At 38.7% G+C, this 57,671-nt stretch carries 47 protein-coding genes and 1 pseudogene (1 of these 48 running past the window's edge); 24 read left to right on the forward strand and 24 right to left on the reverse strand.

Annotation, left to right across the window (positions count from 1 at the left end; translation table 11 throughout):
- Window positions 1–133: 133 nt before the first annotated feature.
- The 11 genes and pseudogenes from ACN1CD_RS22075 to arsB all read left to right on the forward strand — a co-directional run.
- A pseudogene (locus tag ACN1CD_RS22075) lies at window positions 134–721 on the forward strand (alpha/beta hydrolase); the annotation flags it as partial.
- 1,212 nt (window positions 722–1,933) lie between these two features.
- Entirely contained in the window at window positions 1,934–2,149 is a 216-nt protein-coding gene (locus ACN1CD_RS22080; RefSeq protein ID WP_419132587.1) for a hypothetical protein, read from the forward strand.
- 318 nt (window positions 2,150–2,467) lie between these two features.
- Complete coding sequence (locus ACN1CD_RS22085; protein ID WP_419132588.1) at window positions 2,468–2,971, forward strand: hypothetical protein; 504 nt, start codon at window positions 2,468–2,470, stop codon at window positions 2,969–2,971.
- A 226-nt stretch (window positions 2,972–3,197) separates the two neighbouring features.
- Window positions 3,198–5,384, forward strand: a complete 2,187-nt coding sequence (locus tag ACN1CD_RS22090) for a TonB-dependent siderophore receptor (RefSeq protein WP_419132589.1) — start codon at window positions 3,198–3,200, stop codon at window positions 5,382–5,384.
- A gap of 13 nt (window positions 5,385–5,397) precedes the next feature.
- On the forward strand, window positions 5,398–6,492 hold the full coding sequence (locus tag ACN1CD_RS22095) for a PepSY-associated TM helix domain-containing protein (protein ID WP_419132590.1): 1,095 nt from the start codon (window positions 5,398–5,400) through the stop codon (window positions 6,490–6,492).
- A 474-nt stretch (window positions 6,493–6,966) separates the two neighbouring features.
- Window positions 6,967–8,364, forward strand: a complete 1,398-nt coding sequence (locus ACN1CD_RS22100) for a family 43 glycosylhydrolase (protein ID WP_419132591.1) — start codon at window positions 6,967–6,969, stop codon at window positions 8,362–8,364.
- Window positions 8,351–8,599, forward strand: coding sequence for a hypothetical protein (locus ACN1CD_RS22105; protein WP_419132592.1), 249 nt, complete (start codon window positions 8,351–8,353; stop codon window positions 8,597–8,599). Before ACN1CD_RS22100 ends, ACN1CD_RS22105 begins: the two co-directional genes overlap by 14 nt.
- Before the next feature lie 68 nt (window positions 8,600–8,667).
- A complete protein-coding gene (locus ACN1CD_RS22110) occupies window positions 8,668–9,006 on the forward strand; it encodes an ArsR/SmtB family transcription factor (RefSeq protein WP_419132593.1) in 339 nt (112 codons plus the stop codon).
- A 41-nt stretch (window positions 9,007–9,047) separates the two neighbouring features.
- Window positions 9,048–9,518, forward strand: a complete 471-nt coding sequence (locus ACN1CD_RS22115) for a DUF6428 family protein (RefSeq protein ID WP_419132594.1) — start codon at window positions 9,048–9,050, stop codon at window positions 9,516–9,518.
- An 80-nt stretch (window positions 9,519–9,598) separates the two neighbouring features.
- Complete coding sequence (locus ACN1CD_RS22120) at window positions 9,599–10,018, forward strand: arsenate reductase ArsC (RefSeq protein WP_419132595.1); 420 nt, start codon at window positions 9,599–9,601, stop codon at window positions 10,016–10,018.
- A gap of 61 nt (window positions 10,019–10,079) precedes the next feature.
- The gene (gene arsB, locus ACN1CD_RS22125; RefSeq protein ID WP_419132596.1) at window positions 10,080–11,156 is read left to right on the forward strand and encodes an ACR3 family arsenite efflux transporter; all 1,077 of its coding nucleotides are present in this window, start codon (window positions 10,080–10,082) and stop codon (window positions 11,154–11,156) included.
- Window positions 11,157–11,267: 111 nt separating this feature from the next.
- Here the strand turns inward: arsB and ACN1CD_RS22130 are convergent, their stop codons facing one another.
- The 5 genes from ACN1CD_RS22130 to ACN1CD_RS22150 form a co-directional block, all read right to left on the reverse strand.
- Window positions 11,268–12,077: a hypothetical protein gene (locus tag ACN1CD_RS22130; protein ID WP_419132597.1), complete on the reverse strand. Its 810-nt coding sequence runs from the start codon at window positions 12,075–12,077 to the stop codon at window positions 11,268–11,270.
- Window positions 12,078–12,128: 51 nt separating this feature from the next.
- Window positions 12,129–12,551 (reverse strand): hypothetical protein, encoded by a 423-nt coding sequence (locus ACN1CD_RS22135; protein WP_419132598.1) that lies wholly within the window; start codon window positions 12,549–12,551, stop codon window positions 12,129–12,131.
- 112 nt (window positions 12,552–12,663) lie between these two features.
- On the reverse strand, window positions 12,664–13,191 hold the full coding sequence (locus tag ACN1CD_RS22140; protein ID WP_419132599.1) for a hypothetical protein: 528 nt from the start codon (window positions 13,189–13,191) through the stop codon (window positions 12,664–12,666).
- Between the two features lie 66 nt (window positions 13,192–13,257).
- Window positions 13,258–14,256, reverse strand: a complete 999-nt coding sequence (locus ACN1CD_RS22145; protein ID WP_419132600.1) for a hypothetical protein — start codon at window positions 14,254–14,256, stop codon at window positions 13,258–13,260.
- Between the two features lie 440 nt (window positions 14,257–14,696).
- On the reverse strand, window positions 14,697–15,287 hold the full coding sequence (locus ACN1CD_RS22150) for a PRC-barrel domain-containing protein (RefSeq protein WP_419132601.1): 591 nt from the start codon (window positions 15,285–15,287) through the stop codon (window positions 14,697–14,699).
- 233 nt (window positions 15,288–15,520) lie between these two features.
- Here ACN1CD_RS22150 and ACN1CD_RS22155 point away from each other — a divergent pair, with 233 nt between their 5' ends.
- The 5 genes from ACN1CD_RS22155 (at window position 15,521) to ACN1CD_RS22175 (ending at window position 20,546) form a co-directional block, all read left to right on the forward strand.
- Window positions 15,521–16,558, forward strand: coding sequence for a sensor histidine kinase (locus ACN1CD_RS22155; RefSeq protein ID WP_419132602.1), 1,038 nt, complete (start codon window positions 15,521–15,523; stop codon window positions 16,556–16,558).
- Window positions 16,539–17,303, forward strand: a complete 765-nt coding sequence (locus ACN1CD_RS22160; RefSeq protein ID WP_419132603.1) for a LytR/AlgR family response regulator transcription factor — start codon at window positions 16,539–16,541, stop codon at window positions 17,301–17,303. The genes ACN1CD_RS22155 and ACN1CD_RS22160 overlap by 20 nt, the downstream gene beginning before the upstream one ends.
- Before the next feature lie 200 nt (window positions 17,304–17,503).
- Window positions 17,504–18,094, forward strand: a complete 591-nt coding sequence (locus ACN1CD_RS22165) for a porin family protein (RefSeq protein ID WP_419132604.1) — start codon at window positions 17,504–17,506, stop codon at window positions 18,092–18,094.
- A gap of 530 nt (window positions 18,095–18,624) precedes the next feature.
- Window positions 18,625–19,638, forward strand: coding sequence for a hypothetical protein (locus ACN1CD_RS22170; RefSeq protein ID WP_419132605.1), 1,014 nt, complete (start codon window positions 18,625–18,627; stop codon window positions 19,636–19,638).
- 377 nt (window positions 19,639–20,015) lie between these two features.
- Window positions 20,016–20,546 (forward strand): hypothetical protein, encoded by a 531-nt coding sequence (locus ACN1CD_RS22175; protein ID WP_419132606.1) that lies wholly within the window; start codon window positions 20,016–20,018, stop codon window positions 20,544–20,546.
- 725 nt (window positions 20,547–21,271) lie between these two features.
- Here the strand turns inward: ACN1CD_RS22175 and ACN1CD_RS22180 are convergent.
- From ACN1CD_RS22180 to ACN1CD_RS22200, 5 genes are all read right to left on the reverse strand, one after another.
- Entirely contained in the window at window positions 21,272–21,733 is a 462-nt protein-coding gene (locus ACN1CD_RS22180) for a GtrA family protein (RefSeq protein ID WP_419132607.1), read from the reverse strand.
- Complete coding sequence (locus ACN1CD_RS22185) at window positions 21,733–22,404, reverse strand: CDP-alcohol phosphatidyltransferase family protein (RefSeq protein WP_419132608.1); 672 nt, start codon at window positions 22,402–22,404, stop codon at window positions 21,733–21,735. Before ACN1CD_RS22185 ends, ACN1CD_RS22180 begins: the two co-directional genes overlap by 1 nt.
- A 157-nt stretch (window positions 22,405–22,561) precedes the next feature.
- On the reverse strand, window positions 22,562–23,368 hold the full coding sequence (locus ACN1CD_RS22190) for a phytanoyl-CoA dioxygenase family protein (protein WP_419132609.1): 807 nt from the start codon (window positions 23,366–23,368) through the stop codon (window positions 22,562–22,564).
- 483 nt (window positions 23,369–23,851) lie between these two features.
- A complete protein-coding gene (locus ACN1CD_RS22195) occupies window positions 23,852–24,856 on the reverse strand; it encodes an SDR family oxidoreductase (protein WP_419132610.1) in 1,005 nt (334 codons plus the stop codon).
- A gap of 158 nt (window positions 24,857–25,014) precedes the next feature.
- Window positions 25,015–26,880 carry a TonB-dependent receptor plug domain-containing protein gene (locus tag ACN1CD_RS22200; RefSeq protein WP_419132611.1) on the reverse strand — a complete coding sequence of 622 codons (1,866 nt, stop codon included), beginning with the start codon at window positions 26,878–26,880 and terminating at the stop codon, window positions 25,015–25,017.
- 43 nt (window positions 26,881–26,923) lie between these two features.
- Here ACN1CD_RS22200 and ACN1CD_RS22205 point away from each other — a divergent pair, with 43 nt between their 5' ends.
- The 5 genes from ACN1CD_RS22205 to ACN1CD_RS22225 all read left to right on the forward strand — a co-directional run bounded on the left by ACN1CD_RS22205 (window position 26,924) and on the right by ACN1CD_RS22225 (window position 33,092).
- Window positions 26,924–28,426, forward strand: a complete 1,503-nt coding sequence (locus tag ACN1CD_RS22205) for a PLP-dependent aminotransferase family protein (protein WP_419132612.1) — start codon at window positions 26,924–26,926, stop codon at window positions 28,424–28,426.
- Between the two features lie 291 nt (window positions 28,427–28,717).
- Window positions 28,718–29,197 (forward strand): hypothetical protein, encoded by a 480-nt coding sequence (locus ACN1CD_RS22210; RefSeq protein WP_419132613.1) that lies wholly within the window; start codon window positions 28,718–28,720, stop codon window positions 29,195–29,197.
- Between the two features lie 211 nt (window positions 29,198–29,408).
- A complete protein-coding gene (locus ACN1CD_RS22215; protein WP_419132614.1) occupies window positions 29,409–29,552 on the forward strand; it encodes a hypothetical protein in 144 nt (47 codons plus the stop codon).
- 223 nt (window positions 29,553–29,775) lie between these two features.
- On the forward strand, window positions 29,776–31,812 hold the full coding sequence (locus ACN1CD_RS22220; protein WP_419132615.1) for an ATP-binding protein: 2,037 nt from the start codon (window positions 29,776–29,778) through the stop codon (window positions 31,810–31,812).
- A 236-nt stretch (window positions 31,813–32,048) separates the two neighbouring features.
- The gene (locus ACN1CD_RS22225) at window positions 32,049–33,092 is read left to right on the forward strand and encodes an NAD(P)-dependent alcohol dehydrogenase (RefSeq protein ID WP_419132616.1); all 1,044 of its coding nucleotides are present in this window, start codon (window positions 32,049–32,051) and stop codon (window positions 33,090–33,092) included.
- A gap of 940 nt (window positions 33,093–34,032) precedes the next feature.
- Here the strand turns inward: ACN1CD_RS22225 and ACN1CD_RS22230 are convergent.
- A complete protein-coding gene (locus ACN1CD_RS22230; RefSeq protein ID WP_419132617.1) occupies window positions 34,033–34,716 on the reverse strand; it encodes a DUF4397 domain-containing protein in 684 nt (227 codons plus the stop codon).
- A gap of 64 nt (window positions 34,717–34,780) precedes the next feature.
- Window positions 34,781–35,227, reverse strand: coding sequence for a DUF2141 domain-containing protein (locus ACN1CD_RS22235; RefSeq protein ID WP_419132618.1), 447 nt, complete (start codon window positions 35,225–35,227; stop codon window positions 34,781–34,783).
- Window positions 35,228–35,589: 362 nt separating this feature from the next.
- Between ACN1CD_RS22235 and msrA the strand changes: the two genes are divergently transcribed.
- Window positions 35,590–36,081, forward strand: coding sequence for a peptide-methionine (S)-S-oxide reductase MsrA (gene msrA, locus ACN1CD_RS22240; RefSeq protein WP_419132620.1), 492 nt, complete (start codon window positions 35,590–35,592; stop codon window positions 36,079–36,081).
- A gap of 41 nt (window positions 36,082–36,122) precedes the next feature.
- On the opposite strand, the gene ACN1CD_RS22245 is transcribed toward msrA, so the two are convergent.
- Window positions 36,123–37,958 (reverse strand): ABC transporter ATP-binding protein, encoded by a 1,836-nt coding sequence (locus ACN1CD_RS22245; protein WP_419132621.1) that lies wholly within the window; start codon window positions 37,956–37,958, stop codon window positions 36,123–36,125.
- 157 nt (window positions 37,959–38,115) lie between these two features.
- On the opposite strand from ACN1CD_RS22245, the gene ACN1CD_RS22250 reads away from it, so the two are divergent.
- Both ACN1CD_RS22250 and ACN1CD_RS22255 read left to right on the forward strand, forming a co-directional pair.
- Window positions 38,116–38,451, forward strand: a complete 336-nt coding sequence (locus tag ACN1CD_RS22250; RefSeq protein ID WP_419132622.1) for a DUF805 domain-containing protein — start codon at window positions 38,116–38,118, stop codon at window positions 38,449–38,451.
- Window positions 38,452–38,944: 493 nt separating this feature from the next.
- Window positions 38,945–39,475: a DinB family protein gene (locus ACN1CD_RS22255; protein ID WP_419132623.1), complete on the forward strand. Its 531-nt coding sequence runs from the start codon at window positions 38,945–38,947 to the stop codon at window positions 39,473–39,475.
- Window positions 39,476–39,537: 62 nt separating this feature from the next.
- Here the strand turns inward: ACN1CD_RS22255 and ACN1CD_RS22260 are convergent, their stop codons facing one another.
- From ACN1CD_RS22260 to ACN1CD_RS22310, 11 genes are all read right to left on the reverse strand, one after another.
- Window positions 39,538–42,687, reverse strand: a complete 3,150-nt coding sequence (locus ACN1CD_RS22260; RefSeq protein WP_419132624.1) for an efflux RND transporter permease subunit — start codon at window positions 42,685–42,687, stop codon at window positions 39,538–39,540.
- A gap of 30 nt (window positions 42,688–42,717) precedes the next feature.
- Window positions 42,718–43,815, reverse strand: coding sequence for an efflux RND transporter periplasmic adaptor subunit (locus tag ACN1CD_RS22265; protein ID WP_419132625.1), 1,098 nt, complete (start codon window positions 43,813–43,815; stop codon window positions 42,718–42,720).
- A 5-nt stretch (window positions 43,816–43,820) separates the two neighbouring features.
- Window positions 43,821–45,089 (reverse strand): TolC family protein, encoded by a 1,269-nt coding sequence (locus ACN1CD_RS22270; RefSeq protein WP_419132626.1) that lies wholly within the window; start codon window positions 45,087–45,089, stop codon window positions 43,821–43,823.
- Window positions 45,090–45,199: 110 nt separating this feature from the next.
- Window positions 45,200–46,552, reverse strand: a complete 1,353-nt coding sequence (locus tag ACN1CD_RS22275) for an ATP-binding protein (protein WP_419132628.1) — start codon at window positions 46,550–46,552, stop codon at window positions 45,200–45,202.
- The gene (locus ACN1CD_RS22280; RefSeq protein ID WP_419132630.1) at window positions 46,552–47,229 is read right to left on the reverse strand and encodes a response regulator transcription factor; all 678 of its coding nucleotides are present in this window, start codon (window positions 47,227–47,229) and stop codon (window positions 46,552–46,554) included. Before ACN1CD_RS22280 ends, ACN1CD_RS22275 begins: the two co-directional genes overlap by 1 nt.
- 1,276 nt (window positions 47,230–48,505) lie before the next feature.
- Window positions 48,506–49,984, reverse strand: coding sequence for a redoxin domain-containing protein (locus ACN1CD_RS22285; RefSeq protein WP_419132631.1), 1,479 nt, complete (start codon window positions 49,982–49,984; stop codon window positions 48,506–48,508).
- A 3-nt stretch (window positions 49,985–49,987) separates the two neighbouring features.
- Window positions 49,988–51,103: a redoxin domain-containing protein gene (locus tag ACN1CD_RS22290; RefSeq protein ID WP_419132632.1), complete on the reverse strand. Its 1,116-nt coding sequence runs from the start codon at window positions 51,101–51,103 to the stop codon at window positions 49,988–49,990.
- A gap of 97 nt (window positions 51,104–51,200) precedes the next feature.
- Window positions 51,201–52,580, reverse strand: coding sequence for a RagB/SusD family nutrient uptake outer membrane protein (locus tag ACN1CD_RS22295; protein WP_419132633.1), 1,380 nt, complete (start codon window positions 52,578–52,580; stop codon window positions 51,201–51,203).
- A 10-nt stretch (window positions 52,581–52,590) separates the two neighbouring features.
- Window positions 52,591–55,980 carry a TonB-dependent receptor gene (locus ACN1CD_RS22300; protein ID WP_419132634.1) on the reverse strand — a complete coding sequence of 1,130 codons (3,390 nt, stop codon included), beginning with the start codon at window positions 55,978–55,980 and terminating at the stop codon, window positions 52,591–52,593.
- Between the two features lie 171 nt (window positions 55,981–56,151).
- Complete coding sequence (locus ACN1CD_RS22305) at window positions 56,152–57,183, reverse strand: FecR family protein (RefSeq protein ID WP_419132635.1); 1,032 nt, start codon at window positions 57,181–57,183, stop codon at window positions 56,152–56,154.
- Between the two features lie 92 nt (window positions 57,184–57,275).
- On the reverse strand, window positions 57,276–57,671 hold the 3' portion of the coding sequence (locus tag ACN1CD_RS22310; RefSeq protein ID WP_419132636.1) for an RNA polymerase sigma factor. Its footprint extends 192 nt past the window's final position; the window shows 396 of its 588 coding nt (coding positions 193–588); the start codon falls outside the window, past its right edge; it ends in the stop codon at window positions 57,276–57,278.

A 57,671-nucleotide genomic window follows, 5' to 3' on the forward strand; every position in this document is an offset into this window, starting at 1 on the left:
CTTATTAAACTAATAGCATCTTCTAAAATTCCAATAAAACCGGACAGAAGCTTTCCTAGAATAACGTTTAAAAAAAGAAAAAACAGACTGCACCAGACATATAAATAGCTTAAGTTAATAGCATTGGTGGGGACACAGTATGGGAGGATTTACCATTTTAACTTATATGAAGCTTCGTCTTAAAAGCATATCAAGCGTTAAGGGGCTCATTCTGGAGCACACTACTTACACCAATCCAACTAAAACTTCCATCATGAGTAGTCTGATTACCCGGTTGCAAAATCCGGTGTTAAAACCGCTATGTTGGATAATGATTGGTCTTTCACCATTACTTTGGATAAGCAGATGGATGAGCTATTTTAATGGTAGCAGCCTGATCATGACCAGGTTCTTAACCTTTGCCGGAACGCAATCTGGGAATCAGTTGGATTTTACAGCTTTACTTTCTACCATGGCTCCGCCAGCGATAACCGGAAGAGGGGTTTTGGGAATGTTTGAGTATGATGCAACAAAGGTATTAAAAGACATAAATGTGCCAACATTAGTGATAGGGGCAGTATCTGATCGCCTTACGAAATTGGAGGCGAGTAATTTCATGAATAGTAATATCCCAGGTTCGAAGCTGCTGACGCTTTCACCAGCCGGGCACATGGGCTTTGTTGAACGCCATCATGAAGTGAATGAGGAAGTGAGTAGTTTTATAAATGAAATTGATGCTTAACGAAGTATAATAAATCATCATGAATACCCATATCAGTCCATCCAGTGATTGGTGACTTACCTATTCAATTGTTGGTGACTCACCACTTTCATCTATGCCTCGGCTGGCCGCCGAAGGGCTTTCTTCTTTTCCTTGATGAAAAGAAGCAAAAATCAAGGCTTGGATCTGATGTCGGATTAGCGCGTCGAAATTTAAATGGCAGTAGCGCAAGGGCTCGATTTGGTTGTAATAAAGATTTTATTTTTAGGAGCCATTCGCGCTACCTTGGGTTTGGGTATTTGAACGGAGGTGTAAAAATTTCAACGGCCTCTCCTTCCGTCATCTCCTATGCCGGATAGCAGGGTGGAAATAACAGGGTGCTTCATTAGATCTGTGATGTTTCTTCATACGAATATAGGTTTTTAGGGAATAGCATGAACGGCGGTTAAAGCGGTCGTCATCCTGAACTTGATTCAGGACCTATGTTTTTAATATTATTGATTTTTTTAAATCGCTAGGTGCGAAGAATGTTTTTTTCTACGCCCTTTCCCCCTCCCGGGGAAAGTTATCGCTAGGCGGATAGGTGCCGTTTTTCCGCTGCGCTGGCTTGCCTCGGCTGGCCGCCGGGGCTTTCTTCTTTTCCTTGATGAAAAGAAGCAAAAATCAAGGCTTGGATCTGATGTTGGATTAGCTCGTCGAAATTTAAATGGCGGTAGCGCAAGGGCTCGATTTGTTTTTAATAAAGATTTTATTTTAAGAGCCGTTCGCGCTACCTCGGGTTTGAGGTATTTGAACGTTGGTGTAAAAATTTCAACGGCTTCTCCTTCCATCATCTCCTAGGCCGGATAACAGGGTGCAGATTGCGGGGGTGCATATAACAGGGTTGAAATAGCATGGTGCCGATCGCGAGGTGTGTTGAATATTTTTCTTGCGCCCTTTCCCTTCCGGGGAAAGGTGCCGTTAGGCGGATAGGGGCTTTTTCTCCTTCTGTATTATCTTAAAAAAGTTTATAGTTTTTGTTTTAATATAAATTTTAAAACTTGTAATGCTTAGCTTTGCAGCGAAATGTTGAACAGGTTAATTGCCATATCTTTATTGTTTGCACTTATTGGGTCTAATTTTTCGCGCTTTTTTATCTATGCTGGTTTTGAAGTAAATCAAAAGTACATCGCTGAAAAACTTTGCGAAAATAAAAACCGTCCGTGGATGCACTGTAATGGCAAATGTTTTTTAATGAAAAAATTAAAACTGGCCGAAGAAAAGGAGAAAAAACAGGAACGCAGTAACCAGCGAATCCATTATATGGAAGCAATGCCGTCCGTAGCATCATCCTTCACTTTTCAACGGCCAATGCTAAGAATTATTTATCCACAGCGCCCGGTACTCAATACCGTCCATCGTGCTTTTACCATTTTTCAACCACCTAAGTCTGTACTGTTACAGGCTTAAATCCCAAATTCTATTTTCTTTACTAAATGAATGTCGTAATCGATATTGATCGATAATTGCGATTGGTGAGTTTTGCCTGTATTTTAAATTGATCAGATCGTCTCTTATCTAAATTGTAATCGATAACTACAGTTTAGAGTGGACTATTATGCGCTTGTCCGGATATTTTACGCCATGCGCCAGATCTGAAAAATAAACGAATGACTTTTTACACCACTATTTCTCTTCAACTATGGAGCAGCTTATGGCAAAATCATGTCATTGGCGCAAGTGAGCATGTTAGGTCATTTTTATTCATGAAATTAAGAATCTAGGAATATGAAAAATTTTTTTCAAAAACATTTTGGCGCCTTATTATTGGTCCTGATTTCCGCAGTACTCATTTTAAGTTGCAAAAGTGAACGGAATTATAAAGCCGTACGTGAGGAAGTAATTGATATACATAATAACGTTATGGCCGATGGCGAGCAGGCAGCAAGATATCGAATGATACTGGATAGTCTTTCGAAGATTAAATTAAAGGTAAATACCGATCACCAGCTGGCGACGGATACCACGGCCGACCAGAAAAAAATCTCCATGCTTATTGCAAAGCTCGACAAGGCTGATGAAAATATGATGGAATGGATGCAGCGTTTCGAGCCGGATACGGAAGGTAAGAGTAATGCGGAAGCCATACAATATTTCGAAGCAGAGATGATTAAGATTAAGCGGTTGGATCTGGAGTATGAAGCAGTACTAAAGGCATCAGATACTTATCTAAAGAAGTTCAATATTAAGGGATTAGGTGGCATACCGAGTCACGATCACAGTAAACACTAGCGGCAGACAAACTAAATAAAAGTATTTAGGATCTCACTTATTGTTTTGCTTTCTCTGACGGCATTTCGTAGCAGCTGCTGCGATAAGCTGCCCATTTTCAGTACAAGAAAGTTTAGCCTTAAACCAGGACTGCAGAAAACAATCAGGAGAAAAATTGATGGTTCATCAGTTTGCAAAATGATGCTTTTATTAATTTTTAAATCTGCAGCCATAAAACAGAATTTAAATGAAAAATATATTATTAACGGGCCTTTTTTTAGTGATGGTTATTGCCGTAGTTTCGGCCCAAGACCAAACAAAAATTAAAAAGGACTCGGTTAAAACATCCAGAGATACCTCAGCCAAGATACTGAACGAGGTAAAAATAAGTTCCCGCTATTACCGCAGGTATAACCTGAACAAGTCTTCAGCAGCTTTGAAACTAAATACACCGCTGCTCCAGCTGTCACAGAATATCCAGGAGATTGATCAAAGTATCATCGCCGATCAGCAATCGATAAATATCAATGAAAGCGTAACCCGGAATGTGAGTGGTGCCATTCGGAACAACAATGCCGATATGTACAACTCTTCGGTTTTTATGCGCGGTGCACAGATTACCCCCATGCGTAACGGAATGGATCTTTCTATGATTTATGCTGGCCCCAGCGCGGAAGATGCCGCCATTATCAGCCGGGTAGAATTTATAAAAGGGCCATCGAGCTATATAAACGGTCTTTTTGATCCGGCTGGTTCTTATAATGTACTCACCAAACAACCTATGGGAAGTAATACCAATCAAATCAGCCTGGCAACTGGTAGTTTTAACCTGTATCGGGTAACGGCAGATCTTGATGGCAACATGGATAAGGCAGGTAAATGGCAATACCGGCTAAATGCTGCCGGGCAAAAGGCTAAATCCTTCCAGAAGTATAATTTTAACGATAAGCTGGTGATAGATCCGGTAATCAAATACAATATCAATGATCATTCTTATGTTTCAGCGGAATACCTTTTCCAAACACAGCGCTTTCAGCAATACTTTTCTACAGTGTTTGCACCTGATGGATTTGCCAGTCTGCCAACTGATTTTACCATAAATGATCCCAATAAAGCACCATTTAAATCTATAGAACACAACAGTTTTTTAAGTTATCATAATGCTTTTAATAAAAACTGGCACCTCACGGTAAATGCAGCCTATGCGCACGACCATTTGGAAGGTACTTATTTTTTTGTTTCACGATACAATGCAGCCCAGCCCAATCTGATCATGCGCAGGGCAACCTACGAGCGTTTAAATACAGACGTGCTGGCTATCCAGCCCTATATTAACGGCGAATTTAATACAGGCGCTATCCATCACCAGTTTGTGGGTGGTATTGATCTTAACCGGAAGAAGTTTCTGTCTTATTCAGGTGCCAGTGACCCAACGGCTAACCAAACCCTTTATCCGCTTGATGCGTATAATCCTGTATATGGGATTGGCTTTGATGCCAATTTGCGTGCCGGCGATTTAACGGAAATTGCCACCGATCAGCAATCCATCAGTTATCAGGCAGCCTATGTACAGGATGAACTTGCTATGTTCGGGGATAAACTCCGTATAACACTAGCTGCAAGATTAACTTTCAGTGAAACTGGCGTTCAAAAAAGTGCAACCAGAACCAGTTTGGGAACGACTAAAAATACAGCTTTCACCCCAAAATTTGGTTTGAACTATTCGCTAACGTCTGATCTATCGGTCTATGCACTTTTTGATCAGACTTTTACTCCACAAAGCGGAATAAATACCACAAATGGTGAGGCATTTAAGCCACTCGAAGGTGAAAACCTGGAAGCAGGGTTTAAGAAAGACTGGATGGATGGTAAATGGAATACCACCGTTTCGGTTTATCGGATTATCCGCGATAATGTAAAGGTAAGCGACCCTTCTACAAACATCCAGACACAGTTAGGGCAGACACTTTCTAAAGGAATTGAGTTTGATCTGAAAGGAGAAATTGTTAAAGGTCTGAATACGGTAATTAACTATGCCTATACCGATAGCCATATTTCTAAGGATGCCAATGTGGCCAGGGTAGGATTGGCTACACCTTTTCGGGTGAAACATATTCAAAATACCTGGCTAAATTATCTTTTACCATTCACAGAGATAAAAGGAGTATCTGTATCAGCCGGATATCAATTGCAGGTGGGAAGAGCTGGCCGCTATGAATTGCAAAACCTGAAGCTTGCGCCTGTTTTTCGTGTAGATGGCGGAATTGGCTGGTCGAATTCCCGGCTATCTGTAAATGGAATTATCAATAACATATTAAACAGGTTCAATTATGGGAGTGCATGGATTACGCCATCTGCTGCAACAACCGGCACCTATGCTTATGTTCCTTATCCGCCACGTGAGTTTAGGTTAAACGTAGGCTATAAATTTTAATAAGAAGATGGTAATGGACTGGAAAAAACGATTAACCAAATTATCCTTCAAGTTGCATGGCTGGGTAGGATTGGCCGCTGGATTATTTTTTCTCTTATATGGGTTAAGCGGTTCATTACTTGTTTTTAGGCACGATCTTGATCGATACTTTAATCCTGAATTGCATAATCTTACTCCTGTGGGGAAAAAAATACCTGCGGATGAAATCTACCGGATGATTTTACGGACGCATCCCAATCTGAAAAAATTGGTTTTGCATGATTTTCCCCGCGATAAGTATGATAGTTACGAGTTTATGCTTTATAAGCGGCAGGAACATCTTGCCGATAACTATCTTTATTTCGTTTTTGTAGATCCCTATACCGGAAAAATTCTTAGAGAGGGGGGCTATCAGCAGATGGCCCCGTCTTTTCTCCGATGGATTTATACCTTTCATTATAGCCTGCAATTGGGGATACCCGGAATGTTTTTTACTGCAATTATGGGCCTGGTGATGCTCCTGTCAATGATCACAGGAATTATTATTTATAGAAAGCATTTCTGGCAGGCCCTGCGGTTTAGGGCAGGCCTTAACTTCAAAAATTGGAGAACTGGGCTTTCTTCCCTACACCGAATTATTGGGGTTTGGGCATTACTTTTTAATATAGTTCTTTTTTTTACCGGCTTTTGGATGTTAAGGGAATATTTTATGCCATCTATGTGGGTGCTCCCGAAACAGCAGGCCAATTATGAAGTACCTGCAAATATCGATAGCCTGATTAACCAGGCCTGTAAAAGTATTCCAGGTTTCGAACCTATTGCGGTTAACATTCCGACAGTAAAAGATGCCGATATTCTGGTGAGGGGAAAAATGCCTCAAACAACAAATGTATTGCTTCTGGGTAAGGCGAGTAGTATTACTTTTGATGCCCGTACGGGGAAATTAAAACATTACACTATCATTGATGAGCAGGGGTTGGATGAGCGGCTGGAATATATGGCATACAAACTTCACGAAGGAGCATTTGCCGGTAAAATCCTGAAGTGGATCTATGTGATTTTTGGATTAAGTCCGGGTTTTCTTTTTATTACTGGCGCTTTATTGTGGTTGAAAAGGAAAAAGCGGTAAGTATTAGAAGGTGTCTTTAGTCTAAAAAATTGCATCGTTCCCGCAGTGACAGCCGCCTGATCGTCATTGCGAAGCAATCTTAATGCGATCGCTTTATAACCTTTCACTGTCATCCTGAGTTACGAAGGATCCCTGCGTTTTATCTACTGACTTCATTCCACACAGAATTATCGAATGACATTACATCAGAGATTTTTACAATCTCAATTTTATTTTGTCCTAGCCGGACGGGCTCTCTTCTTTGGGCAACCAAAGAAGCAAAGTTGCCGGCTCGCAATTTTTCTTTTAAAGTTAGTGGGTTGGCTTGGTCAGTGCCATCCCGAAAAATTGACCATGCCGGTCTAAGAGCAGAACGAAGAAACAGTGGTTTGGCCATGTAGGGAGGCTAAAGCGATTGCTATAAATTAAATAAGCGCCAATTAGCGATTAGATTAATAAAATCGACGATATTAAAAATAATATTAGTAAAATAGAATGATGAAAATTACCCCTCATAAATCCGAATCCATCTTTATTTTTCTTTACCTGATTATGTTGCACTTTAGCCAGATAGCAGTTGCGCATGATCACAAAGAAACCATTTCTGATGTGGAAAAAGTTGCTCAGGATGCTAAATTATTGGTTATCGGCCCCGGATATATTAAAAATTTACGGTGGGATTTGCCTTTAACTCTCAAAGGACTTCATGGTTCGAAGATTGTTTGGAAATCTCTCAATCCCGAATACTTATCGGATGCGGGGAAATTATTTAAAAGCTCACCGCGTACCGGGAAGAAAGTGAAGGTAAAGATGATTGCAACCTTATCAGCAGGGAACATTCGGCGTAAAAAATCATTCGAGATTTCAATTGCCCATGAGGAGCAAGATTATCAGGGATATTTATTTACCTATTTTGAAGGCTCGGGTCCCAGGCAAATGGATGAACAAATCCGCTTTGCGGCAAGCAGAGATGCGGTAAACTGGTTTGCATTAAATAAAAACCTACCAGTCATTGCTTCAGAAGAAATTTCAGGAACTGGAGGCATCAGAGATCCACATATATTAAGAGGAGAAGATAGTAAACACTTTTATATGGTGGCTACGGATATGAATACCGCCAAAAATGGCTGGGCCCATAATCCAGGTATCGTGATGTTAAAATCTGCGGATTTAATTAACTGGAAACACGGCTTTATTGATCTGGAGAAAACATATCCTGTTAAATTTAAAAACATACAATGGGTTTGGACACCTCAAAGCATTTACGATCCCGAAGCAGGGAAGTATATGGTTTATTTCACTGTAAAATATAAGGATGATCCTAAATTAGATTTTTACGCTGCTTATGCTACTGAAGATTTTACAGCTTTTGAAAAGGAACCAACTTTGCTGTTTAGTCCTAAATATGGCGCCATAGACGGCGATATTATTTACAAAGATGGTACCTATCATTTTTTCTTTAAGGGGAATACTAAAGATGAACAGGGAAAGGAGATCAGAAATGGAATACAGCAAGCAACAGCACAAACGCTCCGGGGTCCATGGATTGAAGATTTCAAATACCTGGATGCTTATTCTCCAAGAAAGATTGTAGTGGAAGGTTCCAGCATCTTTAAACTCAATAATTCAGATACTTATATATTAATGTACGATTTATACACTAACCATCGGTATGAATTTCAGCGGAGTAAAGATTTGTATACATTTAGTACTACACCAGAATCGTTTACTAAAAATTTCTATCCACGCCACGGCAGTGTGATGGGCATAACTGCAGAAGAGGGCAGACGGTTAAATAAAAAATGGAACGGAGTGCCAGAAAGTTTATTAAAGATGCCTGAAAAACAAATTAACCTGCTGAAAATAAAAATACACAATTATGGAAAATCTTGAAAAAAAAATAATTAGAAGGAAATATATATGGCATCAAATCGATAGCTATCTGGTCACTTTTTTCTTTGCCATTATTGTACAAATGCTTTTCTCGCCCTATAAAACAAATGATTTCACAGACTTAAAATTTTACTGGTTAGTATTGAATGCGCTTATTCCGGTAATTCTAGTTCAAGGAAAATCAATCTATGTTTTTATAAAATTCTTAAGGAATAAAGAAGCTGTTCAGGAGTAGTATTTAATATCCTGGAAGTAAGTTAATTTGCAGATTAATATTTTTATCGTAATATTGCGATATAATTTATGGGACTTACAAAATCAGAAATATTTACAAGTGAACAGAATCAGCTTTCGATGCTATTGAAAGCTATTGCTCACCCAGCGCGTATTGCTATCCTGCAACAGATCATCTCTGCAAATGCATGCATCTGTGGAGATCTTGTAGAAGAACTTGGTTTAGCGCAAGCTACCATTTCACAGCATTTGAAAGAACTTAAGAATGCAGGCATTATTCAGGGAACAATAGAAGGGGTTAAGGTCTGCTATTGTATAGATCCAGATACCTGGAGCCTGCTCGAATCATTGCTTGGGAGCTTCCTGGGCTCGTATAAAAAAACTGAAGCTGTTGCTAACTTTTTTTAAAGTCTAATCAATCGTTAAATTGCAATATTACAAATATCATTATGAAACTATCAGAAATAAAAGACATTCTTGCTCAAGTAGAAAGCGTTAATTTTCAGTTGGAAAGTGGGGAGATGGTGCCAGCGCATTTCCATGTTACGGAGGTAGGTGTGATTTCCAAAGATTTTATTGATTGTGGCGGAACTGTTCGCCATGAAAAAGTGGCCAACTTCCAGCTTTGGGATGCAGACGATTTTGAACACAGGTTAAAGCCTGGGAAACTGCTCAATATAATTAGTCTTTCAGAGCAAGTATTGGGAATGGAAGATTCTGAAATTGAGGTAGAGTACCAGGCAGATACTATTGGCAGATATGATTTAGCCTTCAATGGTACCAATTTCATCTTAATAGCAAAAAAGACAGCTTGTTTAGCCATGGATCAGTGTGGTATACCTGAACCAGTAAAGCAGCCAGGGTTAGTAAATCTAGCCACTCCGGCAAATTCTTGCACACCTGGTGGAGGATGTTGCTAATACCTTTCAAAAATTAAATATTTAGTTGCATCGCCATCATGCTTAACTAAATACGCGTGATGGATTTGATAAAAAAATCAATGAAAAGAATTTTAGTACTCTGTACAGGCAACAGCTGTAGAAGCCAGATAGCCGAAGGCTACCTCAAACACTTTGCGGGAAAAGATGCAGAAATCTACAGCGCGGGCATTGAAACGCATGGCGTTAATCCCAAAGCGATACAAACAATGAAAATGGATGGTATTGATATTTCAGGACATACTTCCAATAACATCAACGAATATATGGATGTTGAATTTGATTATTTGATTACAGTATGCGATCATGCAAAAGAAAGCTGTCCGTATTTTCCTAGCAAGGCCATAAAACTACATCAGAATTTTCCTGATCCGGCTAAAGTTACCGGAACTGAATCAGAGATCGATGCAGAATTTGAGCGCGTGAGAAATATGATTAAAGATTACAGTCGCGACTTTACTGAAGCATATCTTAAAGCGTAATCTCCGGCTATAATATTACTGGTATACTATCTCCTTTTATAAAGAATTAAAGTAAATTTAAATGTCTGCTAATCATTGCGCACCGGCATCCGGGCGAAAGAAATTAAGTTTCCTGGATCGGTATTTAACCCTGTGGATCTTTTTGGCAATGGCAATTGGCGTGGGCATTGGCGCTTTTTTTCCGTCATCTTCGGTATTTATTAATTCATTTTCAAACGGCACTACCAATTTGCCACTGGCAATAGGCTTAATACTGATGATGTATCCGCCACTGGCAAAAGTTAAATATGAAAATCTTGGTCAGGTTTTTAAAGATACAAAGGTATTAACCACTTCATTAGTCCTGAATTGGGTAATTGGTCCGTTGCTAATGTTCTTTCTTGCAATTGTTTTCTTACATCAATATCCCGAATACATGGTTGGATTAATACTGATCGGACTTGCCCGATGTATCGCCATGGTTGTGGTTTGGAATGAACTTGCTGAAGGGAACCGTGAATATGCTGCAGGTTTAATTGCTTTGAACAGCATTTTTCAGGTTTTACTCTATAGTGTATTCGCTTATGTATTTATCACTATTCTTCCTCCTTTATTTGGATTAAAGGGGCTGAAAGTAAATATTTCCATCGGTCAGATTGCCGAAAGTGTCGGCATATATCTCGGGGTTCCTTTCGCTATGGGATTAATCAGTCGCATTGTTTTAATTCGTGCCAGGGGAGAGGAGTGGTTCAATAATAAGTTTATCCCACTAATCTCTCCAATTACCTTAATTGCACTTCTTTTTACAATAGTAATGATGTTCAGCTTGAAAGGAGAACTCATCGTTCAGCTACCAATGGATGTAGCGCGTATTGCCATACCACTGGTTATTTATTTTTCCATTATGTTTTTTGTCAGCTTCTTTGCCGGCCGTTTCTTTGGTGCGGATTATTCCAGAAGCACATCAATTGCATTCACCGCTACAGGAAATAACTTTGAACTTGCCATTGCGGTAGCCATTGGTGTATTCGGCATAAATTCAGGCGAAGCTTTCGCAGGAGTAATTGGCCCTTTGGTGGAAGTTCCGGTACTGATTGCACTTGTGAATCTTGCATTTTGGTTTCGTAAGAAATATTACTCTCATGAATTGCTCAGATAATGTACCTCTTATGGTAAAGTCCTCGTCTTTATGATATTATTTCTTTTTTCGGGAGCTGAAGCTTGAAATTTACAGCTATCATCTTAATTTAGATAACTATCCTATTACTATTTAATTGCATGTAGAATTTATCAGAATAGTTTGTTTTAATCTTTCATCTTGCGTTTGCACGCCGTTGCTAACGGTTACGCTGTGGCTGTCTTCTACTATCCTGGTCGGTATTCCGCTACCATTTCGCGTATAGGTGTAGGTTTTGTTAATATCAGAACGGAAATTTCCGGAGGTGTAAGTGTATAAACTCGCTGTTAAAATATTTCTGGAGGCAGATCCGGTTAGAAACAATGGAATACTAAAGTCAACTGAGCCAAAAATAAAATGGCGTGTCTCGGTGTCAACTCTTGTGGCAATTTCAGTAGAATAGCTATAGGTAGTAACCCTTTTCACTGCCGGATCATCGGTGTAGGTTTGCGTTAGGGTAGCCAGATTGCCATTGCTATAGGTAAGGATTTTGGTATCAGTTAAATTGCCATTTAGATAGGCTTCTATTTTAACCAGATTTCTATTTCCATCATAAGTCATGCGCTGTTCTAATTGGGTTTTTAAATCCGTAAGCTTTACAGCAAGTTTGTCACTAAGATCAACCCGGTAAGCTTGCACACCAGCACCTGAAACATTTACCCGATCTGTTAAATATTCAAAATTCAATACAGTACTAGCAGAATTTATAGATTTGATTTGTCCATTTTCATAACTGGCAGTAGCCGTTTCATTGGTTAACACCTGGTCTCCGAACATCACTTCATATTTAGTTTCGCATGGGCCTACCGATGTTGGCTCGTCTGTTGACTTTTTCTTGCAACTTAGCATTAACATAGAACTGATGGCAATCATCAATAGTGAATAGTGTATTTTGGATTTCATAAAAGTCTTTATGCGATGATATTGATTAATTTTTAAATAAAATGATACGATTTAAAAGAAGATGTCTATATAATCTGTGGTTTCACCATCACAATTGAGCATTTGTTGCAGCCGCCAGTATTGCCTCTTGCCACTGGCTTTAAAGATGGAAAGTCCGTTAAGTTCACAAGGCTGTCCACCATTGATGGAATTGATTTTAGAAACAATCTTCCCATTGAATTTTAATGTGCTGCCCTGGTTCAGGAATGTTCCCTTAATGGTTACGTACTCTTTTGATTTGGGATCCCTATGCTCGCCTTCAATGCTATATTCTTCTTCCCCGATTTCCTTGATATATACTTTCCCCGGATTGGATTTATTAAAAGTGATCCACTGGATGGTAAACGAATGCCAACCTGTTCGCACAGGTTTTATTTGTGATTGAACCTGAGTGGTAAACAAAAAGAAAGAAGCAATAATTAAAATGTATTTCATTACGATAGGGAAGGATTGTATTATCAATGATTAGGTAAATGGCTGTATCAAATTTAAATATCATTCTGAGCCTGTCGAAAGGCTACAGCCCCGATGATAGCAAGTCCATATTTTACTGTTCTATTAAAATGCCATTAATAGATAGAGAGCTGCAAGTAAGTGAAATGATTACATTGCCCATTGATTCTCCGTAGTATGTGGATGAATATTGATCTGAAAAGCTAGATAATGATGCTTTGAGGAACTTAATTGTTCTAACAGGTAATTTCCCATAACTGTCTGTTATCGTAACTGTACCATCGAAGTTACTTTTCTTTCCAGCCATTAGCTTAAGCATCTCATCAGGCAGGTTCTTCACATCCAGATTAAGATAAAATACGCCTGGTTTGTAGCCCATAGTAGGTACATCCGTTTTGGTAGCAGTAGAATCTTTACTTTTCCCACTAGCAGGGGCAGCTACTACATCATCATAATATCTCGAAACTGATGTAGAAATGCTATTCAAGGTGGCTGTCATCGGTTTTCCATTCGCATTCACGCTGAGCAGAATTTTGATGCGTGCATCTTCCTGCGCGTTACTTTTCTGTGAGAGCGTAACAGTAAAAAATAATATTAGTGCGGTGGTAAATAAGTTTTTCATAGCGGTTTAAGATTAAAATGATTCTAGTTTTATAATGTTGATTTGTAAATGAAATTGACAAGAAGATTAAATAATAATGCTATTTAACTCGGCGACAAAGCGTTCTACCTTCCGTGTGCTGAAAAAACTTTGAAGCGCAATCGCTTCCTCCTTCTGCGTTCCGGGTTTTAAGAAATAAACCTGAACTTCAGTGCCTGAATAAATAAAGTTGGTAGATTTTCTAACGGTTTGTATGCCATTAAAGTTATCGAAGGAGTAGGTCTTATTCCCAAGGCCGATAGGATTTGTTCTGGTGAGCAAACGGGAAGTTTTATCAATGGTAATGTCTGTAAAGCCGGCAAGGATGATTGCAGGTCCGCCGATGAGCGTAAAGAGCAGAAAAAAAATTCGCCCGATGTTTATGTCGTGGCCCAACCAGGCGTAAGGAGTAAGTTCATGAATCCCAATGGCCAACAACAGTGTACCGAATACGATACTTCCGATCCTGTTTTTTTTAAGGGTATAAGTACCGCCTTGCACGTTAAAAAACGTATAGTTTTCAATAGTCTGTGGCATAAAATCTTCGGGACTATCGTGAGCTTCCAGGTGGCGATGAACCGTTGTAATTACTTCATCTACAAATGCAATGGCATTGGGATCGTCATTTTTTCCATATGAACAAGATACCAGTATGCCCTTTCCATATCGATTGTCCTTTTTGAATACCCTATATGTATAAGAACCCATCATATTAGATACTGGGCTGATGCCGTGAATGCGGGAAAATGGAATCGAACTGATAGGCAGGAAACCCATTAGTTTTTTGCGCATGATTCCACTATTGATATCAAATTCGATAGAAGTTCCCGCCCAGCCTACAAACAGAATGACTATAACAATCAGCACCAGGAGCAATGGCATCGATGATTCCATTGAATTTTGCATAGAACGTGTATAAAAGAAATATCCGGCTGCGAAAATAATGGCCACCACTGCGGCCAAAATGTAAGACAGACCGTAGGGATAAATGGTTACCCGATCTGGTGCAATGCTCCAGCGGGTTTTCGATAGTGACTTAAGTGACAAGGGCTTTAGATTTTGTTTCTATCTAAACACTTTCGGCTTATTTTGGTTTTTAAAAATCTACATTTAACTTAAGTAGTTGAGTGAATTTTAGAGATAAAAAGATAGGCTGTTTGATGAGACATCAATCAGTAAGTTAATAATTGCCTAATCTTCTCGATCTCTGTGCTTTTTTCTCTTTGGCCTCTGTGGTTATTTTTATCAATTAGTTAACTTTTACCACAAAGTGCACGGAGATTTTCACAGAGGAAACAGAGAGCAAGACGGTTAACCGTAAAAAAAGCATGGTCAGTTGGTTAGAAAGTTCGCTAACAAATAGAAAAGCTTTATAAATGGAAAACGGGAATCATCCAGTGGACGACTCCCGTTTAATCTAAATTAACGCTCTCGGTAATAAGACGCTTCTATCTGTCATTTATTGTATAGCGATGCAAATTTTTATTTTAGTCTTTCTTTTCAGAATGATCGATCAGTTGATGGATGGTATTTCGTTCTTCTATCCGCTCTGGATCAACCAAAGGATCTGATTCAAGGCTATTGGCTTCTGAAATTCTGGTGCCACGCTGAGTAAGATTACCCTTGTCAAAATGATGGTGTTGATAGAAATTCTCACGGTCTATTTCTATAATCGTTTCTTCCATACGTAATGCAGCCGGACTGCCAATCACATGCCTGATCCTATCTTCCAACTCGTGCGTAACCTCACCAATGATATATTGAGGCAAAGCTTTAAACTGATCCAGGTGAATATCTGGTAATATTAATTCATCCTTATCATCTGATAAACGTCCAAGTCCGATCGGGATTAAAACCGCTTTTTCTTCAAGGTCTGCGCCCAGGTTATCCAAATCAATGATGGTGTATCGTACCGCATTGTTTTCCGGATCAAACAACAAATCACGTACTTTCCCAATTGTTGCTCCTGCTTCGGTTTTTACTTTCCATCCTCTGATGTCTGCTTCGCCTTCAGTTAGTTCATAACTACTATTGGAAAGTTCTTCCAGGTTGCTGTAAATTATATTTCTTTGTTCCATAGTTCAATATTTTAAGTGGCAATTATATTGCGTTCTAAAATAAAACACTTGTTTGGTACAATGGTTTTTACGATGTGAAGCAAATTAGAAACATCTAGGATATAAATATTCTAAGGCGTTCAATATTGCTAGCTTTAAAAAAACATTTACGCATTGGCCGCTTTAAACCCAATTTTGTCCGTCTAGGCTTTTTTATAACACGTTAATACCAACTATTAATTAAATTTGTGATTATGGTTCTTAAACTGAACGTAAAACGCCTTAATCGCTTGAGCTGGTTATTAGCCATCATTATCGGCATGATATTTTATATCATTTATTATAATAACGGACCAAGAGGTTCACTTTACCCGTATACCCTGCTTTCCTTGCTTTCCATCGCCCTGATCGGGCATGTTGATGTGCTTTTAATGGTATTTCTTGGAAAACGTTTTTCGGTTAAATCAAAAGAATTCACGCTCTATCGCACATTAATTACTTATCCGGCGAGCATGGTAATTTACCTTATTCTCTGGCCAATTTGTGCTTATATGGCCAGGTTTCAAAATTCATATTGGAGCATTAATTTGTTTTTGGCCTTCATTGGCTCAGGAGTCGTAATGAATACAATGGTGATTATCATGCATGATTCAGTATTGCTATATGAACATAAGCTTTCTGCAGATCTGGAGGTAGAACAGCTGCGGAGGGCAAATGTAGAAGCTAAATTTCAATTACTTAAACAACAGATTAATCCACACTTTCTTTTTAATGCGCTTAATACTTTAAAGGCACTTTACAATAAAGATACCGCCATGGCGGATGATTATATTGTACATATGGCTAGTTTCCTGCGAACTTCCATTCATCATCATTCGTCAAATCTTTCTACTCTTGCACAGGAACTGGCCTTTTCGAAGGATTATCTCGAAATGCAGTACATCCGGTTTGGAAACGCACTACAATGTTCTATTATACTCGATCAGCATGTGCGTGAAACTTATGCATTACCATCTTTCTCACTTCAGCCACTGCTCGAAAATGCCATTAAGCATAATAATTTTACTAAACAGCACCCCTTAATGATACGGATTACGCAGGAGGGTGGTTATCTGGTCATTTCAAATAACCTGCAAAAGAAAAATTTGAAAGTACCTTCAACCCAATATGGACTGGCCAACCTTGCAGAGCGCTACAGGCTTTGCTCGGGAGATGAAGTAAAGATAAAAGCCGACGATAAGGAGTTCTCCGTAAGTATAAAATTGTTAAAAAATGAGAATTGTAATCATTGAGGATGAGCAGGTTGTTGCCGACGACCTTGAGCTAAACATCGCTAAACTTTTCCCGGAAGGAGTAGAGATGGTTAAAATAATGTCGGTTAGGGAAGGTATTGAATATTTTGGAGAAGCCAAATTGCCCGACCTCATTTTTAGTGATATCCAGCTTGGCGATGGACTGAGTTTTGAAATTTTTGTCGCGTGTAATATTGCTGTACCTGTTATTTTTTGCACTGCTTATGATGAATATGCGCTTGATGCTTTTAAAGCCAATGGAATTGATTATATCCTGAAACCTTTTTCCAGCGATACGCTAAAAGCTGCCATAAATAAATACAGCCAGCTAAAAAAGCAATTCTCTTCAGAACAAACGCCGCAAATGAAGGCCTTGTTACAGATGATGACAAGCGCGGGCGTTCAGCGCTCTGCTTCAATACTGGTCTATCATCAGGATAAGATTATTCCTGTTGATGTAGATGATATTGCACTTTTTTACCTGGCGAATGAAGTAGTGCAATTGCTCACTTTCGGAGGAAAGATTTACTATCCAAATAAAAATCTCGATGAACTCGAGCGACTTTCTGGCAATACTTTCTTCAGGGCGAACAGGCAATGTCTGGTATGCAGGCGGGCGATCATCGACGTATCTAGTTTTTTCACTAGGAAACTTTCTATCAATCTCAAAGTTCCTTTTTCTGAGAAGGTTTTAGTGAGCAAAGTAAAAGCGCCGCAGTTTTTAAAGTGGCTGGCCAATACCTAAAAAACAATCTTAATTTCTGGCTATCAAACTATGCATGATCTTATCGCATACTTTCTTTTCTCATCATCTATGTCCGCTTCGATTGCTTATTTGTCCATCTTAATGTTTTTTGCCTTTTCTAATCTTGTTTTAACGACCACTTTTGATTCAAATAAACAAAAGGGCGTTTAGCCGAAAAAAAGAAAAAGTCAGAAAAAATTATGAAAAAGCTATTATTACTATCGTCAGTATGCATTTTAATCTCAACGAGTAGTTTCGGGCAAGGAATGTTTAAGAAGCTCGCTCAAAAGTTGGAGTTTGGTATCAAGGCTGGGGGAAACTACAGTAATTTTGACGGTGCAAATTTTGCGACAGATCCTCTTGCAGGTTTTCATGGCGGGGCAACGGTTGCTTTCAAAGTGACAGATAATTTCCTCATCCAGCAAGAATTTTTGTTCTCTATGCAAGGCGCAAAAGTATTGGCAGGTCCGTTAGGTGCACAAGAGATTAAACTTTCTTATTTAAGCGTTCCTATTCTATTGAAATACAGAACTAACTTCGGTCTTTTTGTCGAGGCTGGTCCGCAGGTTGGCCTAAAGTTAAAGGAGGAAGTTACAGGTTTTCAGGATATAGATTTTGCGAAGAAAATTGATTTTGGAGTAGCTGGTGGCATCGGGTTCCAGTCTAAAATTGGCTTAGGTATAGGTGCACGTTACCTTTATGGAATTGAAAAGGTAATGGATAAGCCGAATGTTGCGCTAGGCGATTTTAAGAATAATAATATTCAGGCGAGTATCTTCTATACATTTTAGTTAACATACCCAAATCGTTATATTAGTCTTAATCCCGGAAACCAATAGTTTTCGGGATTTTGAGTTTTATGCCTGTTAATCAGGGTGTTATAATTAAGTAAAATAATATAGGTTCTAAGCCAAAAGGCTTATTGAATAGATGCCTGAATTTAGTGAGCACAAAACGAATATTATTCTTAAGTATTTTTTTTCTTTTAAATTACGCTGTTTTCTTTCTGAGAAAACATTTTATGCTCACCTAAATATTGGAAATTGACCGTGATGAGATTCGGTTTTCAAATGAACATACCTGGGTAATTAATATCTTCCCTCAAAGATGAATATATTCTAAAAACTACTAAAAAAGTCATAATATTTAGTAAAAATATTCTTTAAATGTTTAATGAAACATATTTTTTACAATATGTTTACTTCTGTCAAACAAAGACCCTAACGCGGTGTTGTGATGTAACATTTGAGCGAAGGATAAGCCGGATATCCTGAATTCATAATGCAACAATTAGTTTCTATCTATTATAAAAAAAGAAAAAATGTTACACACTACTCAAACATTAAACGATAAATCAGCAATAGGATTTATCAGTCGTTTATCCTGGAGTGCAATCATTGCCGGGGTTTTTATTGCTATTGCAGTTCAGCTCTTATTGAGTTTTCTCGGCCTGGGAATCGGTTTTGGAAGTATAGACCCTGTTGAGGAAACAAAACCTTTTAGCGGTCTGGGAACCGGAGCATTAATCTGGTGGATTGTTACTATGCTAATTTCGGTATTTACAGGCGGGTGGGTTGCAGGATGGTTTTCGAATCATGTACAAAAAACAGATTTGATTCTTCATGGATTATTAACCTGGTGTTTATTAACATTCTTAAACCTTTACCTGATCACTTCATCAGTGGGTAAAGTGGTAGGGGGTGTAGGTTCCGTTATTACAAAAGGGTTTTCAGCGGCTGGTGCAGGCATCAAATCTGTAGCACCAGAAGCAGGAAATATGATTGAAGACCAATTGGGTATTGATAAAAATACTTTTGGTAAAATGAAAGAAGAGGCCGAACTTTTATTAAAGCAAACAGAGAAAAAAGAGTTACAGCCAGGCGCCTTAAAAGCGAAGGCAAATGCTGCTGAAGGACAAGGTGAATCAACTGGAAAGGATATTTTGGAAAACCCTCAGTTGGCACAGCAAAAATTAGATGCTCTGGTTAATAAATTATTCTCTGCAAATGATTCAACCTTTAATGCCGTAGATCAGGAAGCTTTGGTGAATATCGTTCAGAATAGAACCGGAAAAAGCGAGGCAGAATCGAAGCAGATTGTAGAAAATTGGGTAAACACCCTAAATTCTGCTAAAGAAAAAATTAAAACGGTTAAAGCCGAAGCTGAACAAAAAGCAAGAAAAATTGGTGATGAAATGGCGTCTGCACTTTCAAAATTTGCTATCTTCTCGTTTATAGGAATGATTTTAGGGGCTGTTGCTGCAGCTATTGGTGCTACCATAGCTTCTAGTAAACGCCTGACAATTAAAGAATACACAACAACAGAGCGCATTTAGCTTAAAAGCAAAATATATCGCCTTTAGTTGGGAAGTGATATGTATGCGTAATGTAACTGAATCAATTAATTAATTTTACGCGTGGGCCTGGTATTTAACCGGGCTCTCGCGTTTTTTGCCCTCTCTACATCACGGTAACCTGATTATGCAGTAAGGAATTTAAAACATCATATTAGCTAAGCAAATCTTTTTTCAGGCCTTATTTTATTAGTGCCTAATTAACAGGAGTAAAGTTGTATATCTACGTAATTTTTAATTATCCATAACATAAATCTGCATTATGATAAATTAGACTAAACAAATTTGATGTGAACTAAGTTTTTAGATTAGATTAGGCACATTTAAGTCTTGAAATAATCAATTTAACTTTTTTGTTTATGGTTTACCATTTACTTTATATTTTTCAAAGATATTCGATAATTGCATTATTATTTTTAGGTGTGTTGTTGCCTGCATGTCACAAGGAAGATCCAACGGGTTATGAAATGCCTCTTAGTGTTTTTTCAGCCGAGGCTGTTCGGAAAAATCGCTATCAGTTAACGCTTGCAGAGGAAATGTTGTCAATACGAAACGATAATAACTTGCTGATATTGGCGGAAAAAAGAAAGTATCATGCTGAGGAATACATCAGGCAGTTGAGTATAGCTATGTCAAAACAATCGATTACGAATAGCTTGGAACTGCATGAAGAAGATAAGCGTAAAATTTTGGAGCTAAAAACTTTATCAGGTCTTGACCACAGAGCAAAATTAATTGGACTTTTAATGGATTCAGATCAGGAACTTATTGCATTGCATGTTAAGGCAAGCTCATCCACTGGTGTTGTTGATCAATCCATCAGGAGTTGGGCAGCCAGTCAACTCCCTCTGCTTATGGAAAACCTGAACGAAGTACAGCGAATTAAATGATGATGATTTCTATAATATTTATAATTTATTTTCTGAAAAGCAAGTTTTTACAAACGAATGTTTATAGGAAACTGCTTATTTGTGTCAGTTTTTAGTATTTAATACTAATCATGATTAATATTTTATGATTTATCTCCTTTTCAAAACAGCTTTAAGTCAATTAATAATAGATGGCCTCAAACAATGAATTTGTAATATTAGTGGTAATTATGCGTTTTGAATAGAAAGAAAAGTGCCAGTGTTTAGGTATTCTGATAAAAAGAATATTATAAGTGGTATTTGTATAAAATTAGTTGTCTATTCTTTTTGTCTATGATTATTGAACAAGCTACCCTTAAAACTTTAACGTCGCCCGTTTGTCCAAAATGTAAGAATCCTGAAACTTATCGGGTTCCTAGAAGTTTCCTGTTTAAGAGGATTTTAACAATGGTACCTATTAAAAGATATAAGTGTTACAGGTGCTTTAACCAATTCAACATGATGGGTTGATCTACTGTGATTAGATATTCAGATTAAAGGAAAACAGCATTATAATCGTTATTACCAAAGTGTTATTACCATTTATTCCATTCAATTTGTATCAAAATGCTTTTATCCAAAAATATTTTAGTTAGTTAATAGATATTGATTTTTAAGAACCTGAAACAAATTTAGGAAGAGGCATTCTTGAAGATTACACTACAATGGTTTGTGAGACAAACTAATACACTTAAAGTGATTTTTCCTTATGAATGTGCAGCGACAATCTCTCGTTCCTCTTCATTAGATGTCTCTGTTTCAATTGCATAGGTTTTAAAAACCCAAAGCTTCATCATCGGGTAATTAAATCCGTAAGAAACCACACTGTCTACCAATAATCTTCCAAGCCGATAATCAAGATTAAATCCGCGTTGCAATAGGAAAGTGCCTGCCGATTTTAAAGAAATACTTCCAAGCACAACAGTAGAAAATTTCAAGAATTGTTTTTTCGGCGATGCTGCATATTCTTTTCCATCATTAAAAGCCCAAAACCTGTTTAAACAAAAATTTACGATTCCGCCTAAAGTGCCGGAAAGTAGAATAGATATTGCAAAATGGATTCCGATAATTTCAGTAAATAAGATCATCAGCCCATAATCTGTTAAGCCTCCTGAAAATGCCGATACCTGTGCTTTAAGGAAAATACCTATCGATTTTTTCTTACTCATTACGCCCTTTCTTTACGATCGCGGTCATTGCCAAGTTCCAGCAACGCGTTCGTATCTTTCAAGTTTATAGCCAATAAAATAAGTGCTGTAGCAAGCGCAGAATAAGTTATAGATCCTGGTATGGTGGCTTCGAGAATTAAAATCATCCCGATAATTACCCTGAGTTCTGTTGGTCCGAGCAGGCCAGCATCAATTCGATACACACCCAATATTTTGTATCTCAACAAAGAAATAATCATCGACCAGCCATACAAAACAACAAACAGGAAGCTTAATATTCTGGTAGATTCTGTGGCATAGAAATAGTAACCAATTCCAATAAGGATGATGCTTAACCAATCCATAATAATATCCAATGCAAATCCGTACCATTTTCTGGCAATGCCACGGTAGTAGGCTAGTCTGCCATCCAAAGAATCGCCAAACCAGTTGATAAAAAGACCGATAATTCCAATCAGGATAAAAGGTCCGCCGAAATATGTATTAAGCAAAAATCCAGCACACACAATCATAGAACCAAACATACCTATTGCAGTCATGATATTTGGCGTGATAAAGCCTGGTATCTGCCTGAGTAGAAAGTGAATAAATTGTTGCTCGCCCGCTCTTAAAATATTTGTCCGTTTTCTGTCTGCAAAAATTTGCGCCCGTTCTGTTGTTTTATTTTTCATTTAAATTTATGCCTATACTAAAGGCAAGTCAATATGCTGTTACAGGACGAATTAGTCTTCCACTAATTTTTTTCCGTAAAGACGTGATCAAGGTGATTTGACGCTTTAGTTTACCTGATCGCGCAAGATAACTCAAAAATAAGATTATTAGCATATCTTACTTAACTATTCCAGCAAAACGCTGGTAAAATACGGTTGGACTATTTTCGTTTTTAGGCGCATATTTCCCGGCGATGATAGGAATATAGATTACTCGTCTGCGGCTTTCTTCTCCACGAAGTGATGATTGTGCTACACGGTGCCAAAGTCTTCCATCATGAACCGTTAAGTCACCTGCTTCTGGTAAAATTGAAATTTCATTTTTATCAGCGCTGTTATCGATGAAATACCTTTTACGGAAAAGCATTTGATAAATGCTTTGTTTATGAGTACCCGGGATAATTTTTAAACCGCCGTTTGCTTCTGTCTGCGTACTCAAATGCACACCAACATTTAACATTGGATTTAACTTTCCACCATAAAAAATGTCTCTCAATCCATCGGTATGCCAGCCCATTTTGGTAAAACCACTTTCAGGACCGTTCACATAATGATTAAATACCATTCCATCTTTTTCCTCTATTCCCAACCTCGATTCATCACCGGCAAGTGGTAAAAGCGCAGATAACCTCGGATCCATCAATAATCCGCTTAACGTTTTATGGTGCTGATTGATAAAAGCGAAGCGCTGAACAATCTTTTCTCCATTAATATCTTTTCCATACTTAATTGGCACACCATTAATTTTACGAACATCTGCATTGATCCAATCTTTTTGAACCTCTTTAGATGCCTGGATTATAGAGTCTACCGTGGGCTTGGTAATGAAGTTTTTGAAATGGATAAATCCGTGAATATTGAAAAATTCGATCTGCTCCTCGGTGAGCTTTTCTGATAAGGTAAAGGTTGGATACGATGATGCCATGGAAGAAAAATTTTATTGTTGGAAATGATGAGTTGATTGAAAGATTAAGCGTAACAACAACACATTCGCATTTGCGATTGAAGCGGTGCTATCAAATAATAAAACAGGTTTGTTTTACTATACATAATCTATAGAATTAGTAGTGTACATTGCAAACTTAACATTTTTTTAATATTAAAGAGAACAATGTAACAATTTTTTTTCTAACTAAATTGGTGGTTTTAAATATTTAGCGATAGGCTCTCGCTAAAAAAGGGTTGTGTGGCTTGATGGAATTTAAGGTTTAAGCTTAAATTATGCCGTTCTAATGCGTTAAAATAATGATTTGTGGAAATAGACCATGAACAGATCCTAAAATACGATATATTTTCTTCTTACAATATTATGATTTTATACCAAAAGTAGATTGGTTCATTTTGATTGTGACATGTAAAATTAAGAATTGCATTAACCTTCAAGTATTGAAGGTTAATGCATCTCATGTTAAGGCTGACCAGACCCTCCGGCTGCGCCATAAATCTGACCAGTAGAGAAACTGGCGTCATTTGCGGCAAGTTGCACATAAATGGAAGCCAGCTCGGCTGGTTGACCAGGGCGACCCAGCGGTGTATCTTTCCCAAATGCTTTAAGCTTTTCTGGCGTAGATCCACCGCCCATTTGCAAAGGTGTCCAGATAGGTCCAGGAGCCACTCCATTCACACGAATGCCTTTCGGACCAAGTTGTTTTGCCAGGGACTTTACGAAGTTTGTAGTCGCTGCTTTAGTTTGTGCATAATCAAATAAATCTGGTGATGGATCTGTAGCTTGTACAGAAGTGGTACCAATGATCGAAGAACCTGGTTTTAAATAAGGCAGTGAAGCTTTGATGATCCAGAAAGGTGCATAAATATTGGTTTTAATGGTCCAGTCGAATTGCTCAGTTGTAATGTCTGCAATGGATGGGTTAGATTGCTGTCTGGCGGCATTGCTAATCACGATATCTAAACCGCCGAGTTGCCTGGCGGCTTCATCAACTAACTTTTTACAGAAGTTTTCATCTCTGATATCGCCTGGAATGGTAACTGCTTTTCTGCCTGCTTTTTTAATTAATTCGACCACTTCACGTGCATCTGGTTCCTCTTGTGGCAGATAATTAATGGCAACATCAGCGCCCTCGCGTGCATAGGCAATTGCTGCAGCTCTTCCCATACCAGAATCGCCGCCGGTAATGAGTGCTTTTCTTCCCATTAAACGTCCGGAACCTTTGTAGCTGGTTTCACCATGATCTGGTTTAGGATCCATTTTGCTGGATAATGCCGGCCAGGGTTGATCTTGATGGATGAAAGGTGGTCTTGGATATTTTGTGGTGGGATCCTGTAAATCTGCAGGACCAAAATTAACATCCGCCGGAGCGGCTGCATTGCTCAAAATAGGAGATGCTGCAACTGCAGCCATTGCTAAACTCAGGCCTCCCAAGGCCTTCCGTCTACTCATTTTATCATTTTCCATATGATGTTTTTCTATAGGTGTATCTTTAAAACCCAATCAATTTTTTTTGGTTTCAGATTTCTGTAAACAAGAAAACATCTAGTAGAACAGGACAATGATATTTCCAGGTGATATATTGATTATCATACCTGGAAATATTCTGTTTTTCACTTAATTTATTAGAAACTAACAAACTTCACTCCTAAACTTACCCAGCGAGAGGGCAGTGGAATGGCGCCAATTTCAACATACCGGGCATCCAGAATATTTTGCGCATCGAAGTAAATAGTGAATTTCTGAATAGACTGACTGATTCTAAAATCATTTACCCAATAGGATTTTCCTACTATCCGTTGGTTAAAACGTGTTGCCACTAAGAATGAAAGGTTCAGGTATTTAATATCAATGGTATTGGTAACCTGGTGCTTCAAAGAGGCAAGCTGGTACCTGGAAGAAATTCCAGCTTCCATATCTCCAAATTTAGAATCAAGATAAGAATAGGCTAGATTTACGTTCATTTTTGTATTCTGAGTAATGGCCAGATTATAGTTTGAACGGAAATTAATGCCCTTTGTAATCATTGTTCCGAGGTTATTGGCTTCAAATGGTTCTGTGCTTACCAACCTGGTATAATCGATGAAATTGCTGATTCTGCGGTAGAAAAAATTAGAATTGAAAGTGAAATCACCTTTCAAAAATTTAAATCCTATTTCGCTTTGGAATGCATTTTCTGGTGTAACATTGGGATTGCCAATGTTACCCGGACGCTGGTTCAGGTACAGATCGGTAAAAGAAGGAAGCCTTTGGCTGGTACCAATACTTCCAATAATTTTAAAGGCATCAACAATAGCATAACTTGCATCCAGGCCAGGATAGGCTTGCCACTTATAAGATGAATTGTAATTGACATAAGTGCCAAGATTAACATTTAATTTTTCAGTTAGAAACGTTCTGTACTGTGCATAAATCCCGACATTTTCACGTTGATGTTTGCCAATGTTAGAAGAATTAATGGCATCACTTCTCACTTCTGCACCCAGGCCTAATTCGCCCTTACTGGTTTTATATGAGCTGTTTACCTCTGCAGCGAAAGAATTTGTAGCGTGTTTACTAATGCCTGCATTAAGATTCGTGGTGCCAAAGTAGCGGTAATCGTCGAAATTATAACGATAACTCAATCTGGGCGTAAGGGTCCATTTATCAGAAAGCAAGTGTTTTGATTGTACAGATGCAAGCGTGGTTTGAACGGCTTCAGTTGAATTCCGGTCGCCAGGTGCGGCATAAAATCCATTGGCACCAAATTCATTTTTGGTATAGCCAAATGAGGTCATGATTTCATTTGCACTATCAATTTGGATATTTCCCTGGTAAAGGAGCTTTGTATTTTCGAATTGAGTATTAAAGCGGTAACCATTACTTTGATCACGTGAGCCAAAAATAGAATGCTGGTGACTTTTTTTACTTAACACCGCACCTGCCTGAACGCCGGCACCATAAAATGTTTTTCCACTACCTTCTGTGTTTTTTTCGAAGTTCGAGCCTGCATAAGAATCAATCAAGAAGCCTGATTTGGTGGGTTTCTTTGTGATAATGTTAATTGCGCCGGTTAAACTATTGATGCCATAAATCCGGGCTGCTGGTCCACGAACAATCTCAATCCGCTCAATGGCTTCTACCGGAATGGGTAAATTGAGCATGTTGTGAGCCGTTTGTGTATCAATAATTTTGATGCCGTTTAAAAATACAACCGTTTGTTCGAAACTTCCGCCATCGATGCTAATATCTGCCTGACTTCCGAAGGGGCCTCTTTGTCTGAGGTCGACGCCATTTGCATATTGCAGCAATTCCTGAATGGTACGGCCAGGCAGTTTAGCAATCATGGCCTTATCGATAATGTAAACGTTTCTGTTTTGTTTAGATATCGGGGTATTGAAACCATTCTCATTGATCACTACATCTTTAAATGTGATTACGGTATCTTGTTTTTGTTGAGCATACGCATTCGCACACCACAGTAGCGGTATTGCCAGGTAAATTTTTTTCATTCCTTATAAATTTCTGCAAAAATAGTACCTTGCCGTACCAGTAATGTATACCAGTTTAGATATAATGGATAGTCCGGTTCAAATTCCGTTTAAAAGTTTCATTCAACTTAAGGCAGACGATGCTACGCCCATTTATTTACAAATCATTTTTGAGTTTATTAAAGCGATTCAATTGGGTTTACTCCCGGAAGGAACCAAAATTCCTGGTACACGTATTCTCTGTAAGCTACTGGCTATTAATAGAAATACGCTGATTAAAGCTTTTCAGGATTTGGAATCTCAGGGTTTTATAGAAATCAGGCCGAATAAAGGGACATTTATCTTATCAGATCAGAAACAGCATCAAGCAAAAAGAGGCGTCTCGAAAGCAGTTGAAGTCCAGGTTCATCCCTTTACTTTTAAACATTCTTCGGTACTGGAAAGTCCGCTGGAGTGGAGTAACCTTCCGTTACAGTTTAATGATGGACTGCCAGATTTGCGGCTTATTTATACCGATATTCTGGCACGATTATACGTTTCGAAACTCAAACGACAGAAAATTCGCCAACCCTGGGAACAAATTCAAACCCAGTCTCATCAACATTTTAAAAAACAGTTTTTCAACTTTTTAAATTTAACCCGCGGCTTGCGGATTTCTGAGGCTAATTTAATCACCACCACCAGTCATGAAATAAGTTTATACCTGGTGGCAAAGGTGTTAATTTCAGCGGGAGATTATGTAGTAGTGGGTACGCCTGGGTATTATTTATCGAATATGACATTAACAGATAGCGGTGCGAAAATAGTACCAGTGTCTGTTGACGAAGAGGGGATTAATGTAGAAGCATTAAAAAAAGCTTGCGAAGCACAAACCGTCCGAATCGTTTACCTCACCTCGATTTATCATTATCCCAGCACAATTTCGCTCAGTGCTAAAAGGAGGATGGAAATTCTGGAACTGTCTAATCAGTATGGTTTTGTGATCCTGGAGGATGATTATGATTTTGACTTTCATTTAGATAATAATCCTATTTTGCCTTTGGCAGCGATCGATTCAAATGAGCGGGTGGTTTATATAGGGTCTTTTGCAAGATCATTACCAGCTGGTTTTGGTTATGGTTTTGTTGCAGCACCAGTAGCATTCATTAAAGAATTGGAGAAACACCTCAGTATTCTCGAACCTGGAATTGATGTGATTAAAGAGCAGGTATTAACGGATTGGATTCAGGATGGGGAGGTACACCGGCTTTCTAAAAAAAATAAAGTGATCTATAAGGAGCGCCGGGATCATTTTGTATCGCTGTTGAATGGTAAGTTGGGAAGTAGAATCCGGTTTAAAATACCCGCTAGAGGCCTTGCCATTTGGATAGAGTGGCTGGATAGCTTCAACCTAATCAAAATGCAGAAGAAATGTGCAGAGAATGGTTTGTTTTTGCCTAAAACAGTTTTGTATCAAAGTAAAAACTTTACCGCGACCCGTTTGGGGTTCGGGAGTTTGAATTTGCAGGAGATGGAGAAGGCTGTCGAAATTTTGGCGAAATCGCTTGATTTGGTAATTAATTCTTAGCCAGGGCCTATGGTGTGGTGGCTCACCAACCATTTTGTGTTTTATAATACGTTCGCTATTAATGAGCCAATGTTGCGATGGCTCACCAACCATTTTACCATCACTTTGGCTTTCCTCGGCTAGCCGCCGAATGGCTCTTACTTTTTTGCTTGATCAAAAAAGTAACAAAAAAATCAAGGCTTGGATCTGATGTTGGATTAGCGCGTCGAAATTTAAATTGCGGTAGCGCAAGGGCTCGATTTGGTCTGTAATAAAGATTTATTTTAAGGAGCCGTTCGCGCTACCTTGGGGTTGGGGTATTTGAAGGTGGGTGCAAAAATTTCAACGGCTTCTCCTTCCATCATCTCCTATGCCGGAGAGCAGGGTGTAGATAGCGGGTTGAAAATAGCAGGTTGCTTGTTGCAGGATGTGATGAATATTTTTTCTTGCGCCCTTTCCCTCCCGGGGAAAGGTGACGTTAGGCGGATAGGGGCCATTTTCCGCTGCGATGGCTTTCCTCGGCTGGCCGCCGAAGGGCTCTTACTTTTTTGCTTGATCAAAAAAGTAACAAAAAAATCAAGGCTTGGATCTGATGTTGGATTAGCGCGTCGAAATTTAAATGGCGGTAGCGCAAGGGCTCGATTTAATTATAATAAGGATTTGTTTTTAGGAGCCGTTCGCGCTACCTTGGGTTTGGGGTATTTGAAGCGGAAGTGCAAAAATTTCAACGGCTTCTCCTTCCATCATCTCCTATGCCGGATGAGCAGGATGCAGATAGCGGGTTGGAAATAGCAGGTTGCTTGTTGCAGGATGTGATGAATATTTTTTCTTGCACCCTTTCCCTCCCGGGGAAAGGTGCCGCTAGGCGGATAGGGGCCGTTTTTCCGCTGCGATGGCTTTCCTCGGCTGGCCGCCGAAGGGCTCTTACTTTTTTGCTTGATCAAAAAAGTAACAAAAAAATCAAGGCTTGGATCTGATGTCGGATTAGCGCGTCGAAATTTAAATGGCGGTAGCGCAAGGGCTCGATTTGGTCTGTAATAAAGATTTGTTTTTAGGAGCCGTTCGCGCTACCTTGGGTTTGAAGTATTTGAATGTGAGTGCAAAAATTTCAACGGCTTCTCCTTCCATCATCTCCTATGCCGGATAGCAGGGTGTAGATAGCGGGTTGGAAATAGCAGGTTGCTTGTTGCAGGATGTGATGAATATTTTTTCTTGCGCCCTTTCCCTCCCGGGGAAAGGTGCCGTCTGTATACACTAAGAATCTACATCTTTAAGGAATAAAAATACAATTGATAGAATAAAACTGCCACCGAAATTTATCGGAGCCGAATTCGAATGCTATATTTGAGCGAATATGATTCGTGAATTAAATGTCGTCTATACCCCAACTTCCTGATGAAATTGAACGCCTGAACGCGTTGGAATCCTACAATATACTGGATACACTGTCTGAACGTGAGTTTGATGACCTTACTGAGCTTTCTTCCATCATCTGCGGTACGCCAATAGCATTGGTAAGTTTGGTTGATAGAAACAGGCAATGGTTTAAATCCAGAAAAGGATTGGATGTTTCTGAAACACATAGAGATCATTCTTTTTGTGCACATGCAATAGAGAATCCATCTGAAATAATGGAAATTGAAGATGCTAAAAAAGACATTCGTTTCATGAATAATCCGCTGGTAACGGGGCAACCACACATTGCTTTTTATGCCGGTGTACCCTTAGTTAATGAAGATGGCTTTGCTATCGGGTCACTTTGCGTAATTGATTCAGTTACGCGAAAACTAACCGAGACACAACGATCTGCGCTGAAGATTCTGGCAAAACAGGTGATGGATAAAATGGAGTTACGCCGGAAGATCTCATCACTGGAGAAAGCAAAAAAACTCAATGCAGAATTACTCGAACGCTCCGTTTTAGGAGAGACTAGAAGTCATATGCTCATCCAGCAAGCACCCATAGCCATTATATTATTTAAAGGAGAAAATTTTAATATTGAAGCGGTTAATCCACCAATGTTGCGGCTTTTAGGTCAAAAAGACGATATTCTTCATCAGCCACTGCTCTCGGTAATTCCGGAACTTGATGGGCAAGAAGCTTATGCGCTATTGCATAAAGTTTTCGAAACCGGTGAAACAATATACGGTAAAGAGCAGCAGGTTAATCTCATTCATGATGGTGTAGAAACTACTGGTTATTTCAATTTTACCTATTGTCCCCTTACTGAAAACGGAAAAATTACAGGGGTAATTGATATGGCTATTGATGTAACTGAACAAGTTATATCTAGAAAAATGGTAGAAGAGGTGAGTCATGATTTACATGCATCTTATATTAAATTAGAGCAAAGTGAACAGAAACAAAGCAGTGCAATAGAACAGGCAAAACTCGGTACTTATACCATTGATGGTCTGTCAGGTAAAATGAGTGCTTCAGACAGACTGAAAGAAATTTTCGGATACAGAAGTGAGGAAGAAATGACTTATGAATCTGTAATAGGTCAGGTAAGTGCAGATTACAAGGCACAGGTTATTCAGGGGGTATGGAATGTGATTAAAGAGGGGCAAGTTTTTGATATGGAATATACCATCATCAAACGTAATGATGGCATGTTGCGGTGGGTAAAGTCTACCGGCAAACATTACAAAACAGAAGCTGATCCCCATGGACACTTTTCCGGAACCATCCTGGATATCACCGAAGAAAAGGAAGACGACATCAGAAAAGATGATTTTATCGGAATGGTTAGCCATGAACTGAAAACCCCGCTAACCTCATTAAAAGGATTTGTGCAGTTGTTACAGCTTAAAGCGAAGAAAATAGACGATTCACTCACCAAAAACATTTTAGATAAGGCCGACAAGCAGATTACTAAAATGACACGGATGATTAATGGCTTCCTCAATGTATCACGACTTGAATCCGGGAAAATCCATATTGAAAAAGAACGGTTTGATATAAAGGATTTAATCGAAGAGATTGAAGATGATACGATTTCTAATGCTGACGGACATACGATTATTTTCGATCCGGTAGAAACAGCATGGGTAAATGCAGATAAAGATAAAATTGGACAAGTAATTAATAATTTTATCAGCAATGCCTTGAAATATTCGCCTATGGGCACTGAAGTAAGGGTATCCTGCATTTCAGATAAGCATGGTTCTGTAGTGAGTGTTCGCGATGAAGGAATGGGAATTGAAGAATCTGATATTGCACACCTGTTCAAGCGTTATTATCGTGTGGAAAAACACAATACAAAATCAATAGCAGGTTTTGGAATAGGCCTTTACCTCTGTGCAGAAATTATGAAAAGGCATAATGGAAAAATCTGGGTAGAAAGTGAAATTAATAAAGGGTCTGTTTTTCATTTTAGCCTTCCTGCTATTCCGGCGTTAAGCTAATCTACTTCTATATTTCATGATTTTCTTTTCAAATGCCTACCATTTCCGGTTAGGTCAATGTTCGGTTTCGTATAGCTTCTCGTTTATTGTATCCTGTCACTGAAAATTTAAAGTGTTAAGGTTGATTGCCTTATCTATGCTGCTTTAAATAATGAATTAACACCGACATTTCTTTTCAAATATCAACACCAGATTGATTTATATTTGTTAATAGCATTAAATAATATAGATATTTTATGATAGCAACAAAAGGATATGCGGCAAAAAATGCCGAAACAGACCTGGCTCCATGGGAATTTGAACGCCGTGAGGTTGGACCACATGATGTACAGTTTGAAATACTTTTCTGTGGAGTATGCCATTCTGATTTACATCAAATTAGAAATGATTGGTTTCCAGGGATTTTCCCAATGGTACCGGGTCATGAAATCGTTGGACGTGTGATCCAGGTTGGTGATCATGTAACGAAATTTAAAGTTGGTGATCTTGCGGGTACAGGTTGTATGGTAGATTCTTGTCAGGTTTGCGAAAACTGTAAGCAAGACTTAGAACAGTATTGCCTGGAAGGAAATACACAAACTTATAATGGAATGGAGCGTGATGGTTCGATGCCAACTTATGGTGGTTATTCGAATAATATTGTAGTAAGAGAAGAATTTGTATTGCATATTTCTGATAAATTAAATCTGGCAGCCGTTGCACCATTATTGTGTGCAGGAATTACCACTTATTCGCCATTGAGACACTGGAAAGTGGGTAAAGGACATAAACTTGCTGTTTTAGGTTTAGGTGGTTTAGGACACATGGCTGTGAAATTTGGTGTAGCCTTTGGTGCTGAAGTAACTGTTTTAAGTACTTCACCAAAAAAAGAAGAAAATGCCAGAGAATTAGGTGCACATCACTTTGTGGTCACTACAGATCCAGATCAGATAGCTGCTGCAAAGGGTACATTTGACTTTATTTTGGATACTGTTTCTGCAGAGCATGATTTTAATATGTACCTGTCGCTTTTAAGAACAAATGGAACGCACATCTGTGTAGGTGTTCCACCAAAACCAGCAGAAATTGCAGCTTTCAGTTTATTGGGCGGGCGTAAAAGCTTAGCAGGTTCGGGAATTGGTGGTATTGCCGAAACTCAGGAAATGCTTGATTTCTGTGCAGAACACAATATTGTATCGGATATTGAAATGATTGATATGAAAGATATTCACCAAGCCTATGAACGGATGGAAAAAGGTGATGTTAGGTATCGTTTCGTAATCGATATGGCTACATTATAAGATTTGATAGATTGTTGATCAGATATGTAAGAAAATCTGATTAAAAAAGTCGAAATTACGATAAACGAGGGATGACCAAATGGTTATCCCTCGTTTTATTTATAAACTAACTTGCGAAGTTTCAAGGGCCTTAAGTATGGCAGAACTTCGCCAGTTTTTATAGGGAATGATTTTGGGAAAAGTTTGGTTAGAGGGTTAGAAGTTTAGAGGGTTAGAGTTAGAAAGCTCTACAGATTTCTTTTTAGACTTACGAAGTTTCCCCGGCTCGTAATCCATCAAAACTTCGTAAGTCGGGGGTTAACTTGCGAAGTTTCAAGGGCCTTAAGCGTGGCAGAACTTAGTCAGTTTTATCGGGAATGATTTTGGAAAAAAAGTTTGGTTAGGGGTTATGAGTTTAGGGGGTTAGGTAGTTAGTAAAACAAAGGGGTTCTGTAGATCCTCTTATAGACTGACGAAGTTTCCCCGGCACACAACCCATCAAAACTTCGTAAGTCGGGGGATTAACTTGCGAAGTTTCAAGGGCCTTAAGCGTGGCAGAACTTCTCCAGTTTTTATGGGGAATGATTTTGGGAAAAATGGTTAGGGGGTTATGGAGTTTAGGGGGTTAGGTAGTTAGAAAACGAAGGGACTCAGTAGATACTCATTATAGACTTACGAAGTTTCCCCGGCGCGCAACCCATTAAAACTTCGTAAGTCGGGGATTAACTTGCGAAGTTTCAAATGTCTTAAGCGTGGCAGAACTTCACCAGTTTTATGGAGAATGATTTTGGGAAAAGTTTGGTTAGAGGGTTAGAAGTTTAGTGGGTTAGAGTTAGAAAGCTCTACAGATTTTTTTTAGACTGACGAAGTTTCCCCGGCGCTCAACCCATTAAAACTTCGTAAGTCAAGGAAAACAAAATGCCCCCTCCAAAGGTGCGGCGTGGGCATCTGGAAAACCATATTAATTATGGGCAACTTTCTGAACATTAAGTGTAGCATCTGTAGATCCCGTAAGGTAAATGGAATAAATCTTACCAGATTCTAAGCCTGTTACTTCAAAATTTCCTACTGTGCCTCTCAAGGCTGTTCCTACAAGTCTTAGGGCTAATGTTCCAGGGTTTACATCCTGGTATCCGCTGTCGGTATATCTGCTGATATTGGTGACCAGATTATCACCAGATGAATTTCTGATGTTGATATCAGAGGGAGCTGCATCACTGAGGTGAACAAATTTAACCCTGGCTCTTCCACTGGCTGGTAAGGAAAGGTTATCCTTAAATGATTTTACTTTGCGTGAAGAACCTTCGCCGACCAAATAGGTGGTAAACCTCACGCCATTGTCTGTGTACAGTTCACCGGTTGCAGTAACCGATCCGCTCGGCTCACTTTTGTATTCGGCTACTAGCCTTGTTCCGGATGTGGTAGAGATATATGCAGAGGCGTCTCCATAGTTGAGTCCGCCAATAAGCAGTTGGCCAGCAAGTGTGAAACTTTGCGGACCAGAACTTTGCGAGGCATTTACAACTTTAAGATCAAAAGATTCAGAAGGATCAAGGTCGTTCTTTTCACAAGATGAGAGTGCAATCACTGCGAAAAGTAAGGCTGCACAAAGGCAAATTTTACTGTAAACTGAATTTGTTTTCATGATGGTATTTTTTAAGGTGTTTCTAAAATTTTAATCGCCTGTAAGTTGACGGCGGCGCATTTGGCTACATGTATTTTGTCTTTATTTCTACTACGCTGCTACCAGGTTTCAATTCGAACTTAAACTCATTGAAAGCTGGTTTTTTCATTTTCGTCATGAAGAAATTCGAAAAACCAAAGCCCTCCTTCGGAATGCCCATAAAGTTTTTTTCCAGCTTTCCGTTTCCATTTTCATCATCAATAAGGGTGATGCCATATATCCCGGTGGCAACGGTACCCTTTACCATCAGCACCCCATTTGATATTGCTTTTTTATCAAAACTTAAGGTGGTGTAGGGTTGCTGTTTCTCATAACTTGCCTCGTCTTTGAAAACATTAAGTATGATTTTTCCTTTCGCCGAACGGATGTCACTCACTTTAACCCGTAATTCCTGGCTTTGTGCCTGAGCGGTGGAAAATATAAGCTGAATGCAGCTAAACAATAGGATGGGTAAAAACCTGTTCTTTTTCATTATTTTACGATTTAATTGAAATTATCTTTCACGAAGGTAGGTTCACCGATGTCTGACGGCCAGAGGAAATACGTTGAAGCGGCCAAAATCGGATGCGAATGCTATTTTAACTTAGCTCAACAACTGAAGGTTGTAGTGGCAAATATTAGATTAGGGCTGCCAGCGAATTTGGCAACGCAGACTGAAAATAGAATTCAGGTGCCATTATTTTTAATTAAACTTTATTTTATTTAGTGTGTTTCAATTTTAAGCCATTGAAGAATTTAAATGTTCGCATTCGGCAATAAGGGCGTCATTTCAATGATCAAAATTTCTGTTTTACACAGGAGTGCCTTAACTTTAATTAATAAATTGATATCAATATGAATACAGAAAAAGCCATTCTTGCTGGCGGTTGCTTTTGGGGTGTAGAAGAATTGATCCGAAATCAGCCCGGCGTAATCTCTACAGTGGTAGGCTACACCGGTGGCGATGTTCCGAATGCTACTTACCGAAACCATGGTACACACGCTGAGGCGATAGAAATTGTTTTTGATCCGGAGATCTTATCATACAGGAAATTACTAGAATACTTTTTTCAAATCCACGATCCTACAACTAAAAACAGACAAGGAAATGATGTGGGAACATCTTATCGTTCTGCAATTTTCTTCGAAAGTGAGAAGCAACGAGAAACTGCAGTTGAACTTATTGCAGAAATGGATAACTCCGGCATTTGGCCAGGTAAAGTGGTAACCGAAGTAGTACCGGAGGTTGATTTTTGGAATGCTGAGGAAGACCATCAGAATTATCTCCAAAAAATCCCATATGGTTATACCTGTCATTTCGAAAGACCGGAATGGAAGTTGAATTAAGCTAAAAAAGGAAAGTTTGTTTATTGCAAACTTCCTTTTTTTTATTGATAGCCTTTGGCCTGCAGGTTAAATAGTTCGGCATATCTTCCCTCTTTTTCCAGCAGTTCAGCATGTGTACCCGATTCTAATAGGGTTCCCTCGTCTAAAACCAAAATCCGGTCGGCCAGCCTAGCGGTAGAAAAGCGATGTGAAATCAATACTGCTGATTTTCCTTTTGTTAATTCTGCAAATCGTTGAAAAACTTCGTATTCAGCCCTCGCATCTAAGGCAGCAGTGGGTTCATCGAGGATTAAAACCTGTGCGTTTTTCATATACGCCCTTGCCAGGGCTACTTTTTGCCATTCGCCGCCAGAAAGTTCTATGCCATCATTAAATTTTCTACCTAACCACTGTTCGTATGCGCCGGGTAGTTTATCCGCCAGTTGGTCTGCGAGACTCTCCTCAGCTGCTTTTTTCACCAGTTCTCGGTTGTCAATCTCTTTGATGTTACCAACTGCAATATTTTGATAGAAAGTCATCTGATAGCGGATGTAATCCTGGAAAATGATCCCAAGGTTATGCCTTAAATCATCTAAATCATAAGATTTTAAGTCCTTTCCATCCAATAAAATCCGCCCTTCAGTAGGATCATATAACCTCGCCAGAAGCTTCACTAATGTTGTTTTTCCAGCTCCGTTTTCGCCCACAAGCGCCAATTTTTCTCCCGGCCGAAGTTCGAAACTCAGGTTTCTATTGGCCCACCTTACGGAGTTGTGGTACTGAAAGCCGACATTTTCAAAAACGAAGCCGGTTTTAATAGGGTTTGGAAATGGAATGGCATTTTCTGGTTTCGTAATTTTTGGTTTGATTTCAAAAAAGTCGATAAAATCATTCAGGTAAATGGCACCTTGAGATACGATGGTAAACCTGGATAACATGGTTTCCATTAAACCACTTAACTGACGGAATGAACCTGCCAGAAAAGTTAAACTCCCTACAGTAGATTTTCCGGAAACGGTATTGTAAATGATAAAACCGTAAGCCGCATAATAGCCGAGCGTGCCTAACACAGAAAAAAAGGTTCCCCAACCAGCGCGCCTGACGGCAAGTTTGCTATTATCTGCATAAAATTTATCAGATAACATTTTAAATCGACTGATTACAAAATCTGAAAGGCCGAATATCTTCACTTCCTTGGCCGTTTCATCACTGGCGCCCAGATAACGCAGGTAATCCAACTCCCTTCGTTCTGGTGTCTGACTTCTGGATAGTGCATAATTTTTACTGTTGAAATATGATTCGCCCAAAAAAGAGGGAATAATGGCGAGCAACAACAAAAGAATTAACCACGGATTAAAGGCGATTAATCCGGTAAGTAGAAAGGCCATCGAAATAAAATCCTGAATCTGGCTCATTACTTGCGACAACAATATCGTTCTGCCAACAGTTTGCTGGCGCGCCCGTTCCAGTTTATCATAAAAAACAGAATCTTCAAACTGATCTAAATCCAATGTTGCAGCATGTTTCATGATGCGCATGGAGGTGTAATTAGAAAACAAATCGCCTAGCAAACTATCGGTTAAGTTGATCATCCGGTTTAATCCATCAGTAAGAATGGCCAGCCCAAACTCTAAACCCACCAGTTCCCAGAGTTTTTGCATATCGCCATTACCTGCCTGGCCGTTTAACATCACTACCTCATCAATTATGAGCTTGCCTACATACAATAAGGCCACTGGCATGGCCGATCGTAAAATGCGCAAGATAAAACTGATCGCGGTTTTGCGTGGACTGCTTTTCCAAACCAGCTTAAAAAAATCAGGAAGGTTTTTAAGCGAGGAGAGCCGGTCTTTAAATGATATATTTTCTGTAGGGAAGGTATTCCTGTTTTTTGCCATTTGTAGAAGGAGAATTGCAAAGCTAATGTTATTGCTATATTTTGAGGTAGCACTATAGTAATTTCTTGAGAATTGTTCAGTTCGTTTTTGATGAAACCGATTGAAGTTTGGGATAAATATCTTATTTTAGGATTTCAAAAAGTATCTAACGATTCTCATGTTCAAAGCTGTTTTTTCTTTTAAAGGTCGCATTCGCCGTACCGAATATGTCTTAACTCAGATTTTTTATTTGATCTGCTTGTACTCAATTATTGCCATAGCAGAAACTGAAGGGAGCGAGCCTTTCAGCTTGCTTTTGCTAATTCCGATCTATATCCTTATTGCACAAACGGCAAAGCGCTGCCACGATCGTGGAAGTTCAGGCTGGTTTATGCTGGTTCCGTTCTATGGGATTATCCTTCTGTTTGGAGCTGGTGATTATGGTCCGAATGAATATGGAGATAATCCAAAAGGTGAGGGAAATGAAAGACAATCAGCAGAGCATTATAACTGAGTTAAATTCTATTTTATTGGTTCGGGAATCTATTGGTGAAATACCAATTTGTTTCGTTGAGGTATTAAAAAGAATGTTTGAGGTATTACTTTCTATTTAATTGGTTCGGGAATCTATTGATGAAGTACTAATTTGTATCGCTGAGGTATTAAAAAGAATGTTTGAGGTATTACTTTCTATTTAATTGCTTCAAGAATCTATTTATGAGGTATTAATTTGTATCGTTGAGGTATTAAAAAGAATGTTTGAGGCACTACTTTCTATTTGATTGGTTCGAGAACCTATTTATGAGGTACCAATTTGTATCGTTGAGGTATTAAAAAGAACGTTTGAGGTACTACTTTCTACTTCATTGCTTCGAGAATCTTTTGATGAGGTATTAATTTGTATCGTTGAATTAATAAAACGGAGTTCAATTTACAAGCCTGATCTTAAAAGTTGATGATTTAAATAAATTCTAAATCTTAATTTTGACAAGGTAAAACCAAATCATATGAAAATCGCAAAATTATTAACCAGTGCATTTATGCTACTTGCTGTGATGACCACTGCCCGGGCACAAACTACACCAACAGATTTATTAAAAGAGTGGGAACGGGCTAAAGCTTATACAAAAGATTATTTAGAGGCCATGCCCGAAACTGGCTATGCTTTGAAGCCAACCCCGGTAATGCGTTCTTTTGCAGAACAAATGTTGCATTTAGGTGCCGATAACTATGTGTTTGCTGCCGCTGCTATGGGTGTGAAAAGCCCGGAAGGAACGGATCAGCTCGAGAAAACGAGTGAAAAAACGAAAGCTGCGGTAACTAAAAATGTACTGGCAAGCTATGACTATGTGATTGATACCATCAAAAAAATGAGTGCAGCACAATTAAATGAAAAGGTGAAGCTTTTTGATCGCTTTGAGTTGAGCCGTGAGTTGGCGCTAGGCAAAGCCTTCGAACATCAAACACACCACCGCGGACAAACAACTGTTTATCTCCGCCTTGCAGGGGCAACTCCGCCACAAGAAAAATTATTTTAATAAATTAAGCCATTAATCCTTCAAGAATTAATGGCTTAATTTTTAAATATTAGCCTTTTTAGCTAGTTGTTTAGATTCATTATTTCCACATGGCCTGGATTAATTCTCTGAACCTTTTTCTTGTACGACCAATAGAACACAATCGGATAAACAAAAAGGTTAAATAATGTATTGGTAATTAAGCCCCCAATAACCACAATGGCGAGGGGTTTTGAAGCTTCCGAACCAATTCCGGTAGATAATGCTGCTGGCATTAATCCGATAGCGGCCATCAATGCCGTCATTAAAACGGGCCTGAATCGGCTGGCAATCCCATCACGCATGGCATCGGTAAATGTCCAGTTCTCGTGGTGTTTTAAATCTGCAATGTTAGATTTAAACTTGGTAATCAAAATCACGCCATTTTGCACGCAGATTCCAAATAAGGCAATGAAACCAATTCCTGCAGAAATATTAAAGTTTACACCAGCCGCCAGCAGTGCCAAAATGCCGCCAATCATGGCGAAGGGTACATTGTTTAATACCAATAACGCATCGCGGATATTCCCGAAAAGAACAAACAGGATGAAAAAGATGAGTAATAAACTTACCGGAACGGCTTGCGATAAACGCGAGATGGCCCGTTGCTGGTTTTCAAAATCTCCTGCCCATTCCAGTTTATATTCCTTCGGAAGTTTGATGGCAGCATTCACTTTTTGCTGTGCTTCTGCAATTACACTTCCCATATCTCTTCCCCTGATGGAGAATTTGATGGCGCCGTAACGTTTGTGTTTGTCGCGGTAAATCATACTTGGCCCCGTAATTTTGCTGATGCTCGAAATCTCTGCCAGTTGTACGTTGGAACCGGATAATGTCGGAATCCTCAGTTTGCCAATCGAACTTTCGTTATTTCTGAAATCTTCCGGGTAGCGGATAATCAGGTCGAATTTCCGTTCCCCTTCGTAAATCTGCGTGGCGGCCTTCCCGCCAATGGCCATTTCAATTACGGCATTGGCATCGGCTGTGCTCATCCCGTAAAGGGCCATTTTTTTTTGATCGAGGTTGATCTGCAACTCCGGCTGACCCAGGTTCCGCAAAATCCCCAGGTCTTCAATGCCATCAACGGTTTTTAAAATCTTTTCAATTTTTTCTTCTTCCTGCTCAATAAATTCGAAGTTTTCGCCAAACATTTTCACCACGATAGAACCCTTAACGCCAGAAACTGCTTCTTCCACATTATCAGAAATGGGCTGAGAAAAGTTTAGGCTGATGCCGGGGAAACCATTCAGCTTTTCCTGCATCCGCTCAATCAGCTGTTCTTTACTTTGTTTGCGTCTCCATTCCTTCCGTGGGTAGATATCCACATGAAATTCCATATTGTAAAATCCGGTGGCATCTGTTCCATCATTTGGCCTGCCGGTTTGCGACATCACCTGTTTTACTTCCTCAAAACTCAAAAAAATCTTTCTCATATCGTTTGAAAGTTTCTTCGTTTCATCCAAAGAGATGCTGAGCGGACCCGTTGCCCTGACATAAATAGAGCCTTCATCCAGACTAGGCAAAAACTCAGTGCCCAGAAATTTGAAACTGAAGGCACCCATTACCAGTACGATAATGGAAATGGTAAACACCAGTTTTTTCCGGTTGAAACAATGATCATAAAATTTCAGCGTGGCTTTGGTAATCCATTCTAAAAAGACATTGTGTTTTTCTTTCACATTCTTTTTCAGCAATACACTGGCCATGGCTGGTACGAGCGTAAAGGTTAAAATTAATGCGCCCAATAAGGCGAAACTTAATGTCCAGGCGAGGGGAGAGAACATTTTTCCTTCTACTTTTTCGAAAGTAAAAATGGGCAACAATCCGGTAATGATGATCAGCTTTGCAAAAAGGATTCCCTTTCCATTTTCAAGACTGGCTTTTTTAATAAAACCAAGTTTACTCATTTTATTGAAACGTTCCATGCCGATTTTTTTTGCCTTCATATCAAGCGTAACAAAAATCCCTTCAACCATTACCACGGCACCATCAATGATAATCCCGAAGTCGATCGCCCCCATAGAGAGTAAATTTGCGGGCATCCCTTTCAGCTTCAGGCAAATAAAGGCGAATAGTAAGGCTAGTGGAATAATGATGGAAACAATCAGGGTGGTGCGCCAATCGGCCATGAAAAGGAATACAATTAGGGTAACGAACAAAATCCCTTCGAGCATGTTGCCCATTACTGTGTGAACGGAATAATTAACCAGGTCTTCGCGGTCATAAAAAGCTTTGATTTTCACATCATCCGGTAGGATACTGCTGTTAATCACCTCAATTTTTTCTTTTAAACGGCTGATCACCTCGCTCGGGTTTCCGCCTTTACGCATCACTACAATTCCTTCCACCACATCAGGATCTCGATCTCTACCCACCTGACCGAGTCTCGGTAAAGCGGATTCCGCAACATCAGCAATGGTTTTGACGTAAATGGGCGTTCCATTAATGTTATCTACCACCACATTCCTGATTTCGTCGATGTTATTCAGCACACCAATTCCTCGTACGACGTACGCCTGGCCACTTTGTACAATTACATCACCACCAACGTTGATATTGCTTTTAGAAACTGCTTCGAAAAGTTCGGTAGCGGTTACTCCATATTGAATTGATTTTTGTGGATCAACGGTGATTTGATACGTTTTTACTTCTCCGCCGAAACTCACCACATCGGCAATGCCAGAAACTGAAAGTAACTCGCGTTGAATTACCCAGTCTTGCAGGGTTTTCAACTCCCGAACAGTCTTGGTGTCGCTGGTTAAGGTATAGCGAAAAATCTCGCCAGTTGGCCCATAAGGCGGTTGCACTTCCGGTTGAATACCTTCTGGAAGATCGGCCTCCTCCAGGTGATTATTCACCTGAACCCGGGCTTCGGCATAATCTACATCATCCTCGAAACTTACTTTAACAATTGATAAACCAAAAAGCGAGGAAGAACGAATACTGGTCCTTTTTTCGGTTGGGTTCATCGCAATTTCTAAAGGGCGACTTACAAATTTTTCTACCTCTTCGGCACTTCTGCCGGGCCATTGGGTAATGATGGTGATGTTGGTATTGGTCACATCAGGAAATGCATCAATAGTGGTGTTTTTAAAACTTAAGTAACCAGCGAGTACAAGGATGAAAGTTGCAAAGAAAATAAAATATTTATTCTTCAGCGCAAAGCCAATAATGCTTTTGATGAAACTATTCATAAAAGGAAATTCTAAAGGATGAAAAGAGGATTACTGTGTTTTCAGATTTTCGAAAAGGAAAACCTGTTTGGAGGCAATTACGCGGTCGCCTGCATTTAACCCTTTACTGATGTATGTTTTATCGGCTGTTTTTCTGCCGAGTTGTACTTCCTGAATGCGAACTTTATGCGCTTTGTTTAAAATTAGTACATAATTTTTGTTGTTGTCGAAAATGATTGCCCGTGAATTTACCGCAGGAAGATCGACACCAGAATGGGCCGAAACTTTAACCGTTCCCAGCATGCCTGGTTTTAATAAAGCATTGGTATTGGCAATCACCACCCGGGCATTCATCACCTTACTTTCCTGATCAATGAGGTTGTAAATCTTGTCGATTTTACCCTTAAATACTTGTTCAGGATAGGAGAGGGTGGATAGGTTCACTTCGTCGCCTGCTTTAATGCGGGAAATGTCTGATTCATAAATATTGATCATGGCCCAAACATTAGATAAATCGGCGATGGTAAATAAACTTTTGTCGTTATCACTTCGCAGTTGCATGTTATCGGTTACATTCTTTTCGATGATAAAGCCACCAATGGGAGATTTAATGGAATATAAACCGGTATTGCTTCCGCCATTAAGTTTGAGCACCGCATTCGCCCGCTTCAGTTCGGCTTTTTTGATCAGGAAATCATTTTTAGCTTCTTCCAGTTCTTTTGCTGAAGATAAGCCGCTTTCAAATAATTGTTCCGCCTGTTTTAAGGTGCGGTCTGCATTTTTGAGTTCTGCATTTGCAGAGATTACTTCCTTATCAAATCCGGCCATTTCCGAACTGGTTACTAAGGCCAGGGTTTGTCCGGCAGTTACCTGATCACCTAAACGCACATTTACGCGGTTAACCAACCCGCTTACCATCGGAAAAAGTTCTGATTTCCGATCTTCGTTGGCGGTAATTTTCGCCGAAAAAATAAGATCTGATTGGTTATTCGCCTGTTGTACCGTATCAATTAATAACCGGTTGAGCAGCGAATCGGTGATGGTAAATTTTTCTGGTGGAGCTTCCGTTTTGTGTTCGCTACAGCCGAAACTTAAGCCAATGGAAGAAAGTAAAAGTGCTTTTATGGTGTTTTTGTAGATAATTTGCATAAGGGTTATTTGAATAGATTTGAACCGGTTACATAATTTAATTCTGCTCTGGAACTCAATCTTTCCAGTTGAATGTTGTTGATCTGCAAGACTGTTTCTTTATACGATTCGTAGAGATCCAGAAATTCCATCAAACTGATATTCCGTTCGCTGAAATTCTTAATTAAACCTGAAATAAGTTGAGCGAAGCCGGTGTTGAAATCCTGATCGATTTCGGTGTATAGTTTTTCATTTCGAAGCGCAGTCCGGTAGCTGTTAAAAATCTCGTTGTTCAGGAGTAACTCCTGCTTGCTGATATTGTTAGTTGCTGCATCGATACCAATCTTCGCTTTTTTAATCTCTCCCTGATTTCTATTGAAGAGTGGAATGGGAATTTTCAACCCTAAACCTGTGTATTTCTCTGGGTAGTTTCCTTTTAAATCGTAGCTCAATGATATTTCCACATCAGGAATAGCCATCGCTTTCTGAAGTTTAAGATTGAGTTCATTATATTCTAAATTCACTTTAGCCAGTTTTAAATCGCTTCTGTTATTTTTAGCAGAATCTAGTAAACTGACATAGGGGATTTTATCTAAAGTCACGCTTTTATCTGTTTCAGGCAGTGTTAAGGATAGATTTGCTTCTGGTTGTAAACCGCAGAGCAGGCGTAAATCCCGGTAGTTATCTTCCAAGTCGTTCAGCAGGTTGGTTTGTTCTGCTTTAAGGCCGATGAATAAGGATTTAATTCTGATCACATCTTTCAAAGCCACATTTCCCATCTTCAACTGTGTTTCGTAGGCGGTGATCAGGCTTTGTGTGGATTTCAGTTGTTCTTCGTAAACCAATAAAGATTGGGCATTGAAATAAGCCTTGTAAAATGTATTCTGAAGCTCAAATTTTATGGTGCGCAACAAATCAAAATATTCCATTTCTGCCATTTTTGCTCCAGATTGAGCCAGTTTGATGTTCTTATTTCGTTTGCCTGCCAGTTTAATCAATTGAGAAATGGAACCTGCAAATTGTCCATAGGCGTAAGAGGTTTGCAAGAACTTTCCGGTTTCATGGTTGTAAAATAAACTCTCGTATTCCAGTTCCGGGTTATCGAAAAGGTTAGCCGTAATAATTTCGGCTTTCGCCTGATCGATCTGATAATTTGCGGCCAGTAAATCGAAATTGTGTTTTAAAAACAATGCTTCTGCCTTGGGCAAACTCAATTTAACAGTGTCACTTTGCGCAAAGGATGTTTGGTGTAGAACGCTCAGAAAGAGAAAAAGCAGGGTACCTATTCTTGTCATGCGGCAAATCTATTCCAGCCGAATTAAACTCGAATTAAATAGAAATTAAAAGCGAATTAAAGTTGTAAGAAGGAGGGGATGCACTGTCTTGAGCAGGAACTGTTTGGGTTTTATTGTTTTACAAGAGGCAAACTGATGATCAAACTACTCTGTTGTTCTGCGGAGATTTCAATAGTTCCTTTTAACAGGTGAACAATTTTGTTGGCCATGTAGAGCCCCATTCCTTCACCTTTTTGCCCTGCCTCTGCAGATTTGGTGTAGAATGGTTTGAATACGTCTTCCTGTTCAGATCGTGGAATGCCTGGGCCTTGATCAATAATTTTGATCAGCAATAGATCGGCTTCCTTTTCTAAAAAACAGCTTACTTTTTTGTTGTCGGAAAATTTAAATGCATTTGAAATGATATTATCGATAGCAATTTGCAGCAAGACTGAATTGGCGGAAACAACAGCTGCTGCGTCACCTTTAAGATAATTAATAATTTCCAGATCCAGATTTTTATGCTGTTTCCATTCTTTCTGAATTTTAATTAACAATTCATCCAAACGAATAGGTGATAGTTGCGATTCAATTAATTCAAGATCCATTTTGGCCAGTGCAAGTAAACCTGTGATGATGTGTTCCATGTTTTCGGTATCATCCACAATAGATTGAATTACTACTTGATAAGCCTGAGTATCTCTTTCTTTTGATAAGGCAAGTTCTGCTGTGATCATCATTCTGGTGAGTGGCGTTCTCAACTCGTGCGATGCATTGGCAACGAAAGTTTTCTGTAAGATAAAGGCTTGTTCTAGTTCTTCCATTAAATGGTTAAAACTTTTGGCAATCAGGTTTATTTCATCTTTCGTCTGACTTTCCTCTACCCGGAATTCCAGATTTTTAGAACCAGCCTTTTTCACTTCTTCCATGAACTTTTTTAACGGCTTCAGCATTTTTTCAGCCACCCATCTGCTTAGTAATAAAACGATGATTGAGATAAATACAAAGGTGAAAAGCATAATTTTGAGCAACTTTTCCAAGCGGTTATGTGTTCCCTGATCGGTTGCAGAAGCGAGGATGACAAAATCTCCCTGGTTATCTTTATAATAAATGCCAACAACCTGCCTTTCTCCGTCTTTATATTGCAGGTGTTTCTTTTTCCGAACCGTGTTAATGGTGGCTTTCGTCCAATATTGTGCAGAATCTCCAATAAATGTGGCCCTGTTTTTATCATCGTATATCCTGATGACCTCGCCATTAAGCTTTTGCAGGTATTTATGGCGAACATCACTTAAAGCATCCCGGCTAATTTCATCTGCTTCCAGGTAGAGTTTCGCAGTAACCATGGTTCGATCGGTTAAGCGTTCAAAGAAATCAGCTTGCAAAAATTTCATGAAGGTGAAATAGACCACGCATAGCACGGCCAGCAGCATGGAGGTGCTGATGAGCGTGAAGTATAATGCAATGCGGTCTTTTATTTTCATTACTTCAGAATATAACCCATGTTTATTTTGGTATGGATGAGTTTACGGTCGAAATTCTTTTCTATCTTTTTTCGAAGGAAATTGATGTAAACGTCTATTACGTTGGTGCCGGTTTCAAAATTAATGTCCCAAACCTGTTCGGCAATAAATTGGCGGGAAAGTAAACGGTTCGGGTGAAGAAGGAAAAGTTCCAATAAATCAAATTCTTTTGCGCTGAGTTCGATTTTTATGTTGGCCCGGGTTACTTCTTTGCTATAGGTATCTAAACAGAGATCGGCAAAGCAAAGCTGATGGGTTTCAGTATTTTTAAGGGTAGATTGTCGCCTCAATAAAGCATTAACCCTGGCGAGCAATTCTTTGAGGTGAAAGGGTTTAACTAGGTAATCATCAGCTCCGGCATCTAACCCGGTCACTTTATCATCTACCGTTCCCATTGCGGTGAGCATCAGGATTGGAGTTGTGATATTGTTATTGCGTAGGTGTTTACAGAGTTGAATGCCATTGAGACCGGGCATCATAATATCAATAATCAGGAGATTGAAGTCGTTGCTTAAAAAGGTTTTGAGGGCATCTGTTCCGTTGTAAAGGTTACAAACTTCGTAGCCGTTTTCTTCCAAAGCCGATTTCAGGAGGGCGGCAATTTTGGTGTCATCTTCTGCTATTCCAATTTTGAGCATGATACAAAAGTAAGGAACTCATCTTAAAAGGAGATTAAAATAGGATAACAGGTCAGATTAATGGACCAATTATGAATGGTCGTCTCCTATAAAGGTTCGTCCTCCTGAGCTTGACTCAGGATCTATTAAACGTTAATTTATAATTAGTTGAGTTCTAAGAAAGGTCCTGAATCAAGTTCTGGATGACGAGGTGGCCATAGTGATCGTTCATTCCCAGCGGCCTAATACTTCTATTTTATAAAGGGTTTATCCAACTAACTATGAACGGTCTTCCTCATAAATTAGAATTTATTTTTTTGCAACATGTGGATATTTGTATAATAAATTGGGCTAATACACCAACTATGAACGGTCGTCCTCCTTAGCTTGACTCAGGATCTATTAAACGTTAATTTATAATTAGTTAAGTTCTAAGAAAGGTCCTGAATCAAGTTCAGGATGACGAGGTGGCCATAGCGATCGTTCATTCCCAGTGGCCTAATACTTCTATTTTATAAAGGGTTTATCCAACTAACTATGAACGGTCTTCCTCATAAATTAGAATTTATTTTTTTGCAACATGTGGATATTTGTATAATAAATCGGGCTAATACACCAACTATGAACGGTCGTCCTCCTTAGCTTGACTCAGGATCTATTAAACGTTAATTTATAATTAGTTAAGTTCTAAGAAAGGTCCTGAATCAAGTTCAGGATGACGAGGTGGCCATAGCGATCGTTCATTCCCAGTGGCCTAATACTTCTATTTTATAAAGGGTTTATCCAACTAACTATGAACGGTCTTCCTCATAAATTAGAATTTATTTTTTTGCAACATGTGGATATTTGTATAATAAATCGGGCTAATACACCAACTATGAACGGTCATCCTCCTGAGCTTGACTCAGGATCTATTAAACGTTAATTTATAATTAGTTAAGTTCTAAGAAAGGTCCTGAATCAAGTTCAGGATGACGAGGTGGCTATAACGATCGTTTATTCCCAGCGACCGATTACGTTTATTACTGTCGGTTTGGTGTCTTCACCAATCGAAACGCCTCATTTTGAAAACGTTTAGGCATTAAGCAATCATCATTTCGGTCGGCGGGACACACGACCGATAGATAACGGAATGAATTTAAAAACGGTCGTAGTACTTCGATACGACTTTTTTATGCATCATGATATAATCACGCTGTTATTCAGATGGATATTATGATATGCGAAAATAAAAAATCGCATTCAGACAACCATTTACTGGTGTTTGAATGCGATTGCTTCTAATTATAATTTGTAATTATCCTTTTCTAGCCATATCGATCATCATCGAAATTTCATCAACAGCAGCTTCGTTGCCACCATCAAAACCCATCAGGTTAAACCTGATGTTTCCCTGCGGATCTATCACAAATTTGGACGGAATACCATTCACTTTATAATCACTCACCACCTTATTAATTTTAGTTTCCGGTTCTTTATTATCCATCAATACTTCGAAAGTATAGTTTTGCGATTTGATGTAATCACTTGCATCTTTAGTAGGGGTAGGGGTTTTCTCCCAGGTATGAATGAATAAAAATTGCACTGTTGGATCATTTTTATATTTATTCACGGCCATTTGCATTGCAGGGAAAGACGCCTTACATGGTCCGCACCAGGTTGCCCAGAAATCCAGAATTACCGTTTTACCTTTCAGGCTGCTTAAAGTTACCTGCTTACCATCTAAATCGGTAAGTGTGAAATCTACCGCAGGTTTTTTTACGATTTCTTTAGCTAGTTTTTGCTGAAGATTAGCAATAATTCCCTTTCTAATTTCTGCTGCATATTGGTCAAAACCTGCTTCGCTGCCTTTCACTTTGGTATAAAGTGTTTTAAAGGCTGCGCTCATTTCATCGTTAGCTTTGCCAGATTTTACCGCCTCTTCTAATTTTGCATAAGCCTCTTGGTTTCTATTTAAAGCCATTAGAATTTTAGCATGTTGAAAGTTTGATTTTGTAGATGCTGTTTTAGGATTTGTAGATGCTAACTCAGCATATTTCAGTGCTTCTTTATAATTTTTTTGTTCGAAAAGAATGTTGGCATAAGTCATGGTTAAACCCGGATAACCTGAAGCTGCAAATTTCGAAGAATTCTCATTTGGTAACTTTCCATCATAATAAACTTTGGCACTTTCCATCGCTTTTTTAGCATAGATGGAAGCATTTTTTAAATCTCCGTTCTTGTAAAATCTTTCGGCTACTCCTCCATAACCATTTCCTTTCCAGAAATCAACCAAAAGCTTTTCCGCATATTCAATTGCTTTCGCTGTATTTTTTTGTTCTGCATAACCACTTGAAATGCTGCTGGTTACATAATCGTAAGTAATTAAATCTTCGCCACTAAAGTTGGATGGTGGGAATTTCTTAATCCATGCTTTATAAGCAATTTCCTTTTCAGCAGGGGTTTTCAATGGGAAAATTTCATCTGAAGCCACTTTGTTTCTGGCACGCGTTCCATTCGGAAATTTAGTCAACTGCGCTTCCAGCAGCGAGTCGGTTGCTTTTTGATTTTTCAATTGAAAATAATAATTGATGGCGAGATCCATATCCTTTTCACTGTTTGATGCAGCAAGTGTTTCCAGTTTGCTATTTAACAATGTTTTGTCTGTAGGACTGGTAGAAGCAATTAATTTATCCAGGTAAAATTTTGTGCTATCAATTGGATTGGTTTGCGCGTTGAGTTGAATTGATGCGGTCATCAATCCAAGCGTGCCTATAAAAAGGCTTAATGTTTTCATATTTTAATCTTTAAAAATTTCTGATAACTTTTTAGTCAATTCTTCGCCTCTTAAATCTTTGGCAATCACTTTGCCCTCTTTATCTAGTAAAAAACTCGCCGGTACAGATTTTACGCCGTAAGCTGTTGCGGCAGTATTTGTCCAGCCTTTTAATTCTGAAACATGTTTCCATCCAAGCCCATCGTCTTTTATGGCTTTTAACCACGATTCCTTTTTACTGTCGAGCGAAACACCTAAAATCTCGAAACCCTGATCATGATACTTTTGATAGGCGGCAACAACATTCGGGTTTTCTTTTCTGCAAGGCACACACCAGCTGGCCCAAAAATCGATTAACACATATTTTCCTCTTAATTGTGAAAGTTTTAAAGGCTTACCATTCGCATCATTCATGGTAAAATCGGGAGCAACTTTTCCTGGAGCAGTTTTATTCAGTAAATCTAAACTCGCCTTAATAGATTTGCCGAAGTATGAATTTTTAACCTCGGGTTTAAAAAGTGCGTACATTTCTGCTGCCTGCTGTGGATAGTTGTAGTTAATTAAACGTTCTTCTACAATGGCTGCCACAGCTACTGAACTCGGATGCGCCAGTAAATAATCCTTAATTGCTTTTTGATTAAGCAAATCGAGATTTTTAAATTCATCATCAAAGGGCTTACGTTGTTCGGGGCTAAGGGTTATTTTTCCTTTTTGAGTTGCACTATCCATTGCATTATAAATCTTTCCTGCCTTTGCTGTAATGATTTTCCAGGGACCGTTGTAAAATCCAGAATAGACATCCGTTTCCGGCGATCCACTGATTTTAGCGTTGAATAATGAATCTTTATGCCCGTCAAAAGAAATCTCTTTATTTTCAAGAAGAAAATATTTTTGCTCCCTTATTTTTGGTATTTGAATGCTGTACATCATCACCTCTGGTATTGTCCCGGAAAAGGTAAACTTTCCGTTAGTAATTTTGGTTGAATCTTTAATTTCCTGATCACCAATCTGATGAGTAAGATAGATGACACCGTTCTCTATACCTCTGATATTTCCTGAAATTTTATAGCCAGTTTGAGGTTTAAATGCGGTTGCACCTAGTAAAAGTGCCGCTGCTAAAGCGATATGTTTTGTTTTCATTTGTGTAGGTTGATGATAATTGTTGCTGTAAATTACCAGTTGAAGCTTGTTGAAATACAATTGGTAAATCAACAAGCACAAACTGGATTTTAATAGTTTAATTATAGCCAGGGTTTTGAGTTAGGGTGTTATTAATAATAATTTGAGCTTGAGGAATCGGAAACAAAACCGAAGTCGTTTTCCAGGTAGTTGGCTTTAAAGCACCAATTACTACATTGGCTCGGTTCGTTCTTTTTAAGTCCAGCCAGCGGTGACCCCATTCGCCAAACAATTCTACTTTTCTTTCCTGCTCAACTGCAGCTAGTATTTGCGCCTGGTTTAAAGTTGCACTCACACCTGCTAAGCCAGCTCTGGCCCTAACAATATCTAAATCTGTTTTTGCACCGCTCAAGTTATTTTGTTGCGCCCTGGCTTCTGCACGAATAAGGTATTGTTCAGCTAATCTTAAAACAACATTGTATTCATTGCCAGTTCCGGATGACAATTTGAATTTACTTATCCCATAAAATATCCTGCCTGAAACGGTTTTAGGTGCTACCCAATTTGTCCTGCGTAAATCAGCAGTGCTTTCAAAACTTTGGTAAGTTGTTTCTGGTAGAGAAAAGGCTGGAATTGTTGTAGAACCCACGGTAACATAATTACCTCCAAATAATGAAACTCCTGTTAGATTTCCAATTTGCCAGATGATTTCGTTGCTACTATTAATAAATGCTAATTCCGGTGCAGGTAAGCTATATGTTCCGCTACTAATTACTTGTGTACTCTGAGCCTCTGCACTGGCATAATCTTTTTGATAGAGATATACTCTGGCTAAAAGTGCAGTTGCCGTATGCTTATTTATTCTTCCTCTAAAGGTCCCGACGTATGCAGTGGGTAAAGCAGATTGAGCTTCGGTTAAATCTTGAATAATCTGGGCGTAAACCTGGGCAGAAGGAGTACGTGGTAAGAGAGCATTCTCGAAAGCAGAATAATCATCTTTTAATGGAAGAGGTACGTCTCCTAATAAGTTTACTAAATAGAAGTAAACAAAAGCTCTAATAAATTTAGCTTCACCCAGAAGCTGATTTTTTACTGAAGGAGTAAGCGTGGTGGATGCATTAATGCCACTAATAGCATTGTTGGCGTTTTTAATTAAAGAATAAGAGTTTGCCCAGAGATTATTTGCATTACTCGCGTTTGTTGTAGTGATGGCATTATTGGCAAATTCTTGAAATATTACATCGGTTGAATTGTATTGAAGATCATCAGCGGAAATTCCACTAAGGAAAGTGAAATTTCCAATACTTGATGTTGTCACATTATTAGAGTAAAGACCTAATACAACGCTTTGAGCTGAAGCATCTGTTCTGAACGCATCGCCGAATAGGATTTGTGTGGGAGGTGCGCCAAGCTCCACAAATTTTTTACAAGATGAAACTGTTAATACAGTTACTAATGCTAATGATTTATAAAATAGATTTCTATATGCTTTTTTCATTTTTTTTTGATTAGAATGAACAGTTAATGCCAAATACAATTGTTCTAAGCGGAGGTAAAACCTGACTAATAGTTCCAGTTCCTAAACCCGGTGGCCCACCTTGTACAGTGGTTTCTGTATCTAATACATATTTATTCTTTGCCCAGGTAAACAGATTTTGCCCCTGAACGAATACACTTGCATTTGAAATTTTCACCTGTTTGAGCCATTCTTGAGGTATATTATAAGAGAAATTAACAGATCTTAGTTTAAGGTAGGATGCATCTCCATAAACTGCATCAGACGAGGTATAAAAATTATAAGATGCTGAAATTGCTGTTCCGGCTGTTGCAGATGCGCCAGGATTACTTGCATTTGGATTACTTGGTGACCATCTGTCAAGCCAGTAATCATTTTGATTAGCAAGAGCACCAGGTCTGGTATTTAAGATTTTGGTAACTCCAAACCGGTGGTTAAACTGAAAGAAAATACCGAGTTCAAATCCTTTGTAAGTGAATGTATTGTTAAAGCCTCCAAAAAATGGTGTTCCAAGGTCAGCTACATAACGATCATTTATATTTATGGTACCATTTCCATCTCTATCTTCATAGATTGCTGCGCCATTCGCCGGATTCACACCCAAATAATGGTATAGTCGAAATAAATTAATGGATTCACCCACTACGTAGCTCGATGCCGAAAATGATTTATCTAAATTAGGAAATTCAAGTAATTTATTGTCGGTAAATGTGAAGTTAACATTTGTTTTCCAACTGAAATCTTTACTAATAATGTTGTTGGTATTTAGTTCTAACTCTAAACCTTTGTTTTGAATTAGCGCTGGTAAATTTGCTTGGTAAGAATTGTAGCCGCTTTGGCTAGCTAAAGCATTAAAAGCAATTTGGTCTGAAGATCTGCTTCTATAATAGTTTGCAGTAAATGAAATTCTGTCGTTTAAAAAACCTAAGTCAATAGCAAACTCTAATTTTTTTGTTGTTTCCCATTTAATGTCTTCATTTGGTATTGTAGTAACAACTGTAGCTGCATTTCCTAAGTAGGTATTGGTACTCGAATACAATGGTAGGTATATAAAATTGGAAATTTGATCATTTCCTGTAGTACCAAAACTTCCACGTAATTTACCAAAACTTAAAAACGGCAGGTTTTCTTTTATAAATTTCTCCTGTGTAAATATCCAGCCAGCACCAAGTGCACCAAAATTTCCAAAGCGATTTGCCGGTCCAAATCGCGATGAACCATCTCTTCTGAATGTAGCATTGATTAGATATTTCTCTTGCCAATCGTAATTTATTTTTGCAAAAACAGCATTATATTTATACTTAACTATATTGTTGTAATTCACAATAGTTGTACCTGCTGCACTTAAAGTTCCTAAAAGAGCTTCATTACTATAATTGGTTCCTGCTAAAGAAAGACCGTTAGATGAATTTTGCTGGAAACTGGTTCCAATTAGGGTAGTTAATTTCCCCTGACCAATCTTTCTTACATAATCAAGTGTAGGTTCTATAATCCAATTTTGTGCATTTAAGTTAGTAAATGTTGCAGAACTTAATGGGTTGTTTGCTGGATTTTGTGAGGAGGCAGGAATGGTTGCAACCTGGTCTAATCTTGTATTGGTATATCCAAAATTTGCCTTTGCATTTAATCCAGGTAAGATCTCATATTTAAGATTAGCATTTCCAATTAAATTATTAGTTACTCCTGTATACCTTCTTAATAAATTTGCTAATGGATTAGTAAAGTTATTAGACCAGAATAATTTGCCTGTAGCATCATACAATGGAAGATTAGGAGGAAGATTGTAAACCGAAGAAAGATCTGAAGTTGGAAGGTTTGTATTGTCGTTAGTATAGCTCACTGAAAATGATGCTAAGAACTTTTTATTTAATGAGCTGTGGTCGAGATTTAGCCTTGAAGAAAAACGCTTGCTGCTGTTATCGCCTAAGAAAACAGTGCTTTCTCTGCGATAAGCAGAGTTGAAAAAGAAACGGGTTTGTTCATTACCACCCGACATCGATCCCTGAATTTCATTTACATGGCCTCTGTTTCCAATCAATAACTTTTGAAAATCTGTTGAGTTATTTTGATCCCAAACAGTTAAATCTGGGGCGTTGGTTGTATTTGGAGTAACGCCATCGTTCTGAAAGGCTTCTTTTCTAAGTGCAAGATACTGTTGCAAATCTAAAGTAGGTATGAGACGATTAAGTTCAGTAAAACCAGTATTTAAATTCAGACCAATTTTTACACGTCCTGATGTACCTTTTTTTGTAGTAATCAATACTACGCCATTGGCCCCTCTTGAACCGTAGATTGAAGTTGCATCTGCATCTTTCAAAATGTCTATCCGCTCAATATCTGAAGGATTAATCATGCCAAAAGGACTGATACCACCACTTGCCCCGGAGGTTCCAAAAGCATTTAGATTGTCTGTTGCAGGTTGTCCACCATTGAAATTGGTAAAGGGTACACCATCAATTACATAGAGTGGAATTCCGCCTTGAGAAAGTGAATTCTGTCCACGGATCTGAACCTGAATAGTGCTTCCCGGGACGCCATTGTTTTGCGCAATTAAAACGCCAGACATTCTCCCTGCAAGTGCAGCTAAAGGATTTCCAACAGGCTGTTTTTCAATTTCCTTAGCCGTAATGGATGCAACAGAACCAGTGTTCAACTTCCTGGTTGTAGTACCATAACCAATCACCTGAACCTCGTTCAAACTTCCTGCTTCCGGAACTAAGGCTGTTTTTAATGAGTTTGTTTTATCATCAACGGCTATTTCTCTGGTTACGTAACCCACATAACTGAATATGATGGTAATGGTTTTGCCGGCAGGAATGTTAACACTATAATGTCCGTATTGATCTGACGCAGTACTGAACTCTTTATCTCCTTTAATGCGAATAGATACACCAGGGAGTGGAATTCCCATCTCATCAGTCACCATTCCAGTTAAACGGGTATCGTTTAAACTTTCAGTAGTGTTTACCACAGGGAGTTTGGAAACTAGAATTTTATCTCCTACCTGATTATAAGTTAAACCTGTACCATTTAAAATTAAGTCTAAAGTTTCTTTAACTGATCTGGCTCCTAAAGGAATACTTACCGGTTTAAGGTTTTTAACTTCGTTATTGCGGTATAAAAAGCGAAACGGACTGTTTTGTTCTATTTTTTTGATTGCCGAAGTGATTGTTTCCTGATTCAACCCGATCGTAACTTGTACTTGCTGAGTAGATTGAGCAACAACTTCTGTAGCAAACAGGCATTGGAGAGAGGTAATAAATACGATAGCAATGATGGAGCTGATGCGCATAAGCTGACGAATTAAATATCGTGTTTGGGATGATGCAGTGAAGAAAACATATTTCTTCCTGCCCTCTGCCGATTGTGCAGAAAAATACATAATTTTAAATGTTTAAAATGAATCCTAGAAAATTGTTTAAACGCGTAGATACAGTTAGCGCTGTATCTGCAACGGCTCCTTGTTTAGCGACAAGGAGTTTTTTATTCATTTAAATTCGCAGCTGGTAAGTTTTTTTCATGTTGTTTGGTTTAGTTGATTAAGGGTTCTTTATTATTCACATCTTCCGCCTTTGATGGTTATGCCGCCAGCGTGAGTTTGGTATTGTGCATGGTTATAAGAGCAGATAATTTTTAGAATTTCATCCAGTGATTCTCCTTTTAAAAAAGTGGCCGTAAACTTGCATTTTTTTGAGGAATCATTATCAACAGTGATGGTGGTGTTAAATCGTTTCGATAAGGCCTGAGCCGCTTCTTCCAAAGAAATATCATCAAAGAAAATGTCGCTTTCTTGCCATTGTACAGTGTTTTTAGCAATTACCTTAGCCAGATTCGACTGTTTGTCTTTTTTATTGAAAATAATTTGTTGGTTTGGAGTTAGAATGGCTAAAACAGCGTTACTGTCTAATACACTCACTTTCCCCCTGGTTACCGTAACTGAAATTTCGTGTTCCGTATTGTAGGCTTTGATGTTAAAGGCCGTTCCTAAAACAATGGTACTCAGTTTGCCTGTATGTACGGTAAAACTTTTGTTAAGGTCATGCCTGATGTCGAAATAGCCTTCTCCCGTCAAAGTAACTATTCTCTTTGCTCCAAACACTTTAGGATAGCTGATGGAGCTGTTATTATTTAAAATCACTGTACTTCCATCTGGCAAGGTTATCTTCTGATGTTCATTTTCAGTTTTAACCGTCAACAAATCTGCATTTTTATCAGCTTGCACTACTTTTGTAGCAGTTTGATTTGTCCTAGTAGGTGTAGTTTTAGCTTTATTGTTGAAATATAAGGTGGCAAGGCAAATAATGAAAAAAGCAGCTGCCCAACCTAGCCATTGGATGGAAAGATTAGGTGTTTTTGCCGTTTTTTTAGCATCTGAAGATAGTACCTGCTTTAATATTGAATCTGCCTTAACTGGATTAAGTTCTACTTCCGGGCTTTGATTCCAGAAATTATCCATCACCAAATCAAGAACAGTGTCATCATCTGCATTTCTAACGATCGCCATAAACTCCTGCAATTCTGCCGGAGTACATGTTTTAGTTACGTACTTATTAAATAAATAGGAAGATCTTTCCTGTTCCATCATGTTTGGTTTTAAGCTGAAGAAAGGTTTATTTTCTATTGCTATTAAAATAATAACAATCTTGAAAACAAAAGGAGGTAGTGAATTTGAAATTATTATAGAAAAAAGAGTAAAAGAGGTACTGCTTTTAGTTCGTCGTGCATAATCAGATAGGTTTTTATTGATTTAACGGCGTCTCTGAGGTGCGTTTTTACCGTTAGCGGAGATAAGTTTAATTTATCAGCCACATCCTTTTGTTTTAAACCTTCAATATGGCAGAGATTGTAAATTAATTTCTGCTGAGGTGGAAGTTTTTCAATCGCAGAATCCAATAACTTCTTGGTTTCTCTAAATTGAATTTCATTTTCAGTGCCCGAATCAATATCTGAATTGTTTTGATTGGCTATTTGATAGTTTTTTTGTTCAATGGCAACCTTCTTTAGTGCATTAAGGGTTTCATTTCGGGTCGTTATTCTTAAAAAGCCACCAAAATTTTCTATTGTTGATAAACC

It is taken from the genome of Pedobacter sp. N23S346 (assembly GCF_048515415.1).
In the GTDB taxonomy this organism is placed as follows: domain Bacteria; phylum Bacteroidota; class Bacteroidia; order Sphingobacteriales; family Sphingobacteriaceae; genus Pedobacter.

What these genes read in the sequence shown, in the direction of transcription:
- ACN1CD_RS22290 (WP_419132632.1), bottom strand. Translation starts at nt 51,103, where the DNA reads ATGAAAACAAAACATATCGCTTTAGCAGCGGCACTTTTACTAGGTGCA.
- ACN1CD_RS22110 (WP_419132593.1), top strand. Translation starts at nt 8,668, where the DNA reads ATGGGACTTACAAAATCAGAAATATTTACAAGTGAACAGAATCAGCTT.
- ACN1CD_RS22105 (WP_419132592.1), top strand. Translation starts at nt 8,351, where the DNA reads ATGGAAAATCTTGAAAAAAAAATAATTAGAAGGAAATATATATGGCAT.
- ACN1CD_RS22230 (WP_419132617.1), bottom strand. Translation starts at nt 34,716, where the DNA reads ATGAAAACAAATTCAGTTTACAGTAAAATTTGCCTTTGTGCAGCCTTA.
- ACN1CD_RS22255 (WP_419132623.1), top strand. Translation starts at nt 38,945, where the DNA reads ATGAAAATCGCAAAATTATTAACCAGTGCATTTATGCTACTTGCTGTG.
- ACN1CD_RS22085 (WP_419132588.1), top strand. Translation starts at nt 2,468, where the DNA reads ATGAAAAATTTTTTTCAAAAACATTTTGGCGCCTTATTATTGGTCCTG.
- ACN1CD_RS22150 (WP_419132601.1), bottom strand. Translation starts at nt 15,287, where the DNA reads ATGGAACAAAGAAATATAATTTACAGCAACCTGGAAGAACTTTCCAAT.
- ACN1CD_RS22140 (WP_419132599.1), bottom strand. Translation starts at nt 13,191, where the DNA reads ATGAAAAACTTATTTACCACCGCACTAATATTATTTTTTACTGTTACG.
- ACN1CD_RS22165 (WP_419132604.1), top strand. Translation starts at nt 17,504, where the DNA reads ATGAAAAAGCTATTATTACTATCGTCAGTATGCATTTTAATCTCAACG.
- ACN1CD_RS22195 (WP_419132610.1), bottom strand. Translation starts at nt 24,856, where the DNA reads ATGGAAAATGATAAAATGAGTAGACGGAAGGCCTTGGGAGGCCTGAGT.
- ACN1CD_RS22275 (WP_419132628.1), bottom strand. Translation starts at nt 46,552, where the DNA reads ATGAAAATAAAAGACCGCATTGCATTATACTTCACGCTCATCAGCACC.
- ACN1CD_RS22120 (WP_419132595.1), top strand. Translation starts at nt 9,599, where the DNA reads ATGAAAAGAATTTTAGTACTCTGTACAGGCAACAGCTGTAGAAGCCAG.
- ACN1CD_RS22225 (WP_419132616.1), top strand. Translation starts at nt 32,049, where the DNA reads ATGATAGCAACAAAAGGATATGCGGCAAAAAATGCCGAAACAGACCTG.
- ACN1CD_RS22175 (WP_419132606.1), top strand. Translation starts at nt 20,016, where the DNA reads ATGGTTTACCATTTACTTTATATTTTTCAAAGATATTCGATAATTGCA.
- ACN1CD_RS22250 (WP_419132622.1), top strand. Translation starts at nt 38,116, where the DNA reads ATGTTCAAAGCTGTTTTTTCTTTTAAAGGTCGCATTCGCCGTACCGAA.
- ACN1CD_RS22135 (WP_419132598.1), bottom strand. Translation starts at nt 12,551, where the DNA reads ATGAAATACATTTTAATTATTGCTTCTTTCTTTTTGTTTACCACTCAG.
- ACN1CD_RS22170 (WP_419132605.1), top strand. Translation starts at nt 18,625, where the DNA reads ATGTTACACACTACTCAAACATTAAACGATAAATCAGCAATAGGATTT.
- ACN1CD_RS22270 (WP_419132626.1), bottom strand. Translation starts at nt 45,089, where the DNA reads ATGACAAGAATAGGTACCCTGCTTTTTCTCTTTCTGAGCGTTCTACAC.
- ACN1CD_RS22200 (WP_419132611.1), bottom strand. Translation starts at nt 26,880, where the DNA reads ATGAAAAAAATTTACCTGGCAATACCGCTACTGTGGTGTGCGAATGCG.
- ACN1CD_RS22090 (WP_419132589.1), top strand. Translation starts at nt 3,198, where the DNA reads ATGAAAAATATATTATTAACGGGCCTTTTTTTAGTGATGGTTATTGCC.
- ACN1CD_RS22285 (WP_419132631.1), bottom strand. Translation starts at nt 49,984, where the DNA reads ATGAAAACATTAAGCCTTTTTATAGGCACGCTTGGATTGATGACCGCA.
- arsB (WP_419132596.1), top strand. Translation starts at nt 10,080, where the DNA reads ATGTCTGCTAATCATTGCGCACCGGCATCCGGGCGAAAGAAATTAAGT.
- ACN1CD_RS22235 (WP_419132618.1), bottom strand. Translation starts at nt 35,227, where the DNA reads ATGAAAAAGAACAGGTTTTTACCCATCCTATTGTTTAGCTGCATTCAG.
- ACN1CD_RS22295 (WP_419132633.1), bottom strand. Translation starts at nt 52,580, where the DNA reads ATGAAAAAAGCATATAGAAATCTATTTTATAAATCATTAGCATTAGTA.
- ACN1CD_RS22245 (WP_419132621.1), bottom strand. Translation starts at nt 37,958, where the DNA reads ATGGCAAAAAACAGGAATACCTTCCCTACAGAAAATATATCATTTAAA.
- ACN1CD_RS22095 (WP_419132590.1), top strand. Translation starts at nt 5,398, where the DNA reads ATGGACTGGAAAAAACGATTAACCAAATTATCCTTCAAGTTGCATGGC.
- ACN1CD_RS22260 (WP_419132624.1), bottom strand. Translation starts at nt 42,687, where the DNA reads ATGAATAGTTTCATCAAAAGCATTATTGGCTTTGCGCTGAAGAATAAA.
- ACN1CD_RS22305 (WP_419132635.1), bottom strand. Translation starts at nt 57,183, where the DNA reads ATGATGGAACAGGAAAGATCTTCCTATTTATTTAATAAGTACGTAACT.
- ACN1CD_RS22265 (WP_419132625.1), bottom strand. Translation starts at nt 43,815, where the DNA reads ATGCAAATTATCTACAAAAACACCATAAAAGCACTTTTACTTTCTTCC.
- ACN1CD_RS22155 (WP_419132602.1), top strand. Translation starts at nt 15,521, where the DNA reads ATGGTTCTTAAACTGAACGTAAAACGCCTTAATCGCTTGAGCTGGTTA.
- ACN1CD_RS22300 (WP_419132634.1), bottom strand. Translation starts at nt 55,980, where the DNA reads ATGTATTTTTCTGCACAATCGGCAGAGGGCAGGAAGAAATATGTTTTC.
- ACN1CD_RS22205 (WP_419132612.1), top strand. Translation starts at nt 26,924, where the DNA reads ATGTATACCAGTTTAGATATAATGGATAGTCCGGTTCAAATTCCGTTT.
- ACN1CD_RS22100 (WP_419132591.1), top strand. Translation starts at nt 6,967, where the DNA reads ATGATGAAAATTACCCCTCATAAATCCGAATCCATCTTTATTTTTCTT.
- ACN1CD_RS22115 (WP_419132594.1), top strand. Translation starts at nt 9,048, where the DNA reads ATGAAACTATCAGAAATAAAAGACATTCTTGCTCAAGTAGAAAGCGTT.
- ACN1CD_RS22280 (WP_419132630.1), bottom strand. Translation starts at nt 47,229, where the DNA reads ATGCTCAAAATTGGAATAGCAGAAGATGACACCAAAATTGCCGCCCTC.
- ACN1CD_RS22080 (WP_419132587.1), top strand. Translation starts at nt 1,934, where the DNA reads ATGAAAAAATTAAAACTGGCCGAAGAAAAGGAGAAAAAACAGGAACGC.
- ACN1CD_RS22185 (WP_419132608.1), bottom strand. Translation starts at nt 22,404, where the DNA reads ATGAAAAATAAAACAACAGAACGGGCGCAAATTTTTGCAGACAGAAAA.
- msrA (WP_419132620.1), top strand. Translation starts at nt 35,590, where the DNA reads ATGAATACAGAAAAAGCCATTCTTGCTGGCGGTTGCTTTTGGGGTGTA.
- ACN1CD_RS22215 (WP_419132614.1), top strand. Translation starts at nt 29,409, where the DNA reads ATGGCGGTAGCGCAAGGGCTCGATTTGGTCTGTAATAAAGATTTGTTT.
- ACN1CD_RS22190 (WP_419132609.1), bottom strand. Translation starts at nt 23,368, where the DNA reads ATGGCATCATCGTATCCAACCTTTACCTTATCAGAAAAGCTCACCGAG.
- ACN1CD_RS22160 (WP_419132603.1), top strand. Translation starts at nt 16,539, where the DNA reads ATGAGAATTGTAATCATTGAGGATGAGCAGGTTGTTGCCGACGACCTT.
- ACN1CD_RS22180 (WP_419132607.1), bottom strand. Translation starts at nt 21,733, where the DNA reads ATGAGTAAGAAAAAATCGATAGGTATTTTCCTTAAAGCACAGGTATCG.
- ACN1CD_RS22130 (WP_419132597.1), bottom strand. Translation starts at nt 12,077, where the DNA reads ATGAAATCCAAAATACACTATTCACTATTGATGATTGCCATCAGTTCT.
- ACN1CD_RS22220 (WP_419132615.1), top strand. Translation starts at nt 29,776, where the DNA reads ATGTCGTCTATACCCCAACTTCCTGATGAAATTGAACGCCTGAACGCG.